At 63.7% G+C, this 57,035-nt stretch carries 52 protein-coding genes (2 of these 52 cut by a window edge); 18 read left to right on the forward strand and 34 right to left on the reverse strand.

All coding sequences use genetic code 11. The features are described 5' to 3' along the window. On the reverse strand, positions 1 to 1,451 hold the 5' portion of the coding sequence (locus FB481_RS13165) for a 2-isopropylmalate synthase (protein WP_147176699.1). It extends 232 nt beyond the left edge of the window; only the first 1,451 of its 1,683 coding nucleotides appear in the window; its start codon is at positions 1,449 to 1,451; its stop codon lies off the left edge, out of view. A 306-nt stretch (positions 1,452 to 1,757) separates the two neighbouring features. Here FB481_RS13165 and FB481_RS13170 point away from each other — a divergent pair, with 306 nt between their 5' ends. After that, positions 1,758 to 2,522 (forward strand): helix-turn-helix transcriptional regulator, encoded by a 765-nt coding sequence (locus FB481_RS13170; RefSeq protein WP_147176700.1) that lies wholly within the window; start codon positions 1,758 to 1,760, stop codon positions 2,520 to 2,522. Between the two features lie 83 nt (positions 2,523 to 2,605). On the opposite strand, the gene FB481_RS13175 is transcribed toward FB481_RS13170, so the two are convergent. Then, positions 2,606 to 3,511: a LysR substrate-binding domain-containing protein gene (locus tag FB481_RS13175; RefSeq protein WP_147176701.1), complete on the reverse strand. Its 906-nt coding sequence runs from the start codon at positions 3,509 to 3,511 to the stop codon at positions 2,606 to 2,608. Positions 3,512 to 3,681: 170 nt separating this feature from the next. On the opposite strand from FB481_RS13175, the gene FB481_RS13180 reads away from it, so the two are divergent. Further along, complete coding sequence (locus FB481_RS13180; RefSeq protein ID WP_147176702.1) at positions 3,682 to 4,593, forward strand: DMT family transporter; 912 nt, start codon at positions 3,682 to 3,684, stop codon at positions 4,591 to 4,593. Here the strand turns inward: FB481_RS13180 and FB481_RS13185 are convergent. Then, positions 4,590 to 5,681 (reverse strand): AraC family transcriptional regulator, encoded by a 1,092-nt coding sequence (locus FB481_RS13185; RefSeq protein WP_147176703.1) that lies wholly within the window; start codon positions 5,679 to 5,681, stop codon positions 4,590 to 4,592. The two genes, FB481_RS13180 and FB481_RS13185, sit on opposite strands and share 4 nt — an antisense overlap. A gap of 348 nt (positions 5,682 to 6,029) precedes the next feature. Between FB481_RS13185 and FB481_RS13190 the strand changes: the two genes are divergently transcribed. From FB481_RS13190 to eutC, 4 genes are all read left to right on the forward strand, one after another. Beyond that, complete coding sequence (locus tag FB481_RS13190) at positions 6,030 to 7,550, forward strand: aldehyde dehydrogenase family protein (protein ID WP_147176704.1); 1,521 nt, start codon at positions 6,030 to 6,032, stop codon at positions 7,548 to 7,550. Between the two features lie 79 nt (positions 7,551 to 7,629). Further along, the gene (eat, locus tag FB481_RS13195; protein ID WP_093505904.1) at positions 7,630 to 9,075 is read left to right on the forward strand and encodes an ethanolamine permease; all 1,446 of its coding nucleotides are present in this window, start codon (positions 7,630 to 7,632) and stop codon (positions 9,073 to 9,075) included. Positions 9,076 to 9,123: 48 nt separating this feature from the next. After that, positions 9,124 to 10,518, forward strand: a complete 1,395-nt coding sequence (locus tag FB481_RS13200; RefSeq protein ID WP_013790186.1) for an ethanolamine ammonia-lyase subunit EutB — start codon at positions 9,124 to 9,126, stop codon at positions 10,516 to 10,518. Positions 10,519 to 10,527: 9 nt separating this feature from the next. After that, a complete protein-coding gene (gene eutC, locus FB481_RS13205; protein ID WP_147176705.1) occupies positions 10,528 to 11,337 on the forward strand; it encodes an ethanolamine ammonia-lyase subunit EutC in 810 nt (269 codons plus the stop codon). Between the two features lie 186 nt (positions 11,338 to 11,523). Here the strand turns inward: eutC and FB481_RS13210 are convergent, their stop codons facing one another. From FB481_RS13210 to FB481_RS13230, 5 genes are all read right to left on the reverse strand, one after another. Continuing rightward, the gene (locus FB481_RS13210; protein WP_147176706.1) at positions 11,524 to 12,459 is read right to left on the reverse strand and encodes a glutathione S-transferase family protein; all 936 of its coding nucleotides are present in this window, start codon (positions 12,457 to 12,459) and stop codon (positions 11,524 to 11,526) included. A 52-nt stretch (positions 12,460 to 12,511) separates the two neighbouring features. Next, positions 12,512 to 12,826, reverse strand: coding sequence for a GIY-YIG nuclease family protein (locus FB481_RS13215; protein ID WP_013790183.1), 315 nt, complete (start codon positions 12,824 to 12,826; stop codon positions 12,512 to 12,514). 7 nt (positions 12,827 to 12,833) lie between these two features. Then, on the reverse strand, positions 12,834 to 13,544 hold the full coding sequence (pcsA, locus tag FB481_RS13220) for a phosphatidylcholine synthase (protein WP_013790182.1): 711 nt from the start codon (positions 13,542 to 13,544) through the stop codon (positions 12,834 to 12,836). Positions 13,545 to 13,648: 104 nt separating this feature from the next. Beyond that, on the reverse strand, positions 13,649 to 14,155 hold the full coding sequence (locus tag FB481_RS13225; protein ID WP_147176707.1) for a nuclear transport factor 2 family protein: 507 nt from the start codon (positions 14,153 to 14,155) through the stop codon (positions 13,649 to 13,651). Between the two features lie 67 nt (positions 14,156 to 14,222). Beyond that, positions 14,223 to 15,167 (reverse strand): LysR family transcriptional regulator, encoded by a 945-nt coding sequence (locus tag FB481_RS13230; protein ID WP_147176708.1) that lies wholly within the window; start codon positions 15,165 to 15,167, stop codon positions 14,223 to 14,225. 121 nt (positions 15,168 to 15,288) lie between these two features. On the opposite strand from FB481_RS13230, the gene FB481_RS13235 reads away from it, so the two are divergent. The 3 genes from FB481_RS13235 to mmsB are packed head-to-tail and all read left to right on the forward strand — an operon-like array spanning position 15,289 to position 19,064. After that, on the forward strand, positions 15,289 to 16,641 hold the full coding sequence (locus tag FB481_RS13235) for an MFS transporter (RefSeq protein ID WP_147176709.1): 1,353 nt from the start codon (positions 15,289 to 15,291) through the stop codon (positions 16,639 to 16,641). Between the two features lie 19 nt (positions 16,642 to 16,660). Continuing rightward, positions 16,661 to 18,157, forward strand: a complete 1,497-nt coding sequence (locus FB481_RS13240) for a CoA-acylating methylmalonate-semialdehyde dehydrogenase (RefSeq protein ID WP_147176710.1) — start codon at positions 16,661 to 16,663, stop codon at positions 18,155 to 18,157. 10 nt (positions 18,158 to 18,167) lie between these two features. Continuing rightward, positions 18,168 to 19,064, forward strand: a complete 897-nt coding sequence (gene mmsB / locus FB481_RS13245) for a 3-hydroxyisobutyrate dehydrogenase (RefSeq protein ID WP_147176711.1) — start codon at positions 18,168 to 18,170, stop codon at positions 19,062 to 19,064. 128 nt (positions 19,065 to 19,192) lie between these two features. On the opposite strand, the gene FB481_RS13250 is transcribed toward mmsB, so the two are convergent. The 4 genes from FB481_RS13250 to FB481_RS13265 all read right to left on the reverse strand — a co-directional run bounded on the left by FB481_RS13250 (position 19,193) and on the right by FB481_RS13265 (position 23,347). Further along, on the reverse strand, positions 19,193 to 19,954 hold the full coding sequence (locus FB481_RS13250; protein ID WP_013790176.1) for an amino acid ABC transporter ATP-binding protein: 762 nt from the start codon (positions 19,952 to 19,954) through the stop codon (positions 19,193 to 19,195). A gap of 11 nt (positions 19,955 to 19,965) precedes the next feature. Beyond that, positions 19,966 to 21,063 carry an amino acid ABC transporter permease gene (locus tag FB481_RS13255; protein ID WP_093505889.1) on the reverse strand — a complete coding sequence of 366 codons (1,098 nt, stop codon included), beginning with the start codon at positions 21,061 to 21,063 and terminating at the stop codon, positions 19,966 to 19,968. A gap of 12 nt (positions 21,064 to 21,075) precedes the next feature. Continuing rightward, positions 21,076 to 22,254: an amino acid ABC transporter permease gene (locus FB481_RS13260; protein ID WP_147176712.1), complete on the reverse strand. Its 1,179-nt coding sequence runs from the start codon at positions 22,252 to 22,254 to the stop codon at positions 21,076 to 21,078. A gap of 64 nt (positions 22,255 to 22,318) precedes the next feature. After that, the gene (locus tag FB481_RS13265; protein WP_093505885.1) at positions 22,319 to 23,347 is read right to left on the reverse strand and encodes an amino acid ABC transporter substrate-binding protein; all 1,029 of its coding nucleotides are present in this window, start codon (positions 23,345 to 23,347) and stop codon (positions 22,319 to 22,321) included. Positions 23,348 to 23,828: 481 nt separating this feature from the next. Between FB481_RS13265 and FB481_RS13270 the strand changes: the two genes are divergently transcribed. The 5 genes from FB481_RS13270 (at position 23,829) to FB481_RS13290 (ending at position 29,489) form a co-directional block, all read left to right on the forward strand. After that, complete coding sequence (locus FB481_RS13270) at positions 23,829 to 24,482, forward strand: alpha/beta hydrolase (protein ID WP_147176713.1); 654 nt, start codon at positions 23,829 to 23,831, stop codon at positions 24,480 to 24,482. A gap of 206 nt (positions 24,483 to 24,688) precedes the next feature. After that, positions 24,689 to 25,627: a GGDEF domain-containing protein gene (locus FB481_RS13275; protein WP_147176714.1), complete on the forward strand. Its 939-nt coding sequence runs from the start codon at positions 24,689 to 24,691 to the stop codon at positions 25,625 to 25,627. 54 nt (positions 25,628 to 25,681) lie between these two features. Next, positions 25,682 to 26,845: a dipeptidase gene (locus tag FB481_RS13280; protein ID WP_147176715.1), complete on the forward strand. Its 1,164-nt coding sequence runs from the start codon at positions 25,682 to 25,684 to the stop codon at positions 26,843 to 26,845. A gap of 101 nt (positions 26,846 to 26,946) precedes the next feature. Continuing rightward, entirely contained in the window at positions 26,947 to 28,371 is a 1,425-nt protein-coding gene (rhlB, locus tag FB481_RS13285) for an ATP-dependent RNA helicase RhlB (protein WP_147176716.1), read from the forward strand. A gap of 77 nt (positions 28,372 to 28,448) precedes the next feature. After that, positions 28,449 to 29,489: a DUF2157 domain-containing protein gene (locus tag FB481_RS13290; protein WP_147176717.1), complete on the forward strand. Its 1,041-nt coding sequence runs from the start codon at positions 28,449 to 28,451 to the stop codon at positions 29,487 to 29,489. A gap of 4 nt (positions 29,490 to 29,493) precedes the next feature. On the opposite strand, the gene FB481_RS13295 is transcribed toward FB481_RS13290, so the two are convergent. From FB481_RS13295 to FB481_RS13330, 8 genes are all read right to left on the reverse strand, one after another. Beyond that, positions 29,494 to 30,180, reverse strand: a complete 687-nt coding sequence (locus FB481_RS13295; RefSeq protein ID WP_147176718.1) for a phospholipase D-like domain-containing protein — start codon at positions 30,178 to 30,180, stop codon at positions 29,494 to 29,496. 2 nt (positions 30,181 to 30,182) lie between these two features. Next, a complete protein-coding gene (locus FB481_RS13300) occupies positions 30,183 to 30,761 on the reverse strand; it encodes a rhomboid family intramembrane serine protease (RefSeq protein WP_013790166.1) in 579 nt (192 codons plus the stop codon). Next, complete coding sequence (locus FB481_RS13305) at positions 30,758 to 35,992, reverse strand: DNA repair ATPase (RefSeq protein WP_147176719.1); 5,235 nt, start codon at positions 35,990 to 35,992, stop codon at positions 30,758 to 30,760. The genes FB481_RS13300 and FB481_RS13305 overlap by 4 nt, the downstream gene beginning before the upstream one ends. 75 nt (positions 35,993 to 36,067) lie before the next feature. Beyond that, the gene (locus FB481_RS13310; protein WP_027905948.1) at positions 36,068 to 36,307 is read right to left on the reverse strand and encodes a hypothetical protein; all 240 of its coding nucleotides are present in this window, start codon (positions 36,305 to 36,307) and stop codon (positions 36,068 to 36,070) included. A gap of 111 nt (positions 36,308 to 36,418) precedes the next feature. Further along, positions 36,419 to 38,470: a flotillin family protein gene (locus FB481_RS13315; protein ID WP_147176720.1), complete on the reverse strand. Its 2,052-nt coding sequence runs from the start codon at positions 38,468 to 38,470 to the stop codon at positions 36,419 to 36,421. 38 nt (positions 38,471 to 38,508) lie between these two features. Further along, positions 38,509 to 39,135 carry an OB-fold-containig protein gene (locus FB481_RS13320; protein WP_147176721.1) on the reverse strand — a complete coding sequence of 209 codons (627 nt, stop codon included), beginning with the start codon at positions 39,133 to 39,135 and terminating at the stop codon, positions 38,509 to 38,511. 72 nt (positions 39,136 to 39,207) lie between these two features. Then, entirely contained in the window at positions 39,208 to 39,903 is a 696-nt protein-coding gene (locus FB481_RS13325) for a PspA/IM30 family protein (protein WP_093505867.1), read from the reverse strand. A gap of 12 nt (positions 39,904 to 39,915) precedes the next feature. After that, positions 39,916 to 40,530 carry a YjfI family protein gene (locus FB481_RS13330; protein WP_093505865.1) on the reverse strand — a complete coding sequence of 205 codons (615 nt, stop codon included), beginning with the start codon at positions 40,528 to 40,530 and terminating at the stop codon, positions 39,916 to 39,918. A 263-nt stretch (positions 40,531 to 40,793) separates the two neighbouring features. Between FB481_RS13330 and FB481_RS13335 the strand changes: the two genes are divergently transcribed. Beyond that, complete coding sequence (locus tag FB481_RS13335; protein ID WP_093505862.1) at positions 40,794 to 41,516, forward strand: endonuclease; 723 nt, start codon at positions 40,794 to 40,796, stop codon at positions 41,514 to 41,516. Between the two features lie 196 nt (positions 41,517 to 41,712). Here the strand turns inward: FB481_RS13335 and thrC are convergent, their stop codons facing one another. The 9 genes from thrC to ffh form a co-directional block, all read right to left on the reverse strand. Further along, entirely contained in the window at positions 41,713 to 43,122 is a 1,410-nt protein-coding gene (gene thrC, locus FB481_RS13340) for a threonine synthase (RefSeq protein WP_147176722.1), read from the reverse strand. A gap of 60 nt (positions 43,123 to 43,182) precedes the next feature. After that, a complete protein-coding gene (locus FB481_RS13345) occupies positions 43,183 to 44,487 on the reverse strand; it encodes a homoserine dehydrogenase (RefSeq protein ID WP_093505858.1) in 1,305 nt (434 codons plus the stop codon). 114 nt (positions 44,488 to 44,601) lie between these two features. Beyond that, positions 44,602 to 45,327, reverse strand: coding sequence for a DsbC family protein (locus FB481_RS13350; protein WP_147176723.1), 726 nt, complete (start codon positions 45,325 to 45,327; stop codon positions 44,602 to 44,604). A gap of 108 nt (positions 45,328 to 45,435) precedes the next feature. Then, positions 45,436 to 46,332: a site-specific tyrosine recombinase XerD gene (gene xerD / locus FB481_RS13355; RefSeq protein ID WP_147176724.1), complete on the reverse strand. Its 897-nt coding sequence runs from the start codon at positions 46,330 to 46,332 to the stop codon at positions 45,436 to 45,438. A 217-nt stretch (positions 46,333 to 46,549) separates the two neighbouring features. After that, on the reverse strand, positions 46,550 to 46,900 hold the full coding sequence (gene rplS, locus FB481_RS13360) for a 50S ribosomal protein L19 (RefSeq protein ID WP_013790154.1): 351 nt from the start codon (positions 46,898 to 46,900) through the stop codon (positions 46,550 to 46,552). Positions 46,901 to 46,940: 40 nt separating this feature from the next. Continuing rightward, positions 46,941 to 47,693 carry a tRNA (guanosine(37)-N1)-methyltransferase TrmD gene (gene trmD / locus FB481_RS13365; RefSeq protein WP_093505851.1) on the reverse strand — a complete coding sequence of 251 codons (753 nt, stop codon included), beginning with the start codon at positions 47,691 to 47,693 and terminating at the stop codon, positions 46,941 to 46,943. 4 nt (positions 47,694 to 47,697) lie between these two features. Then, positions 47,698 to 48,234, reverse strand: a complete 537-nt coding sequence (gene rimM, locus FB481_RS13370) for a ribosome maturation factor RimM (RefSeq protein ID WP_093505849.1) — start codon at positions 48,232 to 48,234, stop codon at positions 47,698 to 47,700. Between the two features lie 9 nt (positions 48,235 to 48,243). Further along, the gene (rpsP, locus tag FB481_RS13375; protein WP_009403592.1) at positions 48,244 to 48,495 is read right to left on the reverse strand and encodes a 30S ribosomal protein S16; all 252 of its coding nucleotides are present in this window, start codon (positions 48,493 to 48,495) and stop codon (positions 48,244 to 48,246) included. A gap of 143 nt (positions 48,496 to 48,638) precedes the next feature. Beyond that, entirely contained in the window at positions 48,639 to 50,015 is a 1,377-nt protein-coding gene (ffh, locus tag FB481_RS13380; protein ID WP_093505847.1) for a signal recognition particle protein, read from the reverse strand. Between the two features lie 193 nt (positions 50,016 to 50,208). Between ffh and FB481_RS13385 the strand changes: the two genes are divergently transcribed. Together FB481_RS13385 and FB481_RS13390 are read left to right on the forward strand one after the other, a co-directional pair. Continuing rightward, positions 50,209 to 51,009, forward strand: coding sequence for an inner membrane protein YpjD (locus tag FB481_RS13385; RefSeq protein WP_013790150.1), 801 nt, complete (start codon positions 50,209 to 50,211; stop codon positions 51,007 to 51,009). Between the two features lie 3 nt (positions 51,010 to 51,012). Next, a complete protein-coding gene (locus tag FB481_RS13390; RefSeq protein WP_093505845.1) occupies positions 51,013 to 52,266 on the forward strand; it encodes an HlyC/CorC family transporter in 1,254 nt (417 codons plus the stop codon). A gap of 538 nt (positions 52,267 to 52,804) precedes the next feature. On the opposite strand, the gene purT is transcribed toward FB481_RS13390, so the two are convergent. Beyond that, positions 52,805 to 53,986: a formate-dependent phosphoribosylglycinamide formyltransferase gene (purT, locus tag FB481_RS13395; protein WP_093505842.1), complete on the reverse strand. Its 1,182-nt coding sequence runs from the start codon at positions 53,984 to 53,986 to the stop codon at positions 52,805 to 52,807. A 236-nt stretch (positions 53,987 to 54,222) separates the two neighbouring features. On the opposite strand from purT, the gene FB481_RS23200 reads away from it, so the two are divergent. Further along, positions 54,223 to 54,387, forward strand: a complete 165-nt coding sequence (locus FB481_RS23200) for a hypothetical protein (protein WP_167363165.1) — start codon at positions 54,223 to 54,225, stop codon at positions 54,385 to 54,387. Positions 54,388 to 54,394: 7 nt separating this feature from the next. Here the strand turns inward: FB481_RS23200 and moaE are convergent, their stop codons facing one another. The 4 genes from moaE to FB481_RS13415 all read right to left on the reverse strand — a co-directional run. Further along, a complete protein-coding gene (gene moaE, locus FB481_RS13400) occupies positions 54,395 to 54,853 on the reverse strand; it encodes a molybdopterin synthase catalytic subunit MoaE (protein WP_147176725.1) in 459 nt (152 codons plus the stop codon). Between the two features lies 1 nt (position 54,854). Beyond that, positions 54,855 to 55,097 carry a MoaD/ThiS family protein gene (locus tag FB481_RS13405; protein ID WP_147176726.1) on the reverse strand — a complete coding sequence of 81 codons (243 nt, stop codon included), beginning with the start codon at positions 55,095 to 55,097 and terminating at the stop codon, positions 54,855 to 54,857. Further along, positions 55,094 to 55,573, reverse strand: coding sequence for a cyclic pyranopterin monophosphate synthase MoaC (gene moaC / locus FB481_RS13410; protein ID WP_147176727.1), 480 nt, complete (start codon positions 55,571 to 55,573; stop codon positions 55,094 to 55,096). The genes FB481_RS13405 and moaC overlap by 4 nt, the downstream gene beginning before the upstream one ends. A 111-nt stretch (positions 55,574 to 55,684) precedes the next feature. Next, positions 55,685 to 57,035, reverse strand: partial view of a PhoH family protein gene (locus tag FB481_RS13415; protein ID WP_027905963.1) — the 3' portion only. The gene runs 41 nt beyond the window's last position; 1,351 of the gene's 1,392 nt are visible here — the last part of the coding sequence; the start codon falls outside the window, past its right edge; it ends in the stop codon at positions 55,685 to 55,687.

Below are 57,035 nucleotides of genomic sequence, written 5' to 3' on the forward strand. Positions count from 1 at the left end.
GCATCGATGGGGCCGTTACCGATGCCCTGCAGCGTCTGCCGGCGCCCGTCCGGCAGCATGATCTCCAGCGTTACGCCCTGCCCAGCTTCATCTTCGAACAACTGGTGGCCAAGATAGGCCAGTTCGCCACCGGCACGTGCCGGGGCCAGATAGTGGCGTTGGAACAAGGCCCAGAGCTCGGCGCTGGCCAGCTCCGTTTCGCTGCTGTCGGCCATCTTCTGCACGATGGCGCTGAACTCGACCTGCATTCGCCGCGGCATCGACACGCCATGGTCGCGCTGCAAGAGGTAGGCGATGCCGCCTTTGCCCGACTGGCTGTTGACCCGCACGATGCTGTCATAGGTCCGCCCCAGATCCTTGGGGTCGATCGGCAGGTACGGCACTTCCCAGACGCCATTCGGGTCCTGTGCCGCGAAGCCTTTGGCAATGGCATCCTGGTGCGAGCCGGAAAAGGCGGTGAAAACCAGATCGCCAACATAGGGATGACGCGGGTGGATCGGCAGCCCCGTGCAGGTTTCGGCGACGCGCGCCACGCCAGCGATATCGGAAAAATCCAGATGCGGGTCGACGCCCTGGGTATAGAGATTCAGCGCCAGGGTGACCAGATCGAGGTTGCCGCTGCGCTCACCATTGCCGAACAGGCAGCCTTCCACCCGCTGGGCGCCAGCCAGCAGCGCCTGCTCGGCGCAGGCCACGCCGGTGCCGCGGTCGTTGTGCGGGTGCACCGAGAGCACCACATGCTCACGGCGTTCCAGGCGCTCGTGCATCCATTCGATCTGGTCGGCGAACACATTGGGCGTCGCCACTTCCACCGTGGTCGGCAGGTTGATGATGATCGACCGACCGGGGCCGGCATCCCAGGTGCGGATGGCGGCGTTGCACATGCGCAGCGACACCTCCAGCTCGGCCATGCAGAAGGTTTCCGGGGAGTACTGCAACACCCATTCGGTCTCGGGGTGCGCCGCCACCTTTTCCTTGAGCAATTGCACGTGGCGCACCACCAGCTGCTCCACTTCGTCCACCGACAAGCCGAATACCACCCGCCGCCAGACCGGCGCGATGGCGTTGTACAGGTGCACGATCACCCGCCGCGCGCCTGCCACGGCGCGTACGGTTTCGTCGATCAGGTCCTCGCGCAGCTGGGTCATGACCATGAGCGTGACGTCATCGGGAATGCCGCCTTCGTCGATCAAGTTGCGGATGATTTCGAAATCGGTGCGCGAGGCGGCTGGAAAGCCCATTTCGATCTCCTTGAAACCGAGGCGCACCAACTCGCCGAACAACTGCAGCTTGCGCTGCCGATTCATCGGCTCGAACAGCGCCTGGTTACCGTCACGCAGGTCGGTGGACAGCCACACCGGCGCCTGGGTAATACGGCGCGATGGCCAGCGACGATTAGGCAGATCAATGACGGGAAAAGCGCGGTACTTGGTTTGCGGATTGCGCAGCATGGAGTGAACCTTGAGCGGGAAAGCGGACGGTACCGATCTCCCCTGCCCGCCATGGCGGGCTGATTCAAGGCCGGGATCTGGGGGAGATCGCAAGTCGACGCCACACACGCGGCGACAGACCCCGGCCGAAGCTCAGGGCTAGTAGCGGTAGCGAGGGCAGCTGAAGATTCATGGCGCGGTTCCGGTCAGACAGGTGCCCAGCATAGGCAGCCGGGCGGCTGACCACTCACGACAAATGGTCGCTCGTTATCGCCAAATGGTCATTCCTACCGCTAAGCTGATAGGCCGCATAGCATGGACGCTCCCATGGTCGACCACAGCCATCTCCCCCAAGAATCCCAGGCCATGCCGGTCACCGGCGTTTCGGTCGATTACTCCAACGGCCACCAAGTACCCGCCCACAGCCATCCGCGTGCGCAGTTGATCTATGCCATTTCCGGGGTATTGGTGGTGGAAACGCCGGCTGGCCGCTGGGTCATACCGCCGACCCGCGCCGTGTGGGTGCAGGCAGGCGTCGAGCACGCCCTGCGCATTCGCGGCAAAGCCTGCATGCGCAGCCTGTTCGTCCACCCCGACGCCATCGATGGCTTGCCGACCGGCAACTGCGTGATCGACGTATCACCGCTGCTGCGCGAACTCATCCTGGCCGCGACCCAGGTGCCGGCGCAATACAGTGCGGACAGCCGTGACGGGAGACTAATGCGCTTTCTGCTCGATGAACTGCGTAGCCTGCCGGTACTGCCCTTCCACCTGCCCTGGCCGGATGACGAACGCATCACCCGCGTGTGCCTGACTCTGACGCAAAACCCGGCGCAGGACGACAGCGCCGAGCATTGGGCAGAGCAACTGGCCATGAGCCCGAAAACCTTTCACCGCCGCTTTCTGGCCAGTACCGGCATCACCTTTGGCCGCTGGCGCCAACAGGCGCGCCTGTTGCTCTCGCTGGAGGCCCTGGCTGAAGGCCAGCCCGTGCTGCAAGTGGCCCTGCAGCATGGTTACGAAAGCCAGAGCGCCTTCGCCGCAGCGTTCCGCCGGCAGTTCGGCGTCGCGCCGTCGAGCTTTTATAAATGAGCGCAACCAAACACCTGACTGCAAGACCAGCACGGGCTGACGCGCCCCCCGCGGCGAAGGCACGGGAGATAGGCCAGCTTCGCCTAGCCCTTTGACGAGTTGTCTGCAGCCTGGCTCTTCAGCCATTGGCGAACCACCCCCAATGCCTCGGCCTCCGGCGCTTTGCGCGGCCAGACCAGATAGAACGCCTTGTTGAGGTGCAACTGCTGGGCGAACACCTGCACCAACCGGCCGGCGGCAATGTCGTCTTTTACGAATGCATGGCTGGCGAGCGTGATGCCCTGCCTTCCGATGGCGGCCTCGATGGCCAGTGAAGTCTGGTTGAAGTGCAGATTCCTGCCGGTAGGTGATGGATGCTCGTGAAAGACCGTAGCCGTGAACTCGGGCCAGAAGTTATGCGCATCGTGCAACGCGACAAAGCGCTGCAAGGCTTCGAAGGAGTCAGGCGTGCCCTTATCCGTCAACAGCGCTGGGCTGGCCACCGCGACGATCTGCTGCTCCATCAACAACTCGACATTGAGCCCCGCGCCAAACGGCGGCTGGCCATAGCGCACGGCAAGATCAACGCCATCGGTCTGGAAATGGCAGATTCGCTCGCTGGCCAGTAACCGCAGATCGATTTGCGGATTGCTTTCGGCAAAGTTTCCCAGCTTCGGTATCAGCCATTTGGAGGCAAAGGTGGGCGTAACGCTGACCGTGAGCTGCGAAGGCATGGGGCGCAGCAGCCGGGTCGCCTCCTCAATCATTGCCAATGCGCGACGCACGCTTTCGCTGTAGCTGCGCCCGGCATCGGTAAGTGCGAGACCGCGCGGCAGGCGCTCGAACAAGCGAACCTCCAGGCTCGCCTCCAGCCCACGGATCTGCTGGGCGACTGCAGCCTGGGTCACCCCCAGCTCCTCGGAGGCGATACGGAAATTCAGGTGACGCGCCACCACTTCGAATACGCGCAACGCGTTGAGTGACGGCAATCTGGCAAAGCCTGGCTGCATGACGATGGATTTTCTATTGGCTCGAAAAAGTTTCTCTGCCTCTCTGCAGAGTGCGTGAGCTTGTTACGCTGCTGTCAGCCTATAGCGTTCGCTGCGCTGGCGCTACGTCAACTGCCCATCGATAGGGTAGCGCTGCCAGTAGCGTATCCATCTCTGAATCGAGAACCGCCATGAACAAGTCTGCGATTGCCGTGTTCGTCTTTCTGGGCGTTATCTGGGGCAGCAATTTTGTTTTCGTCAAAACGGCTGCCGCGTTTATCTCGCCGCTGCAGATCACCCTGCTGCGCGTGCTGTTCGGGTTTCTCCCGGTACTGATCTATGCAGTGGCCAAGGGCGCGCTGCGTCGTGAGCACTGGAAACACGCCCATCACTTTCTCGTCATGTCATTGCTGGCAACGGCGCTCTACTACTTCGCCTTCGCCAAGGGCACCGCACTACTCGATACCAGCATCGCCGGCATGCTGGGTGGCGCGATTCCGCTGTTCACCTTTTTGTGCGCCTGGCTCTTTTTGAGTAGCGAACAGTTGACTCAATTGAAGACGCTCGGCATCAGCCTTGGGTTTCTGGGCATCGTCGTGGTGGCCAAGCCCTGGTCGGCACAGGGCGGCATCAACCTCAACGGCGTGATCTACATGATTCTCGGCTCCCTGAGCGTGGGTTGCTCATTCGTCTACGCCAAGCGCTTCATCATCCCCCTGGGCCTGCCGGCCGTGGCACTGACCACCTACCAGATCGGCCTTGCCCTGGCGCTGCTGGCAATCGTCACGCCTTTTCACGGCATCAGCGCAATGTTCGATGACAGCCATGCATGGGTTGGCCTGGTGTTCGGCCTCGGCTTGCTGGGAACGGGCGCTGCCTACCTGGCGTATTACTTCATCGTCGACGCCCTGGGCGCACTGGCAGCCTCTGCCGTGACTTACATCCCGCCCGTGGTCGCGCTGCTGATCGGCTGGTGGCTCGGCGAGCCGGTCACCACAAGCGCCTGGGTCGCCATCGCGCTCATTCTGGTGGGTGTTGCCCTGGTGCAACTGTCGAGCAACGGGCGAATCGCTAGTACGCGCCTGAGGGCGTCCAGCACTTAGTGCCTACGCCCACCGACACCATCACTCTCATGCCGCCACTGCCGTGGGCTGACGCCGAACCAGCGGCGGAAGGCGCGGGAGAAGGCGCTGACTTCGGAGTAGCCGAGCAGTGGCGCCAGGTTCGAGATTGGCAGTTGATGCTGGCGTAGGTAGTGGGTGGCGAGTTCGCAACGCACTTTGTCCACCATGGCGGTGAAGGTCAGGCCCTGGTCGCGTAGGCGACGCTGCAGCGACCAACTGCTCATGCCCAGTTGCTCGGCGGCCAGTTCCAGCACCGGCTCGCCCATCAGCAGTTGCTGGCGGATCTGCTCGCGCACGTCATCGGCCAGGTCCCGTTCGCCACGGCCACTCAGGGCACTGAGCTGGCTGAGCGAGTCCTGCATCACCAACAGCAGCACCGGGTCGCCCTGCGGCATGGCGCGGTCGAGGCCGCGTTTGGGGATGACCAGCGAATTGAACGGCTGCTCGAAATACACCGGCGCGTCGAAGACTTTGCAGTGCTCGTGCCAGTGCTCGGGCCGTGGATGCTCGAAGTGCACCGCACGCGGTGCCCACTGTGGGCCGAGTACGTGGCGCACCAGGTTCAGCGCCATGCCCAGGGTCAACTCGGCGTCCTGGCGGCGACAGAGAATCGCGCCGTGGCGCACCTGGTAATCGAAGCGGTAGCACTCGCCCTCGTCCACCAGGCGGATCAGGCTGTTGCGCTGGTGCAGCGGGAAGGCACGGGCGAAGTTGATCAGCGCCTGTTCGACGGTCGCCGAGCACAGGCCGATATAGCCAAGCAGCCCCAGCGCCTGGGGCTTGAACTGCTGACCGTAGTACAGCCCGAAGTTGTCGCACCCGGACTGGCGCGACGCCTCTTCCAGCACTTGGCAGTAATTGGGCAGGGCCAGGCTCAGGGTGGGATGGCGCAGGGATTCGGGGTCGATGCCGGATACGCCAAGGATGCGATCGGGATCACCGCCGTGCTTTTCGATAAAGCCGCACAGGCCGCTGGCGGCGGCGGCCAGAACGCCGGTATTGGACGGGCTGCCGGACAGCAGCGGCAGGCCGGCGGACAGGTCAGGCTGGACGAGGACAGAGCTCATGGCGCCTCCTTGGTGACAATTTGTTTCTGGAAGCAAGAAATACGCCGGTTATTGAATACGTCGTCAATAACCGCGCCCTGCCGGGTCCCTCGCTGCACACCATTCCTACGGCCTGCTTGAAAAGCCCTAAAACGGGTCATTCGGAAACACTCGCACCGAAATTAAGCACTCCCAGTTGACCCAGCGCGACACGCCACACGACACCGTCGAAATTTGACTTTGCAGAACAGCCAGCCTCGCCTAGCGTCAAGTCGGCCACATGAATTCGTCTCATAGTTCATGGCGAGCCCCGGTCGTGCTCGCGACCCGCCCCTGAAAACTACAAGAACTCGTAATGGGAGAACGTCAATGATCTATGCCAAACCCGGTACTGCAGGCGCCGTCGTCACCCTGAAATCGCGCTACGGCAACTACATCGGCGGCGAATTCGTCGCGCCGGTGGGCGGTCAGTACTTCACCAATACCAGCCCGGTGGATGCCTCGGCCATCGGCGAATTCCCGCGCTCGGACGCCAAGGACATCGACAAGGCCCTGGATGCCGCCCACGCTGCCGCCGATGCCTGGGGCAAAACGTCAGTGCAGGATCGCGCGCTGATCCTCTTGAAGATCGCCGACCGCATCGAAGCCAACCTCGAGCTGCTGGCCGTGGCCGAGACCTGGGACAACGGCAAGGCCGTGCGCGAAACCCTGAACGCCGACGTACCCCTGGCCGCCGATCACTTCCGCTACTTCGCCGGCTGCATCCGCGCCCAGGAAGGCACCTCGGCGGAGATCAACGAGCACACCGCGTCCTATCACTTCCACGAGCCGCTGGGCGTGGTCGGGCAGATCATTCCCTGGAACTTCCCGCTGCTGATGGCCGCCTGGAAGCTGGCCCCGGCGCTGGCCGCCGGCAACTGCGTGGTATTGAAACCAGCCGAGCAGACGCCGCTGTCGATCACCTTGCTGGCCGAGATCATCGGCGACCTGCTGCCGCCGGGCGTGCTCAATATCGTCCAGGGCTTCGGCCGTGAAGCCGGCGAGGCGCTGGCCACCAGCACGCGCATCGCCAAGATCGCCTTCACCGGTTCGACCCCGGTGGGCTCGCACATCATGAAATGCGCCTCCGCCAATATCATTCCCAGTACCGTGGAGCTGGGCGGCAAATCGCCGAACATCTTCTTCGAAGACATCATGAGCGCCGAGCCGGCGTTCATCGAGAAGGCGGCCGAAGGCCTGGTGCTGGCCTTCTTCAACCAGGGCGAAGTGTGCACCTGCCCGTCGCGGGCGCTGGTGCAGGAGTCGATCTTCGAGCCGTTCATGAACGAGGTGATGAAGAAGATCAAATCGATCAAGCGCGGTAACCCGCTGGACACCGACACCATGGTCGGCGCCCAGGCCTCGCAGCAGCAGTACGACAAGATCCTCAGCTATCTGAAGATCGCCCAGCAGGAAGGCGCCGAGCTGCTCACCGGCGGCGCGACCGAGAAGCTGGAGGGCGACCTGGCCGGCGGTTATTACATCCAGCCGACCCTGCTCAAGGGCACCAACAAGATGCGCGTGTTCCAGGAAGAAATCTTCGGCCCGGTGGTGGGCGTGACCACTTTCAAGGACGAGGCCGAAGCCCTGGCCATCGCCAACGACACCGAGTTCGGCCTGGGCGCCGGCGTGTGGACGCGCGACATCAACCGCGCCTACCGCATGGGCCGCGGCATCAAGGCCGGGCGCGTCTGGACCAACTGCTACCACCTGTACCCGGCGCACGCTGCCTTTGGCGGCTACAAAAAGTCCGGGGTCGGGCGCGAAACCCACAAGATGATGCTCGACCACTATCAGCAGACCAAGAACCTGCTGGTGAGCTACGACATCAACCCGCTGGGCTTCTTCTGAAACTGCCAATTTGCCAATTGAACGCAGCCAACTAAAACGACGCCCCGCCGCCTGCGGCGGGGCGTGAAGGAGTCCCAACATGTCCAAAGAGACAATCGCCACACCCTCGCACGGCGGTGTGGAAACCGAAGCGGTCAGCGCCGACTACTTCGCCAACCGGCAACTGAAACAGGGCGCCGCCGGCTGGATCCTGTTGATCGGCCTGGGCGTGGCCTACGTGATCTCCGGTGACTACGCCGGCTGGAACTTCGGCCTAGCCCAGGGCGGCTGGGGCGGCATGTTCATCGCCACGCTGCTGATGGCGACCATGTACCTGTGCATGTGTTTCTCGCTGGCCGAACTGTCGTCGATGATCCCCACCGCCGGCGGTGGCTACGGTTTCACCCGCACCGCCTTCGGACCCTGGGGCGGCTTTTTGACCGGTACGGCGATCCTCATCGAGTACGCCATCGCGCCGGCGGCCATCGCCTGTTTTATCGGTGCCTACTGCGAGTCGCTGTTCGGCGTCGGCGGCTGGATCATCTACTTGGTGTTCTACGTGGTGTTCATCGGCATCCACATCCTCGGTGCCGGCGAGGCGCTGAAGCTGATGTTCGCCATCACCGCCGTCGCCGCCATCGCCCTGGGCGTGTACATCGTCGCCATGGCGCCGCACTTCCAGGTCGCCAACCTGTTCGACATTCCCGCCACCGACGCCAAGGGCGCCAGCAGCTTCCTGCCCTTCGGCTACCTGGGCATCTGGGCCGCCCTGCCCTACGGCATCTGGTTCTTCCTGGCGGTCGAAGGCGTGCCGCTGGCTGCCGAGGAAACCAAGGATCCCAAGCGCGACCTGCCACGCGGCCTGATCGGCGCGGTGCTGGTGCTGCTGGTGTTCGCCGGGCTGATTCTGCTGGTCGGCCCAGGCGCCGCCGGTGCCCAGTCGCTGGTGGCCTCGGGTAACCCGCTGGTGGAATCGCTGGTCAAGGTCTACGGCGGCTCCACCTGGATGAGCCAGTTCGTCAATCTGGTTGGCCTGGCCGGTCTGATCGCCAGCTTCTTCTCGATCATCTACGCCTACTCGCGGCAGATCTTCGCCCTGTCGCGCGCCGGCTACCTGCCACGCAGTCTGTCGCTGACCAACCGCAACAAGGCGCCGGTCATGGCCCTGATCGTCCCGGGCATCATCGGCTTCGGCCTGTCGCTGACCGGCCAGGGTGACCTGCTGATTCTGGTCGCGGTATTCGGCGCCACGCTGTCCTACGTACTGATGATGGCGGCGCACATCACCCTGCGCAGCCGTCGTCCCGACATGCCGCGCCCCTATCGCACTCCCGGTGGCGTGCTGACCTCGTCGGTGGCTCTGGTGCTGGCAGCGGTAGCGCTGGTGGCCTGCTTCCTAGTCGACCTGCGGGTCGTGATCGGCGCGGCAGTCATCTACGCTCTGTTCATTGCCTACTTCGCGCTGTACAGCCGCCACCACCTGGTGTCCGGCACGCCGGAGGAAGAGTTCGCGGCAATTCAGGCTGCCGAGCAGTCACTGCGTTAACCCCTTGCAGCGGCCGCTGAAAAGCGGCCGCGACAGGAGACATGATTCATGGCTGGATTCACTCACACCATCGCCCACATGACCTGGCGCTTCGACAGCCTGCGCGAGCTGATGGCCAAGGCCAGCCCGGCCCGCTCCGGTGATTACCTGGCCGAGGTCGCCGCGCAGAGCGACGCCGAGCGTGCCGCGGCGCAGATGGCCCTGGCTGACGTGCCGCTGGAGCACTTCCTGCAGGAAGCGGTGATTCCCTATGAACAGGACGAAGTCACCCGGCTGATCGTCGACACCCATGATGCCGACGCCTTCGCCCCGGTCAGCCACCTGACGGTGGGCGGGCTGCGCGACTGGCTGCTCAGCGATGCCGCCGACGAAACCAGCCTGACCGCCCTGGCACCGGGGCTGACCCCGGAAATGGCCGCGGCGGTATCGAAGATCATGCGCGTGCAAGATCTGGTGCTGGTTGCCCAGAAGACCCGAGTGGTCACCAAATTCCGCAACACCATGGGCCTGCGCGGGCGGATGTCCACGCGCCTGCAGCCCAACCACCCGACCGACGATCCGGCGGGCATCGCCGCCAGCATCCTCGACGGCCTGCTCTACGGTAACGGCGATGCGATGATCGGCATCAACCCGGCCACCGATAGCGCCAGCTCGATCCGCGCGCTGGTGGACATGCTCGACGCGATCATCCAGCGCTACGAGATCCCCACCCAATCCTGCGTGCTGACCCACGTCACCAGCTCCATCGCCGCCATCGAGCGCGGTGCTCCGCTGGACCTGGTGTTCCAGTCGATCGCCGGCACCGAGGCGGCCAACGCCAGCTTCGGCGTGACCCTCAAGGTGCTGCAGGAAGGCTACGAAGCCGGCCTGAGCCTCAAGCGCGGCACCCTGGGCAACAACCTCATGTATTTCGAGACCGGCCAGGGCAGCGCGCTGTCGGCCAACGCCAACCATGGCGTCGACCAGCAGACCTGCGAAACCCGCGCCTACGCCGTGGCCCGGCACTTCAACCCGTTTCTGGTCAACACCGTGGTCGGCTTCATCGGCCCGGAATACCTCTACAACGGCAAGCAGATCATCCGCGCCGGCCTGGAAGATCACTTCTGCGGCAAGCTGCTCGGCGTGCCCATGGGCTGCGACATCTGCTACACCAACCACGCCGAGGCCGATCAGGACGACATGGACACCCTGCTGACCCTGCTCGGCACGGCCGGCATCAACTTCATCATGGGCATCCCCGGCTCGGATGACGTGATGCTCAACTACCAGACCACGTCGTTCCACGACGCCCTGTACGCGCGCAAGGTGCTCGGCCTGCATGCGGCGCCGGAGTTCGAAGCCTGGCTGGCGCGCATGGGCATCTTCCAGCAACAGGGCGGCCGCCTGCATATGGGTAACGAGCTGCCGCCGGCATTTCGCCAGGCCCTGGCGCAACTGGCTTGAGAGGTCGCCATGTCCGATAAATCCCCCGCTACGCCCAACCCCTGGCAGCATCTGCGCCAGCTGACCCCGGCGCGTATCGCCCTGGGCCGCGCCGGCACCAGCCTGCCTACCGCCGCGCAATTGGATTTCCAGTTCGCCCACGCCCAGGCCCGCGATGCCGTGCACCTGCCCTTCGACCATGAAGGCCTGTGTGAAGAACTGCAGGGCCGCGGCCTGGATACCCTGCTGCTGCACAGCGCCGCGGCGGACCGGCACACCTACCTGCAGCGCCCGGACCTTGGCCGGCGCCTGGACGATGAATCCGCCAACGCCCTGGACGACTACGCCAAGGAAAACGGCCGCGGCTACGACCTGGCCATCGTCATCGCCGATGGCCTGTCTTCCCTGGCCGTGCGCCGTCACAGCCTGCCGTTTCTGGAAAAGCTGCTGGAGCAGATGACCGAGGAAGGTTGGAAACTGGCGCCCATCAGCCTGGTACAACAGGGCCGGGTCGCCGTCGCCGACGAGGTGGGCGAACGGCTGGGCGCCAAGATGACGGTGATCCTGATCGGCGAACGCCCAGGGCTCAGCTCACCGGACAGCCTGGGCCTGTACTTCACCTACGCACCGCGGGTCGGCCTCAATGACGCCTACCGCAACTGCATCTCCAACGTGCGGCTGGAAGGCCTGAGCTACGGCATGGCGACCTTTCGATTGCTGTACCTGATGCGCGAGGCCTGCCGCCGCCAGCTGTCGGGCGTGGATCTGAAGGACGAAGCCGAAGTGCCGACTCTGGAAGACGCAGGGCCGGGGAATTTTTTGTTGCCGGATCAGCGATGAAGCAATAGGTCGTAGCCGTAGGCTGGGTCGGGCCGCGTAGGTGAAACCCATCGGCGATTGATGGGTTTCACCCATCCTACGCGGCCCGCCCCATCCTACGGCCTGTCCCCAAACCTCTCGCGGCTAAAGCCGCTCCCACGCCTGGTGCCTTTGTGGGAGCGGCTTTAGCCGCGATCTTTATCGAACTCAATGTGCCTCGATACGAAAGCCCAGCCTCGGAAAGTGCACATGCACGACGCCAGCGCGCTCATCCTCACGGCGCAGGATCAGCTCCTCGGCGCCGGCGAATAGCAGCTCACCCTCGACTGCCTCTACGCCATAATCGATAGCCGAAACGGCCACCCGCTGTCCGGCCTTGAAACCGTTCGGATCGGCGAACGCTTCTTCGGGCAGCGCCGCAGGTGTGGCGGCGCGCGCGACCTCGACGGCTGCTTCACTGCTCAGGTCCTGCGGGTTGCCGTGCCCGAACGAGAGCACGCGCTCCAGCCAGGCGACTACCGCCGGGTAGCCATCGACCAGCGGTGATGTCACCGGGGTGGCGCGCAGGAACCATAGTGGATGCGCCATGGCGATATCGGCCAGGCTCGCCTCGCCAAACAGGAAATCACCGCCGCTGGCCTCCAGTTGCGCCTGCAGGCGGGTCATGAAGCCAGGCCACTGGTGCTTGGCCTGCTCGGCCGGCAGGCGGGTAGCCTGGCCGCCCGAGAACAGCTTGCTGCGGTCGGCGATGAAGGTCTGCAAGAATTCCGGCGGCGCCTTGGCGAACCGCACAGCGATGGATTCGGGCTGGAACACCAGGCTGACCGCATGCTGGAACACCACCGAGTCGGCCCACTGGGCGAAGGCGGCGACGGCGAAGGCCTGCTTGCCGGGCAGCAATGCCGGCTGCGGCTGGTGCGCCTCGAGGCGGCGGGCGATCAGGGCGGTATCGCAGTAGATATCGGCGCCGATCTGCAGCACCGGTGTCTTGCGATAGCCGCCAGTGAGGGCGGTGAGGTCCGGCTTGGGCATCACCGGCGGAATCTGCACCGAGCGCCAGGCCAGGTTCTTGAAGCCCATCAGCAGACGCGCCTTCTCGGCGAAGGGCGATGTGGGGTAATGGTGCAGGATCAGATCAGACATGGAAGCCTCCGGGAACGGATGAGCGCCCAGCTTAACTCAGCTCCCCACAGCGTTAGATAGATTCCAGCGGGGCTGATGGCAGCTCATCAAGCACATGCATCAGGCTGCCGGTGGCCACCAGGGCCTCCTTGGCGCCCTTGCCGAGACGCTTGATCGCCCGTTCGCGGCGCAGGGCGTCGCCCTTGCCCGGGCAGCTTTCGCTGTAGACCAGGGCCACCGCCGGGCTGGAGAAGAAGAACCGCGCGCCCTTGCCGCTCTGATGCTGGGCGAAGCGCCGCTGTGGATCATCACTGATGCCGCAGTAGAGCGCGCCATTGGCGGCGCGCACGAGGTAGACGAACCAGGGTTTATCGGCGCTGACGCTCATCACGCGGTCAGGCGAACCACTCGCGGGCCGAACGCCACACGCACATGCCCACGAAGTAGGCCGAGGACAGGCCCCACAGCACCAGCAGCCACACCGGCTGAGCGGGGAACTGCATGATCAGGCCAGCGCAGGCGAACATCCACACCATGGTCACGGCGATGTTGATGGGCATGAACTGCTTGACCCGGAACGGGTGCAGGAACTTCATGCGGGTCAGGGTCAGGCCGGCCAGCACCATGATCACCGCAAAGGTGACCCAGGGCTCGAAGTCCAGCAGGTAGAGATACACCACCACCACGTTCCAGGCGGCAGGGAAGCCGACGAAGTAGTTGTCCTTGCTCTTCATGTTGACGTTACAGAAGCAGAACAGCGACGACAGCAGGATCACGCCCACCGACAGCAGCAGCGTGTACTCGGGCAGCGGAATAAAGCGATAGACGAAGATCGCCGGGATGAATACGTAGGTGAGGTAGTCGATCACCAGGTCGAGGGTGGAACCATCGAAATGCGGCAGCACCACCTTCACGTCGTACTTGCGCGCCAGGGTGCCGTCCAGGCCGTCGACCAGCAGCGCCAGCCCCAGCCACAGCAGGCAGCTTTCCGCCCGCCCCTCGATCAGCGCGAGCAGCGCCAGCATACCGAGGATGACTCCGCTCGCGGTTACCGCGTGCACGCTCCAGGCCTTGGCTTTACGGGGGGATACGGACATAACACTCATGATCGAAATACTCTGGCGGACGGGCTTTCACACGATGAATCAGGCCTTTACATGCACCTTGCCATTCATCGCTGAAGTTCTGACCGGAGAGCGTACCACTCCGTTCAGCCGCGCGCTGCTCCGCCGTGCTGCCCGTCGGACGCACGGGCGGCCTGGAACTGCCGCAGGCCGCCTCGCGCCTGCTTGCGCACGGTGTTCTTGAGTAGCGGCGTCCAGCCGATCAGCATGCCCTGAAAGCCCAGCGCCTGAGCGGCCCAGCGCCACATGTCGAAGTGGTCGCGGTGCTCGACGATCAGCCCGTCGCGGATCACGAACGATGCGTCGATACGATTGACCACGGTGCGCCCGGTCTGGGTGAACAGGTAGGTGGCCACCCATTTGGCGCTGCCGCCAGTGGCGTCGCCCTGCACGTCGCTGAAGGTCAGGGAGAATTTCTTGGCGCGCGATGTGAGCATGCGCCACATGTCGCGGGCATCCTCGCCGTTCAGCTCGCCGAAGGCCGGGTCGCTGAAACGCACGTCCGGCGCGTAGCAACGCGCCATCTCCTCGGCGTCGAGACGCTGGAAAGCCTGGTAGAAACGGGTGATCAATTGGGCATTTTCTGTGGACATGGCATGGCCTCCTGGCAGTGGGCGCAAGTATCGCCCGAGCCGCACGTGACCGCCATGGGCAAATGAGTCACGCAATCACCATTTCGCCAGCATCACCCAGCAGAAACGCGCGGTTGCGCTCGGCGCAGGCACGCAGGTAATCGGCCACCAGGGTGATGCGTTTGAGCTTGCGCAGGTCTTCGCGGTAATACAGCCAGAACTGGCGGATCACCTTCACCTCATCCGGCAATACCTCGACCAGCCGGGCATCCGGGCCTGCCAGGAAGCACGGCAGAATCGCCAACGCCCGCCCCTGCAAGGCGGCCTGATACTGGGCGACCACGCTGGTGCTGCGCAGCGTGCTGCTGGCATTGGGCACGATGCCTTCCAGATAGAGCAGCTCCGGGCTGAATGCCAGGTCATCGACGTAGGTGATGAACGAGTGCCGGCCCAGATCCTCCACCTGGCGGATCGGCGGGTGGCGCTGCAGGTATTCGGGCGTCGCGTAGAGCTTCAGTGCGTAGTCGCACAACCGGGAGCAGACGTAAGGCCCGCGCTCGGGGCGCTCCAGGGTGATGGCGATGTCCGCCTCGCGGCGCGACAGGCTGATGAAATGCGGCACGGGCAGTAGGTCGATGGCGATGTTCGGATAGATGTCCTGAAAGCCACCGAGCTGCGGCGCCACGAAATAGCTGCCGAAGCCCTCGGTCGAGCCGATGCGCACGTGGCCCGAGAGCGCCAGGCTGGCGCCCGACACCTGTTCGCAGGCTGTCTGCAGGGTGCTTTCCAGGGCCTCGGCATAGCCCAGCAGGTGCTGCCCCTCCGTAGTCAGCACGAAACCGCTGGCCCGTGAGCGTTCGAACAACAGGGTGCCGAGGGCCTTTTCCAGCGCGCCGATTCGCCGCGACACCGTGGTGTAGTCCACGCCCAGGCGCCGTGCGGCGCTACTGGCGGTTCGGGTACGGGCGACTTCAAGAAAGAACTTGAGGTCGTCCCAGTTCATCTGGCCGGCCGACATCATGCTTTTTTGCATAACGAACCTGTCTTTTTAGGTGCTGGAACAGAAAGTTTGCATACCTATACTCCAGACACGCAGCGCCTACCAGCTGCCCACAGTTCCAAGTTCCTACGACAAAAACAAAAGCAGGCAACTCATGAACGACTCACACGCTCAAGGGCCGGCTGCCGGCCGCAAGCACTACCGTATCGCTGGGCTGGCCAGCATGGCGGGTACCACCATCGAGTGGTACGACTTCTTTCTCTACGGCACCGCCGCCGCACTGGTCTTCAACAAGTTGTTCTTCCCCACCCTCGACCCGATCACCGGCGTACTGGCGGCTTTCGCCACCTATGCCGTCGGTTTCGTCGGTCGGCCTCTGGGCGGCATTCTGTTCGGCCACTTCGGTGACCGCATCGGCCGCAAGTCGATGCTCATGCTCACCCTGATGATGATGGGCATCCCGACCATCGCCATCGGTCTCTTGCCCACTTACGAGCAGATCGGCTACTGGGCCGCGGCGCTGCTGGTGGTCATGCGCTTTCTGCAGGGCATGGCCGTGGGTGGCGAATGGGGCGGTGCGGTGCTGATGGCCGTCGAGCATGCGCCGGAAGGCAAGAAGGGCTTCTACGGCAGCCTGCCGCAGACCGGCGTGGGCGCCGGCCTGGTGCTGTCCACCCTGGCCATGGGCGCGGTCGCCACGCTGCCCGAGGAGCAGATGCTCGCCTGGGGCTGGCGCCTGCCGTTCCTGGCCAGCGTGGTGCTGCTGGCGCTGGGCTGGCTGATTCGCGTCAAGGTCGCCGAGTCGCCGGACTTCGAGAAGCTCAAGCAGCAGGACCGCCGCGTACGTCTGCCGCTGCTGGAAGTGGTGCGCAATCACCCGCGTGCCACCCTGACCATCATCGGCGCGCGCACGGCCGAGAACGCCTGGTTCTACATGGCGGTCACCTTCGCCCTCGCCTACGCCGCCAACCAGTTGCAGATTCCCCGGGCCGACGTGCTGCATGCCATTACCGCCGGCGCCGCGCTGTCACTGGCGACCATGCCGTTCTGCGGCTGGCTGTCCGATCGCGTCGGCCAGAAGCGCCTGTACTTCACCGGGCTCTTGTTGCTGTGCGCCTTCGTCTACCCGTTCTTCGCCATGCTCGGTACCCGTGAGCCGCTGCTGGTGTGGTGGGCGATGGTGCTGGCGGTGGGCGTGGTGTTCCCGATCCTCTACGCACCGGAATCCCTATTGTTCGCTCGCCAGTTCCCGGCGGAAATCCGCTACAGCGGCATCTCGCTGTCGGTGCAGTTGGCCGGCGTGCTCGGCGGGGGCTTCGCGCCGATGATCGCCACCAGCCTGCTGGCCGCTGCCGATGGCAGCCCGCGCTACGTGATCGCCTACCTGATCGGCATGGGCCTGGTCGCACTGGGCTGCACCGCCCTGATGCGCAGCGACCCGCCCCGCCAACCTATCGCCAGCGCCGCGCTGGATACCGCACGTCCCGCGCCTTTGCGCGCCCGTTGATTGAAGAAAGGACTGAACCATGACCGATACCGTGAAACTGCTCATCAACGGCGAATTCGTCGAGTCACGCACCCAGCAGTGGCGCGACGTCATCAACCCGGCCACCCAGGAAGTGCTGGCTCGGGTGCCCCTGGCCACCGCCGAGGAGATCGACGCCGCGGTGGCCAGCGCCAGCCAGGCCTTCAAGACCTGGCGCAAGACGCCGGTCGGCGCCCGCGCGCGGATCTTCCTCAAGTACCAGCAACTGATCCGCGAAAACATGAAAGAGCTGGCGGCCATTCTCACCGCAGAACAGGGCAAGACCCTCGCCGACGCCGAGGGCGACGTGTTCCGCGGCCTGGAAGTGGTCGAACACGCCGCTGGCATCGGTAACCTGCAACTCGGCGAGCTGGCCAACAACGTGGCCGGCGGCGTCGATACCTACACCCTGCTGCAGCCGTTGGGCGTGTGCGCCGGCATCACCCCGTTCAACTTCCCGGCGATGATCCCGCTGTGGATGTTCCCGATGGCCATCGCCACCGGTAACACCTTCGTGCTCAAGCCCTCCGAGCAGGACCCGATGGTGACCATGCGCCTGTGCGAACTGGCCCTGGAAGCCGGGGTGCCGCCGGGCGTGCTCAACGTGGTGCACGGCGCCGAGGACGCAGTGAACGCGATCTGCGATCACCCGGACATCAAGGCGGTGTCCTTCGTCGGCTCGACCCGCGTCGGCACCCACGTCTACAACCGCGCCAGCCAGGCCGGCAAGCGCGTGCAGTGCATGATGGGTGCCAAGAACCACGCCATCGTGCTGCCCGATGCGCACAAGGAACAGACCCTCAACAACCTCGCCGGCGCCGCATTCGGCGCTGCCGGGCAACGCTGCATGGCCCTGTCGGTGGTGATTCTGGTCGGTGAGGCCCAGGGCTGGCTGCCGGACCTGGTGGCCAAGGCCGAAACGCTCAAGGTCGGCAGCGGCGTGGAAAACGGCACCGACGTTGGCCCGCTGATTTCCTGCGCGGCGCTGGACCGGGTCAGCAGTCTGATCGAACGCGGCGCCAGCGAAGGCGCGCGCCTGGTGCTCGACGGCCGCAACCCAGGAGTAGCTGGCTTTGAACAGGGCAACTTCGTCGGCCCGACCGTCTTCGATGGGGTAACGCCGCAGATGAGCATCTACCGCGAGGAAATCTTCGGCCCGGTGCTGTGCGTGATGCACGCCGCGACCCTGGATGAGGCCATCGCGCTGATCAATGCCAACCCCAATGGCAACGGCACGGCGATCTTCACCCGCTCCGGCGCCGCCGCCCGGCACTTCCAGGAGGAGATCGACGTTGGCCAGGTAGGCATCAACGTGCCGATTCCGGTGCCGGTGCCGATGTTCTCCTTCACCGGTTCGCGGGCGTCCAAGCTCGGCGACCTGGGCCCGTACGGAAAGCAGGTGGTGCAGTTCTATACCCAGACCAAGACCGTGACCCAGCGCTGGTTCGACGAGAGCGATGTCGGCGGCGCGGTGAACACCACCATCACCCTGAAGTGAGGCGACGACCATGAATATCGGATTCATCGGCCTGGGCAACATGGGCGCACCCATGGCCCACAACCTGCTCAAGGCAGGCCATGCGTTGCGCGTCTTCGACCTGTCTACCGGCGCCGTCGCGGCCCTGGTGGACGCAGGTGCCAAGGGTGCCGACAGCGCCTGCGGCGTGCTGCTGGATGCCGAGATCGTCATCACCATGCTGCCGGCCTCGGCCCATGTGAAAGCGGTCTACCTCGGCGATGACGGCCTGCTGGCCAACGTGAAGCCCGGGGTGCTGCTGATCGACTCCTCGACCATCGACCCGCTGTCTGCACGGGAGGTCGCCAGGGCAGCGGCTACCCACGGTAACCCGATGCTCGATGCGCCGGTGTCTGGCGGCACGGGTGGCGCGGCTGCCGGCACCCTGACCTTCATGGTCGGCGGCGCCGAGACGGACTTCGCCAAGGCCCAGCCGATCCTCGCCGCCATGGGCCGCAACATCGTGCACTGTGGAGGCAGCGGTAACGGACAGGTGGCCAAGGTGGCCAACAACATGCTCCTCGGCATTTCCATGATCGGCGTCGCCGAAGCGATGGCGCTGGGGGTGTCACTGGGCATCGACGCCAAGGTACTGGCGAACATCATCAACACCTCCAGCGGGCGCTGCTGGAGCTCGGACACCAACAACCCCTACCCCGGCGTGCTCGACAACGTGCCGGCCTCGCGGGGTTACAGCGGCGGCTTCGGCACCGACCTGATGCTCAAGGACCTGGGCCTGGCCACCGAGGCGGCGCAGCAGATCAAACAGCCGGTGATACTCGGCGCCCTCGCTCAACAGCTCTATCAACGCTTCAGTAGCGACGGGCACGGCGGGCTGGATTTCTCGGCGATCATCACCAGCTATCTGAAGCCCCAGGACAAATCGTGAGGCTCAGGAGCCAACAAGCAAAACCTGCTTCTCACCCATAAAAAAACGCCGGGGCTGATGCCCCGGCGTTCTTTCATCGGCGTTTCGGTCATTGCGCAGACAAATGCCCGCGCCCTGCCCGCCCGTTCTCAGTGCAGGATCTGCCCCAGGAACAGCTTGGTACGCTCGTTCTGCGGGTTGTCGAAGAAGGCGTTCGGCTCGGCCTGTTCGACGATCTCACCCTTGTCCATGAAAATCACGCGGTCGGCCACGGTGCGGGCGAAGCCCATTTCGTGGGTTACGCAGAGCATGGTCATGCCGTCCTGAGCCAGACCGATCATGGTGTCGAGTACTTCCTTGACCATTTCCGGGTCGAGTGCCGAAGTCGGCTCGTCAAACAGCATGATCTTGGGCTTCATGCACAGGGCGCGGGCGATGGCCACACGCTGCTGCTGACCACCGGACAGCTGACCCGGGTACTTGTGCGCCTGCTCTGGAATGCGTACGCGCTCCAGATAGTGCATGGCGATTTCCTCGGCCTTGCGCTTGGGCATCTTGCGAACCCACATCGGCGCCAGGATGCAGTTCTGCAGCACGGTCAGGTGCGGGAACAGGTTGAAGTGCTGGAACACCATGCCCACTTCGCGGCGCACGGTCTCGATGTCCTTCAGATCACGGGTCAGCTCGGTGCCATCGACCACGATGCGACCGGCCTGGTGTTCTTCCAGGCGGTTGATGCAGCGGATGGTGGTCGACTTGCCCGAACCCGACGGGCCGCACAGCACGATACGCTCGCCCTGACGCACATCCAGGTTGATGTCCTTGAGAACGTGGAACTGGCCGTACCACTTGTTCACGCCCTGCAGCTGAATAATCGGCTCAGCGCTGGGTTGCTTGTTTGCTTCGCTCATCTAAGTGACTCCTAACGCTTGTGGCCAGTGTCCAGCTTCCGCTCCAGATGGAGGGAATAGCGGGACATACCGAAACAGAAAATCCAGAAAATCAGGGCGGCGAACACGTAGCCCTCGGTCGCCATACCCAGCCACGCCGGGTCGGCAGCCGCCTGTTTGACGCTGTTGAGCAGGTCGAACAGGCCGATGATGATCACCAGGCTAGTGTCCTTGAACAGGGCGATGAAGGTGTTGACGATGCCCGGGATCACCAGCTTGAGCGCTTGCGGCAGGATCACCAGACCCATCATCCGCCAGTAGCCCAGGCCCATGGCGCCGGCCGCTTCGTATTGCCCCTTGGGAATCGCCTGCAGGCCACCGCGTACCACTTCGGCGATATAGGCCGACTGGAACAGGATGACGCCGATCAGCGCACGCATCAGCTTGTCGAAGCTCATGCCTTCGGGCAGGAACAGCGGCAGCATCACCGAGGACATGAACAGCACGGTGATCAGCGGCACACCACGCCAGAACTCGATGAAGGTCACGCAGACCACCTTCACCGCCGGCAGGTTGGAACGACGCCCCAGCGCCAGCAGGATACCCAGCGGCAACGCACCGGCGATGCCGACGGCAGCGATCACCAGGGTCAGCATCAGGCCGCCCCAACGGCTTGTCGGCACGGTATCCAGGCCGAACACACCACCGTGCAGCAGGCACCAGGCAACGATCGGGTAGATAACCAGGAAGGCGATGCCGTAGACAGCCTTGCGCGGGAACTTGGAGATGAACAGCGGCGCGGCGCCAACGATAGCCAGCACGGCGGTCAGGTCCACGCGCCAGCGCAGTTCGCTGGGGTAGAAGCCGTACATGAACTGGCTGAAGCGCGACTGGATAAACACCCAGCAGGCGCCCTCCTTAGTGCAGTCGGCTCGGGTGGTGCCGACCCAGTTGGCGTCGAAGATCGCCCACTTGAGCAGCGGCGGCACCATCAGCCAGACGAGGTAGATCGCGAACAGGGTCAGCAGCGTGTTGAGCCAGCTGGAGAACAGATTGCTGCGCATCCAGGCGACCGCGCCAACGCTGGCGCTGGGTGGCGGCAGATCCGGTTTGAAAGTATGAGTGCTCATTGCGCTAGGTCCTCACCGCTCGATCAGCGCGATGCGCTTGTTGTACCAGTTCATCAGCAGGGAAATGCTGATACTGATCGCCAGGTAGACGCTCATGGTGATGGCGATCACCTCGATGGCCTGGCCTGTCTGGTTGAGTACGGTACCGGCAAACAGCGACACCATGTCCGGGTAGCCGATACCTGCGGCCAGGGACGAGTTCTTCGCCAGGTTCAGGTACTGGCTAGTCAGCGGCGGAATGATCACGCGCATGGCTTGCGGGATGATCACCTTGCGCAGCGTCGGGCCTGGGCGCAGGCCCAGAGAGCGGGCTGCTTCGGTCTGGCCGTGACTGACCGAGTTGATCCCGGAACGCACGTTTTCGGCGATGAAGGCGGCAGTGTAGACAGTCAGGGCGACAGTCAGCGCCAGCAGTTCGGGAATCATCACCCAGCCGCCGACGAAGTTGAAGCCTTTGAGCTCCGGCACCGTCCAGTGCAGCGGGCTGCCGAAGATCAGCGCAACCAGGGTGGGGATGACGATAGCCATGCCCAGGCCGACCCAGAATTTGTGGAACGGCTGGCCGGTGGCTTCGAAGCGCTTGTTGGCCCAGCGGGTCATCATCACGATGGCCACGATGGTAACGACCACGCCGACCACGAATGGCCAGAATGCACCGGTCGCCTCGGCTGCCGGCATGTTCAGACCGCGGTTGCTGAGGAAGAAGCTGTCGCCCAGATTGATGCTGGCACGCGGGCCGGGCAGTGGCAGCAGCACGGCGAAGTACCAGAAGAGAATCTGCAGCAACGGTGGAATGTTGCGGAAGACTTCGATGTAGACGGTCGCCAGCTTGTTGATCATCCAGTTCGGCGACAGGCGCGCGACACCGATGATGAAGCCGAGGATGGTGGCCAGCACGATGCCGATGAACGAAACCAGCAGGGTGTTGAGCAGGCCGATGACGAAGACGCGGGCATAGCTGTCCGCTTCGGTGTAGCTGATCAGGTGTTGGGCGATGCCGAAGCCGGCACTGCGCTCGAGGAAGTCGAAACCCGAGGTGATACCCCGGTGTTGCAGGTTGGTCTGTGTATTGCTGAACAAGAACCAGCCCATTGCGACCACGGCCACAACGGTAATGATCTGGAATAGCCAGGCACGCACACGTGGATCGCTAAGGGAGAACCCCTGCGGTGCGCCAATGTTTTTCTGCATGGGAATGCCCCAGGTATAACGGAACGAAAATCGCCCGGCAGTGCACTGCCGGGCGACAGGTCAATCAACGCACTGGAGGAGCGTAGTGCAGACCGCCTTTGTTCCACAGAGCGTTGAGGCCACGCTCGATTTTCAGCTCGCTGCCCTTGCCGATGTTGCGCTCGAACACTTCGCCGTAGTTACCGACCTGCTTGACGATCTGGACGACCCAGTCTTTCGGCAGCTTCAGGTCTTTACCGTACTCACCGTCGGCACCCAGCATACGGGCAACGTCAGGGTTCTTGGTTTCCTTGGCCAGGGCTTCGACGTTCTTGGAGTCGACACCCAGCTCTTCGGCGTTGAGCATGGCGAACAGGGTCCACTTGACGATAGCCATCCAGTCTTCGTCGCCACGACGAACCAGCGGGCCCAGCGGCTCCTTGGAGATCACTTCCGGCAATACAACCCAGTCATCCGGGGAGCCCAGCTTGATGCGCTGTGCGTACAGCTGCGACTGGTCGGAGGTCAGCACGTCGCAACGGCCGGCTTCCAGCGACTTGGCGCTCTCGTCGGAGGTGTCGAAGGTGATCGGGGTGTATTTCAGGCCGTTCGAACGGAAGTAGTCGGAGACGTTCAGCTCGGTGGTGGTGCCTGCCTGGATACAGATGGTCGCGCCATCCAGTTCCTTGGCGCTGGCAACGCCCAGCTTCTTGTTCACCAGGAAGCCGATGCCGTCGTAGTAAGTCACGCCGGTGAACACCAGGCCCATGCCGCCGTCGCGGGAGCTGGTCCAGGTGGTGTTGCGCGACAGCACGTCGACTTCGCCGGACTGAATGGCGGTGAAACGCTCTTTGGCGGTCAGCGGGCTGTATTTGACCTTGCTGGCGTCGCCCAGAACTGCTGCGGCCACACCGCGGCAGATGTCGACGTCGATGCCCTGGTAGTTACCCTTTGCATCCGGCACCGAGAAACCCGGCAGGCCGTCACTGACGCCACACTGTACAAAGCCCTTCTTCTTCACTGCGTCCAGGGTAGCACCGGCGTGAGCCATGCCTGCTGCGCCCAGAACGGCGGCGGCGGTCAACATCGCCAGGGTGGTTTTAACCATCTTCATTGAACATTCTCCGGTTCTTGTGTTGTGTTGGAGTCTCAGCCTGATCGCCGTACCCTTTTGGGGCATGTCGTCACTATTAGCAGCAACAGTGTAGACCGGTGGTCAGACCTGGGCGCCAGTACCGTGACCCATTCGAGAGCAGGTCAACGATGCTTGCACCAGTCCGTTGGTGAACGGGCCCGAGACGGATCGCAAATTTGCATATCGACGAGCATGCAGCGCCCGACGAACCTTTTGGAAACCCCATCAAATTGGCTTTCCCCGTCTGCTCCGCGGCCCAGCGCGGTGTTACCACACTGGCCCGACGACATCAGTCCAATGCTCTATAGCAAAGGCCATACCAGCCACCGTTTTTCGCCGCGAGTTAGGCAGGTCAAGGGGGCAAAGTTGTAATCTTGCGACATCTAGTTCATGGATCAGTACAGTGACAAAAAACAGTCACGCACCAAAGTAACGCACCAGCCCCAAATTGGAGCACCACATGGATACCACATTGATACTGCAGCCCCCACTTCCCGCCGACGCCTGTGTCATATGGCTGCACGGTCTGGGTGCAGACCGTTTCGACTTCCAGCCGGTCGCCGAGGCTCTGCAACGCTCGCTGCGCACCACCCGCTTCGTGCTCCCCCAGGCGCCTACCCGCCCGGTAACCATCAACGGTGGCTGGGAGATGCCCAGCTGGTACGACATTCTGGCCATGAGCCCAGCAAGGGCCATCGACCGCGAGCAGCTCGAACAGTCCGCCCAGCAGGTCATCGATCTGATCGAGGCGCAGCAGGGTGACGGCATCGACCCGGCGCGCATCTTTCTGGCTGGTTTCTCCCAGGGCGGCGCTGTGGTGCTGCACACCGCCTTCCTGCGCTGGCAGGGTCCGCTGGGCGGCGTGCTGGCGCTTTCGACCTATTCGCCAACCTTCTCGGACGACGTGCAGTTGAACGACATCCAGCGCGGCATACCGGTCTGCTGCCAGCACGGCACCCAGGACGGCGTGGTGCTGCCGAGTATGGGCCGCGCCGCCCACGACTGGCTGCAAGGTCGCGGCGTCAACGTGACCTGGCAGGAGTACCCGATGGCCCACGAAGTGTTACCGCAGCAAATCGCCGATATCGGCGCCTGGCTCGCCGAGCGTCTATAAAGAGGGTTCTGGCGGCGCGGCTGTGATGCCCTTCACAGTCCCCGCGCCGCCGGTCGTCGGCACGACGCAAGACGATTGTCAGCCTGCCTGGCGGCGGATACTGTCTGGGAAATGAGGCTCGTTCGTCGATCACGAACGCGGTCATCGACCCATGGGAGCGTTGGCGATGTCGATCGTTAAGCGTTTCACGCAAGGATGCTGATGCCATGAAGGCGGCACACTGGCAAACCGACCTGCAGCAGCTTCGCCAGCTGCGCCTGTTCGACAAGGTCGCACTGGGCAGCCTCAATCGCCTGCTTGATGCCTTCCGCCCGTGCGAGCTGGAGGCGGCCGAAGTGCTGCTCTCGCCGTTCGACCGCAACCAGTACCTTTATATAGTCGTCACCGGCAGCCTCAAGGTATACCTCGGCTCGCTGGACAACCAACCGGTCACCACCCTGGGGCCGGGCGACTGCGCCGGCGAGATCAGCTTTCTCGACAACGAACACCCCAGCGCCTACGTGGTGGCAAACGAGCCCAGCAGCGTACTGCGCCTGCACCGCGACGCGGTCACCTCGCTCTTCCAGCAATCGCCACAGATGATGCACAACCTGCTCAAGGTGCTCTGCGACCGCGTGCGCCAGGGCAACCGGCAGCTGATCAACAGTGAACAGAACGCCAACGTCGACAAACTCACCGGCGCCTTCAACCGCCGCTGGCTGGAGCACGTGTTCGAGCGCGAGCGTGCCCGCTGCCTGATCGACAAGCAGCCACTTTGCCTGCTGATGCTCGATGTCGACCACTTCAAGGACTACAACGACCAGCACGGCCACCTGGCCGGTGACTACGCCCTGTGCCTGGTCGCCCACACCCTGCGCCGCCAGCTACGGGCCCGCGACAGCCTGGTGCGTTATGGCGGCGAGGAGTTCGTGGTGCTGCTGCCCGAGCTGGCGCTGCAACAGGCCGCCGAGGTGGCCGAGCGACTGCGTGAGAGCCTGGAGCGCATTGGCTCCTTCTATTCGCCGCTAGGCGCCCAGCCGGGCGTGACCATTTCCTTGGGCCTGGCGCAGATGAACGCTCGCGATGGCCTGGCCGGCCTGATCGCCCGGGCCGACAAGGCCCTGTACAAGGCCAAGAACAGTGGCCGCAACCGGCTCTGTCATTGAATTGCCGTGAGCGCGTGACAAGCTGACGATAACGTTTTTTTCTGGAAAGCACCTATGCGCAAGCGCCTGCTTATCGTCCCGATTGTTCTGGGCCTTGTCGCCGCGGTGTTCTTCACCCTGCCCAGCGTGCTCGACCGGCGCATGAACAGCGTCGAATCCCCGGCCCCTTATCCGGCCGGTGAAGCAGCCACGCGCCTGCACCACACACTGTTCATCGCCGACCTGCACGATGATGCCCTGCTCTGGGAGCGCGACCTGCTCAAGCGCTACAGCTACGGCCATTCGGACCTGCCGCGCATGCTCGACGGGCGCGTCGGGTTGCAGGTGTTTTCCACCGTCACCAAATCGCCTCGCGGACTGAACTACGAAAGCAACGGCGCCGACAGCGACACCATCACCCTGCTCGCCATGGCCCAGCGCTGGCCACGGGCGACCTGGAACAGCCTGCTCGAGCGCGCGTTGTACCAGGCTGAAAAACTTCACGAGGCGGCTGCCGGCAGCGACGGCCGGATGCTACAGATCCGCACGCGCCAGGATCTCACGGACTTTCTGCAGGCCTGGAAGCAGGACCCGCAGCGCGTCGCTACCCTCCTGGCTACAGAAGGCCTGCACCCGCTGGAGGGCCGTCTGGAAAACCTCGACCGTCTCTATGACGCCGGCTTTCGCATGGCCGGGTTGACCCACTTCTTCGACAACGAGGTCGGCGGCTCGGCCCATGGCCTGAGCAAGGGCGGGCTGACGCCGTTCGGGCGGCAGGTCATCACGCGCCTGGAAGAGAAATCCATGCTCATCGACCTGGCCCACGCCTCGCGCCCGCTGATGGACGACGTGCTGGCCATGGCCACGCGCCCGGTGCTGGTGTCCCACGGCGGCGTCGAGGGCACCTGCCCCGGCACCCGCAACCTCAGCGACCGGCATATTCGCGCCATCGCCGCCACCGGCGGGGTGATCGGCATCGGCTACTGGGACACGGCGGTGTGCGCCACCTCTGTAGCGGCCATCGTCAAGGCGATCCGCTACACGGCCGATCTGGTGGGCGTCGAGCACGTGGCCCTGGGCTCGGACTTCAACGGCACCATTCATGCGCCCTTCGACGTCACCGGCCTGGCCCAGCTGACCGAAGGCCTGCTCGGTGCCGGCTTCAGCCGCGCCGACATCGCCGCGATCATGGGCGGCAACGTCCAGCGCCTGCTGCTCGCCAGCCTACCCGGGAACTGATCGACAGCCGCGCATGACGCCAGCGGCAGAGTACTTCGCCCTGCCCGCGTCTTGCTTTACACTGGCTGGCGTTCATTCCTTAATCAATCGACGAGATGACCGTGCTCAAAGCACTCAAAAAAATATTCGGCAAAGCCGAAAATGAGCCACACAGCTCAGTCTCCCCGAGCCTCGAGGCCACTGCGCCTCCCGCCGCAGCTCCCCGCGAGGAGCGCCAGCCGCGCCCGCCGCAAGATGCCGCCAGCGCCGAGCAGAAGCCCCAGAGCAAACCCGCCAAGCCGCGCCGTGAACGCGCGCCCAAGCCGGTGGGTACCTGGAAGCTCGAGGACTTTCATGTCGAGCCGGCACCCGGCAAGACCCGCTTCCATGACTTCAAGCTGTCGCCTGAGCTGATGCACGCCATCCACGACCTAGGCTTCCCTTACTGCACGCCGATCCAGGCCGGCGTACTGGGCTATACGCTCAAGGGCCAGGACGCCATTGGCCGCGCCCAGACCGGCACCGGCAAGACCGCTGCCTTCCTGATCTCGATCATCACTCAGCTGCAGCAGACCCCGCCGCCCAAGGATCGCTACATGGGCGAGCCGCGCGCGCTGATCATCGCGCCGACCCGCGAGCTGGTGGTGCAGATCGCCAACGACGCCAAGGAGCTTACCAAGTACAGCGGCCTCAACGTGATGAGCTTCGTCGGCGGCATGGACTTCGACAAGCAGCTCAAGCAGCTGGAATCACGCTTCTGCGACATTCTGGTGGCCACGCCGGGCCGTCTGCTGGACTTCAACCAGCGCGGTGAAGTGCACTTGGACATGGTCGAGGTGATGGTGCTCGACGAAGCCGACCGCATGCTCGACATGGGCTTCATCCCCCAGGTTCGCCAGATCATCCGCCAGACCCCGATGAAGGGCGAGCGCCAGACCCTGCTGTTCTCCGCCACCTTCACCGAAGACGTGATGAACCTGGCCAAGCAGTGGACCACCAACCCGGCCATCGTCGAGATCGAGCCGGAAAACGTCGCCAGCGACACCGTCGAACAGCACGTTTACGCCGTCGCCTCGGCGGACAAGTACAAGCTGCTCTACAACCTGATCGCCCAGAACGACTGGACTCGCGTGATGGTGTTCGCCAACCGCAAGGACGAGGTGCGCCGTATCGAAGAACGCCTGACCCGTGACGGCATCAGCGCGGTGCAGATGTCCGGCGACATTCCCCAACACAAGCGTATTCGCGCCCTGGAAGGTTTTCGCGAAGGCAAGATCCGCGTCATGGTCGCCACCGACGTGGCCGGCCGCGGCATCCATGTCGACGGTATCAGCCACGTGATCAACTTCACCCTGCCGGAAGACCCGGACGACTACGTGCACCGCATCGGCCGTACCGGCCGCGCCGGCACCAGCGGCACCTCGATCAGTTTTGCCGGCGAGGACGACGCCTTCGCCCTGCCACCGATCGAAGAGCTGATCGGCCGCAAGATCCAGTGCGAGATGCCACCGGACGAGCTGCTCAAGGCCGTACCGCGCAAGCATTGATCGACTACGCCCAGGCACAACGCCTGGGCACGCCGCTGCGACTTCAAGCAGCGGCTCCAAGACAGGACGTCCACCCCATGAAGCTGACCATAGAGTCCAGTGACCTCAGCCGCGCCGTAAAGGCCGGCGTCCTGCAACCCGGCCAGGATCAGGCGCTGCTGGCCTTTCTGCAGCAGACGCCCACTGAGCGCCCCAGCTTCCAGCTCTCCCATATCGCCTATTACTTCGGCGCCCTGCTGATCATGGGCGCCATGGGCTGGCTGCTCACAGAAGCGTGGATGAACATAGGTGACCTGGCGCTCCTGCTGATCAGCACGGCTTACCTGCTGCTGTTCCTGCTCGGCGGGCGCAGCCTGTGGCGCCGCGGCCAGCCGATTCCCGGCGGCCTGCTCGGTGCCGTGGCAGTGAGCCTCACGCCACTGGTGGTGTTCGCCGGGCAACGGCTGTTCAGCATCTGGCCCCTGGACGACACACAGTCGGACTACGTCGACTACTACCGCTACGTGCAGGGCGGCTGGCTGGTCATGGAAGTGGCGACGGTGCTGGTCGGTCTGCTGGTACTGCGCCTGCTGCCCTTCCCGTTCATCGTCATGCCGATTGCCGTGGCGCTGTGGTTCATGTCCATGGACCTGAGCGAGCTGCTGCATGGCGAATACTTCAGCTGGGAGCAGCGCCGCGAGGTGTCGCTGTGGTTCGGCCTGGTGATTCTGCTCGCCAGCCTGCTGGCGGACGGCCGCAGCAAGCGTGATTACGCCTTCTGGGGTTACCTGGCCGGGCTGACAGCGTTCTGGGGCGGCCTGAGCCTGATGGACAGCGGCAGCGAACTGGGCAAGGCGCTGTACTGCCTGATCAACCTGGGCCTGATCGGTCTGTCGATATTGCTGCGACGCCCGCTGTTCATGGTCTTCGGCGCCCTGGGCGTGGCCGGCTATCTGGGCTACCTGGCCCACGACGTTTTCGAGGATTCGCTGCTGTTCCCGATGGTGGTCAGCCTGATCGGCCTCGGCGTGATGGGCCTCGGCCTGCTCTACCAGAAGCGCCGCGATGCGATGAGCGAGGCGTTGCGCCGGCAGTTGCCAGCGAGCCTGCTGGCATTTCTGCCGGCACTGCGACGCTGAACGATCAACTCGGGCGATAGCGCGCCCAGAGCATCTCGAACTCGCGGCGGTACTCGGCGACCAGGTGCGGATCGTCGGTCACCAGCAGGTTCTCCTCATTGCTGGTACTGGCGCTGCGCGTCCAGTTGAAGCTGCCGTTGAGCAGCAGACGACCGTCGAATAAAGCGAACTTGTGGTGCATGTGAAACGGGCTGTTGTCGATGCGCAGCGGCACACCGGCATCGATCAGTTGCTGGATATCGCTACCGACGTCGAAGCGCTTTTCGCTGTCGCTGATGATGCGCACGGCCAGCCCGCGGCGGTGCACGGCGATCAGCTCGTCGCTGAGCTGATCGTCGGAGATGGTGAACACGCACACGTCTACCGATTCTTTGGCCTGGCGGCACAGGTCGCGGATGCGCTGGCGGCAGCTTTCGCCGGGGCTGAAATGCGCACTGCTCTGGCCACGTATCGGTGAGCAGCGCACCTCCAACGTCTTGATCACCTGCTCCAGCCATTTCAGGGCCGACACGGCGTTGGCCGGGTCGGTGATCAGTTCGCGCACCAAGTCGAAGGCCCGGTTGCGCATGTAGCGCACCTGGTCGGGCGTCAGGTCGTTGCCCAGTTCGCGCAGTTCGTCGCGCTCCTCGTTGCTGAGCCTGAGGTCGACGAGGCTGTCACGCAGGTGTTGGTCGAGGCGATTGAAATCCATTTTTAACCTTGTCGAGGCCGTTTTCGAGTGCGACGTTTCTGGCCGCCGCGTTGCCATGAGGCGTACAGGCCGCCGCACAGTGCGCCAGCCAGGTGGTATTCGAACGAAACGCCCTGCTGGGGCAGCAGGCCGTAGAAAAACCCGCCGTACAGCACCAGAGCCAGGGCCGCCAGCAGCAGGTCGGCGAGGCTGCGGCGAAACCAGGCGCGGCCCAACAACAGCCCCCACAAACCGAACAGCCAGCCGCTGGAGCCGACATGGATGCCGGTGCGCCCGAACAGCCAGACCAGCACGCCACTGAAGACGATGATGAACAGGCTGGCGCGGATGAACTCGGCCCGCGACTCCAGCAGCGCCAAGGCGCCCAGCACCATGAAACCGCTGAGGTTGCCGAACAGGTGAAGCCAGCTGCCGTGCAACCAGGGCGCCAGGGCGATGCCCGGCAGCGCCTGCACCTCGCGCGGGATCAGCCCGAAACGGTTGAGGCTGTAGCCGTCCAGGCTGTTAATCAGTTGCAGCACGACCATCACTGCAGCGATACCGAACAGCAGCTTCAGGCGCGGCAACAGCCAGAGCGTCACGGCGCCTCGCCGCCCTGCCCCATCATCCGGGCGATCTCACGCAGTTGCTGGGCCATGTCGCCCATGCGCTTGTGAGTCCCCAGGTCGATGTCGATCTTCTTGTCCATGGCGTTGATCAGCGGCAGCACGCCGTCCTGCAGGCTATCGGCCAGGCGCTCGAGCAGCGCCTGGATGCCAGGCTGCGGCGCAGCCTGCACGGCCACCTCGACCCTGGGCGGCACTTCGCGCAGCCGTTCCAGGCCGGCCAGCAACTCCTGCCAGGGCACGGCGGCAGCCGCCGGCGCCGTCGGCTCGCTGCGGGCCAGGCCGCGTACACCCTCGACCAGGTCGTTGAGCTGCGCCACCACTCGGGCGCCGACGTCCGAGTCGCTACCGCCCATAGCCTTGTTGCGCATGAAGTCACGCTTGATCTGCGTCCACCGCTCCAACTGCTCGGGCGTCTGGTTACCGCGCAGTTCGGCGAGCTTGAGCAGGTTTTCCTCGGCACCGGTGGTGAGCAGCTGCGACTCGCCCTGGTAGTGGTCGGCGATCAATTGCAGCAACTCGGCGTCGTTCATCACCGCGCTGATCTTCTCGGCCATCTTGTTCATGTTGCGGTAACTGCCCTGCAGCTTGAACGGCGGCTCGGTGCGGTACTGGTCAGCCTGGGCGGCGCTGACGATGTACTGCTGGTTGACCCGGCCGACCACGTCACGCACCTGCATCAGGCGCTGCAGGGTAGCGACGATCTCATTGATCTCGGCACCGCTGTAGCTGTGCGACAGCTCGTTGGCGGAAAACGGCTTGCCCTCGGCCTTGGCGACGAAGCGGTAGACGTCGGCCATGTCGCGGGTGGCCAGGGGCGCCAGCACCGGGTTGGAGGTCAGGCCGTTCTCGATGTAGGAGAGCGCGAAGGCTTCCTGCATGCCGCCCAGGGTGTCGCCCAGGTTGTAGATGTCGGCGCGGTTGGCGAGCATGTCGGGGATCTTGAACACGTCGCCGGACTCGGTGTACGGGTTGCCGCTCATCACCACGCAGAACTTCTTGCCACGCATGTCGTAGGTCTTGGTCTTGCCCTTCCACACGCCTTCGATGCGCCGCGTGCCGTCGCACAGGGAGATGAATTTCTGCAGGAATTCGGGGTGGGTGTGCTGGATGTCATCGACATAGAGCATCACGTTGTTACCCATTTCCAGCGCCAGGTTGAGCTTTTCCAGCTCCTGGCGCGAGGTGGCGTCCGGCGCCTGGGCCGGGTCGAGGGAGCGCACCTCGTGGCCGAGAGCCGGCCCGTTGATTTTCATGAAGATCAGCCCGAGGCGGTGGGCCACGTATTCCATCAGCGTGGTCTTGCCGTAGCCGGGCGGCGAGATGAGCATCAGCAGGCCCATCAGGTCGGTGCGCTTGTTCTCCCCGGCGGTGCCCATCTGCTTGGCCAGGTTGTCGCCGATGAAGCCCAGGTACACGTCGTTGATAAGCTTGTTACGCACGAACGAGGACAGCGGCCGCGGCTTGAACTCGCTCAGGCGCAGCGCCGTGCGCTCACGGTTGACCACCTCCTGGCGCAAGTTCTGATAACGCTGCAACTCGGGCAGGAAGGTCTCGCGGTGATGGCGCAGGCGCTGGAAGAAATCGTGCAGGGCGAAACTCAGGGTGCCATCCTGGATCCGTGGGTGGTCGCCCAGCAGCCCCTCGACGCGCACTTGCAGGTCCGCCTCGGTGACGCGCTGCGGCAGGTCGCTGTCGATCAAGCCAAGGGCCACGGCTTCCGCCACATAGGCCTGCAGATGCGTCTGGCCCTGCTGCGCGCAGTAGGCCTGCAGCCAGTTCTCGGCCAGCGCCCAACGCTGATCCGGACGCCCACGCAGGCGCTCCTGGGCCTGCACGTAGCCCTCCCACACATGGGCGGCCTGCAGGTGCTGGCGCAGGCCATCGAACAGGTCGCGGGCGTACTTGCTGACCACGAATTCGATGCGCGGGGCGGCCAGCTCCTCGACCAGGTATTCGGCCGCCTCGCGCTGCAGCGCGGCGTCGAACGGCATCGGGTGGCGGACGAGAAAACCGTGCAGCGCCTTGAGCACTTCCTCGCGTAGCTGGCAGATGCCGTCGTCGCGGCCGAACAGCTGGCGGATGTTGGCGCAGGTACGGGCACGCTCCGGCCAGTGGGCGGCCTCCACGTCTTCGCGCCAGCGGTTCCAGAAGAACAGCGCCAGGCCGCGGGCCCGTGGCGAATAGGTCAACAGGCCAGCCGCCTCGCGCAGCGCCAGCAGACGCAGCAGGATGGCCATGGCGTCCTGGTCGTGAATGCCCTTCTGGTAACCCTCCTTGTAACGCGGCGCGGCGAACTCGCGGATGCGCTTGAGCAACTCGTCGGGCTGGCTCATGTACGCCTTGAGCTGATCCAGGCTCAGGCCATCGGTATGGCGCAGCGCAGCGTCGAGCACCAGGCCGGCCAGGTACTCGCCGCGGTACAGCGCCGCCGATTCGGACTCCAGGCTGACCTGCCAGTAATCGCGCAGGCCATCGAGTTCGGCATCGTGCAACGGCTCGAGAAAGTCGGTGCCGGTCAAGTGCAGGAACAGCCCGTCGCCACGCGGCAGCAGGGTCAGGTCGAGCTCCTGGGTATTGACCGCGAAACGGTGGCGCGGCCCTAGCTTGATGACGTCGCCGCCGGCCTCGAACAGTTCGCTCTTGTCGCGCAGCGCGCGCACGGCCTGGTCGCGAGCGGCCTTGAGGCGCGCCTCGACGTCATCGGCCTTGACGCTGTCCTTGAGCTCACGCAGACGCTCGGCCAGTTCGCGCAGCTTGAGGATCAGCGGGTCGGCGGCGAAGAAGGCGTTGAGTTCCTGGGCCTCGGTGAACTTGGCGGTACGCCGGCCGAGGCTGTCGAGAATCCGCCGCGCAGCGTCGAGCAGGCCCTGGGCCTTGCGTTGACGCTCGTCGAGAAGGCTCTGCTTGTGCGCCTCGAAGGTTTCCAGCAGTTCCTCGCGCTTGGCGAGGATGTCACCGAGAAACTGTTCGTGATCGCCGAACTGGCTTTCCAGCTCCTCGAGCTGCACCAACAGGCGCGACAACTGTTCATCGCACTTCTCCGGGTCCTGGGCCAGCGCCAGGGCGTTGGTGATGCTCTGGCTGAACAGTTTGAACTGCGCACCGAACTGCGCCACGGTCTCGGCCGACCCCAGGCCCTTGCGGCGCTGCTCGGCGCGCGCCTTGGCCTGATTGAGTTTGGCGTATACCTCGGAAATGGCATCGACGATGCGCGTGCGCTCGGTGGCGTCGTCGATCTGCAACGAGGCCATCAGCCCGGACAGCATGTCCAGGTTGCCGGCCATCTCGTTGAGGCCGGCCAGCGGCTCGGCAAGCTGGGCGACGCTCTCGGCTTTCTGCGCCTGCTCGTCGAACACCTGCAGGTCGTGGTGATAGGGCTGCAGTGCGGCGTCACCGGCCAGGAAGCGCGAGGTCGCCGCGGCGGTCTGGTCACGGGCTTCGAGCAGCGCGGTTTCCATGGCGTCGATACGCGCCACGTCGATGTAGCGGTAGTCACGAATGGTCAGCAGTTGGCCACGCTGGGCGGTGATCGCATTGAGCGCGTCGACGTATTGCTCGACCTTTTCCCAGGTATCCGAACGCACGCTTTCCAGCAGCGCCTTCTGGCGACTTTCAGCGTCGGCCATGGCTGCGGCGGACTGCTGGCGAATGCTCTCGACTTTCTCGAATTCGTCGAGCACCAGCTCGCCGGTGGCGGCGATCTCGCGCAGCAGCGGCGCCAACTCGGCGCACTGCGGGTCGCTCAGCCAGTGATAGATATCGAACAGCCGGCGGGTGTTCTGGCACAGCAGGCTGTAGCGCGCCACCGACACTTCACGGCTGTCGATTTCGCGGCTGAGGTTGAACAGGTCAGACACCCCGCGCACCAGTTCGGCATTGCCGATGCGCCCGAAGAAACCGCTGCGCGCTGGCTGGCGGGCGGCGAACTCCTCGCTCTCGAAGGGCGTCTGCCAGACTTGCATGGGGTGAATGCGCGTGGGCTCGTCACCCTCGGCGGAGAAGATCACCATGCGCCCATCTTCCAGGCGTGCGTAGCCGTGGCCGAAGATCGGGTTCTGCAACTGGCGGGTGACCATGTTGTAGGTCAGCAGCACCGCGCGGCCTTCACCGGGGTGGTAGAAGATGTATTGCACGTCCTCACCGTTGGGCGAGCGCACCGAGCGCTTGAAGCGCATGCCGGCCATCGATTGCTCGAAGGTCTTGTGCTCGCCATTTTGCAGGTAATACCCGCCGGGAAAGATGATGCCGTGGTCTTCGGGCAGCTGCACGCAGGCCAGGCCGATGGCGTCGATGCGTTCGACCTTGCGGGTCAGGCGGTTGAACACCAGGTAGCGCCACTGCTCCTCGCGGTACGGCAGCACCTTGAGCAGGATCAGGCTGCCCAGGGCAGCGTATTCGATCTGTGCATCGTCCAACGACTGGGTCTTGTCCATCACCTCTTCGCGGTAGATGCCCTGGCCGCTTTCGGTGTTGTTCTCGACCTTGATGGTCAGGTCGCCGCCGACTGTCTCGACGAATACCGTGTCGAGGATGTTCAGGTGCGGATGGCGGCCGTTGACCGTCATCTCGCGGGTGGTTTTCTGCCACTCGAAATCGAACGGCGCAGGCAGCGCGATATCGCGCTCGCCGCGGTTGTCGATATAGCGCACGTCCTTGCCGTCGAGCGACAGCGACCAGCGGAACACGCGGATGTCGGTGATCCGCTCGCCGATCTGGAAGCTGGCCAGCAGCTTGCCGTCGCGAATCGCCAATTGCAGCAGCCGGGTGTTCTTGTAATAGGTGTACAGCTCGTTGAAGTCGTTGACGAAGCCGCTCTGGCTCAGGAAAGTGCCGTCCAGGGCGACCGCTTCGGCTTCATAACCCTCGCTGCCCTCGACCAGGCGATAGAGGGAGAACACGTCGGCGACCGCGGTTTCCTTCTTCAGGCCCATGAACACGTTGTAGCCGAACAGCAGCCAGTCGCCGACCTGCACGATGTCGCGGGCGATGCAGTTGTTCTCGGTACGGATACGCACCCGCCCGATCACTTCCATCTGGCTGCTGCCGAACTCCTGCAGGCGCTGCTCGTTTAGCGCTTCGGTGCTCTGGCGCAGGCGCAGGCCCTGCTCCTGCAAGCGTTTGTGCAGCACCTCGTAGGCGCCGCCTTCGGCCACGGCCTTGTCGAGAATGTCCTGCTGGGTGTTTTCGGCTTGGGCGTCCGACATCATGGTCTTCCTGAATCTGCGCGGTCAGCAAGCAAGGCCCCGTCATGGGCGGGGCCGAAAAAAATGAGGCGGTGCTCAGGCACCGATCTTGCGGGCGATCTCGGCGAGCTTCTCGCGCATCGCGGCGTCGAGCTCCTCGGGTTTGATGCGGGCGATGATGCGCGTCAGTACGCGGATCTCGTCGTCATCAATCACGCCGTCACGCTCGGCGATTTCCAGCAGCGAGCCCAGTTCGGCGGCGTCCAGACGGCCGTCATCGGCAAAGCACTGGATGCTGCGAAAGGTCATTTCCAGGTGATCTCTAGATTGCGACATGCCACTTTCCTTGTCATTGAGGCAGGCCATGACGGCCTGAATGCGCGCAGCTGCTGCGCGCCTGATCCGTGACCGGTGCCAGCCCGCACAGGCTGGCACCGGCATTCAGACTTACACCGCGTCCGCGTCGCCTACAGCTGCCGGCTTGGCTTCAGTGGCGCGGCCCTGCAGCAGACGCGCAAGCACGTCCTGCACCACCGGGCTCTTGCCGACCACGCCCTCAATGGCCTTGCCGACCGACAGGGACTTGGCGAACGAGTTGAAGAAGTCGCCTTCGCCGCCGACGATCTCGATCTTCGCCTTGGCCAGCGCAGTGGCCAGTACCTCGGCCTGGTCCTTGGCGATTTCCTTGTTGGCAGCAATCGCGGCCATGGCCTCCTCGAAGCTCTTCTCCAACTGCATGCGGAACTCTTCGTGCTGGCGAGCATTGTCGCTGAGCGCGTCGAGAGCACCGAACTTCTTGCCCAGGCCTTCGGCCTCGGCGTTCAGGCGCTCCAGCAATACCTGAGCTTCGGCCATGCCCAGATCCTGGGTCGCCTTGGCCTTGGCAGTACCGAGCTGCTCTTCGCCACGTGCCTGGGCGCCGAGCTTCTCTTCCAACACCTTGGCGTCGGCCAGACCGTCTTTTTCCTTGGCGGCCGCCTGCGCTTCGATCACGCGGGCCTGGGCCAGACCTTTCTCCTGCTCGCCCTTGGCTTCCGCGATCAGACGCTCGGCCTGCACGCGAGCCTCGGCCAGACCTTCCTTCTCTTTCGCCGCAGCGGTGACTTCACGCACACGCGCATCGGCCAGGCCAGGCGCAGCGCGCTCGGCTTCGATGCCTTCGGCCAGTTTCTTCTTGGCCTCGGCACTCTTGGCCGCGGCTTCCAGCTCGGCCTGGGCGAGGTTGTTGATTTCCACCGCCTTGTGCTTGGAACGGGTTTCGTCGGCCTCGGCCTGTTTGACCTGGCGCACCAGCTCCTGCTCGGCTTCGGCCTGAGCGTTGAGCACGGTGACCTGCTTCAGGCGCTCGGCTTCGGAGACTTCGCGTACTTCCTTGATGCGCTCTTCTTCCTGGGCGACGGTCTTTTCCACCGCCACGCGCTCGCGCACCACGCTGGCGATGTTCTTGCGCTCTTCTTCAAGCGCCTTTTCCTTCTCGATGCGCTGCAGCTCGACCTCGCGCTCGCGGGCGACCACTTCCAGATCTTTGGCGCGGGTGACCTTCTCGACCTCGATGACCACCGCGCGCTGGCGGTTCTGCTGGGCCACTTCCACTTCACGCTGGTGATTCTCGGCGCGGATGTCCAGCTCCTGCTGGGTCTGGATACGCGCCTGCTCGGCCTTCAGGCGCTCCTCTTCGCGCACCTTGAGGGTTTCCGCTTCCTCACGGGCGCGAATGGTCTCCACCTCGCGTTTCTGGCGCGCTTCGGCGTCGGCCTGCTGACGCTCGAGGGCCAGGGTCGCCTCACGGGTTTCGACGTTCTTCTTCTTGATCGCCAGCTCTTCGTTGCGCTCCAGGTCATTGGTGATGACGTTCTGCGCGGCGGTCAGCTCGGTGATCTTGCGGATACCTTCGGCATCGAGAATGTTGCTTGGGTCCAGCGAGGCCTTGGAGGTCTGCTCCAGGTAGTCGATGGCCACGTCTTCGAGTACGTAACCGTTGAGGTCGTTGCCGATCACCTCGACGATGCGGTCGCGGAAATCCTGGCGGTTCTCGAACAGCTGCACAAAGTCGAACTGCTTGCCGACGGTCTTCAGGGCTTCGGAGAACTTGGCGTTGAACAGCTCGTTGACCGCCGCACGGTCAGAGGCGCGTTCCACGCCGATGGCCTTGGCAACCTTGAGCACGTCTTCCTGGGTCTCGTTGACGCGCAGGTAGAAGGCCACGGTGATGTCGGCGCGCATGTTGTCGCGGCAGATCAGCCCGTCCTTGGCGCGGCGGTCGACTTCCAGGGTGATCAGGGAGATCTTCATGAACTCCTTGAGGTGGATGACCGGGTAAACAAGCGCACCGGTGAAATGCACCTTGGGCGTCGACGACATGTCGTTGACGATCAGTGCCGTACCCTGGGGAACCTTGATGTAGAAGGCCTTGAACAGCGCCAGCAGGCCGACGATCAGCAGGGCGACCAGGCCAACCCCGACCAGCACGGGGATCAACGACGGGGGAAGGTTGTACATTGCACTCAATCTCCTTTGAGACAGACGGAACCGCCGGTTCAGATGCCGCGGAACTCATCCTCGGTTATCACCCGGTAGGCGTGCTGCGCCTCCAGGTATTCCAGTAAAACGACACGATCGCCACGCTTGAAACCCAGTTGCTCGTCGGCGCGCACACGCAGGATCAGCCCGGCGCCACCGTCTTCCAGCACTGCTTCGCCATGGCTGGCGGTCACCCGCCCGCTGCGCACCACGGCGGTCTGGCCGAGTACGCTCTTGCTGCTGGTCACTTCCAGCTTGAGAAACAACGGGCGCAGCGGCGCGCACAACAGCCGGGTAGGTGCCACGGCGAGCAGCAGCGCCAGCACCGCGACCGCCAGGCCCAGCGGGTAACGCAGCCACTCGAGCGGCAAAAGGCCGAGCAGCCAGAGGTCGGCGAAATAGCTGATGAACCAGGCGAAGAAAGACAACAGCGTCAGCACCAGGGTCAGCGGTACGTCACGCAGTTTGAGCTTGGACAGGAGCGCTGCCGCCGGGCCTTCCAGGGCGGAATCGGCCTCGATGTCGAGCACGTCGATCTCGATCAGGCCGAACGCGACGATGAGCCAGTACACCACCGCTAGGCACAGCAGAAAGGTGAAGATGACCGTCGGGAACGCCAACGAGACCTGCAGGAAGATTTCCATGGTTTCCTATCCCTGAAAACATGGCGGAGCCTGTTGGCTCCACCATCGATGACGCTACGGGCCAGCCTGTGATCAGGGCTTGGCTTTGTCCTTCAGACGCGCCAGCACGCTGTCGGCACTACTCTTGTCGGCGACGATACCGGCAGCGCGCAGCTTGGCGTCCAGCGACTCGTCGAGGTTGGAGGCTTCGGCCAGCTCGGCAGCCGCCTCCATCTTCGCTGCACGCTCGGCCTGCTGCTGCTTGATGCGCTCCAGCGACTCGACCGCAGTGTGCAACTTGGCCTGGGAGCCGCCGTAACGCTGGGCCACGGCCATCTGAGCCTTCTGCACGCTTTCGGTGGCCTTGACGGTATCGACCTGTTGTTTCAGGCGTTTGATGTTGGCTTCCGCCTGGCTCACTGCGGCGCGTAGCTGCGCCACGCTGGCGGCATAGGCATCGGCCTGCTCGCGCTCGCTGCCCAGTTCGATTTCCAGGTTGGCGATCTTGCCGGCCACTTCGGCAGCCAGGTCTTCCTTGCCACCTTCCAGGGCCTTGACCGCGTACTGCTCATACTCGGCGATCTTGGCGGCAGACTTGCTGGCGCGCTCGGCGGCCAGCTTCTGCTTGGCCATAATCTCGGCCAACGCCTCCTTGGATTTGCGCAGCTCGACGTCAGCGTCGCGGATTTCCTGATCGAGAATGCGCAGCGCCTGGCCATCGACCAGCGCTTCACCCATTTCATTGGCACCGCCGCGCAGCGCCGTCAGCAATTTGCTCCAGACGTTCATGGGCATGTCTCCTTATGCACTGGCCTTGAGGAAGTCTTCGTAGGCTTCGGTCGCTTTGATGACGTTGTCCGCCAGCGTTTCGATCTCCAGTACCACGTTGGGCAGGATCGACGAGGCGCTGAGCGCACCGAACATGGTGTAGCAGGCCTGACCGTCCGGCAGGGTTTCCAGCCCGACGCAGGACAGCGGGAACAGCTTGTGGCTGCGCAGCACTTCTTCGTTGAAGGCGGCGGCATCGCGCACGTCGCTGGCCGGCCAGAGCAGCGCCTCGACCACGATCTGGTCGCCGAACACAGCGATGAACAGCGGCAGATCGCCGTATTCCTTCATGGTCACGTGCAGACTGGCGTCGGCACCCTGGATCAGCTCGACGGCCGCGCGGCCATCGGCAAACGGCTCTGTCGCCGACAGCGCATCGAACAACGTTTGTGCAGTCCAAACCTGAGGCATGCTCACCCCCTCCTCCATTGAAGCCAGCTCCGGCTGGGGCTGGCGCAGTTTCCTTTCGACCGCCGAGAGCCTCTGGGCATGCTCGGGTAGAATCCAGACCTCCTTCTTCACCAACCCCTGCTCGCGCAGACGCTGACGGAAAAGACGCTGGTAGTGCGCAGATGATTTGTTTTCCATGTGGCGCAGCCTAGAACATCACATGTGATAACTCAATACATCACATGTAATTTATTCGAGAGCTGTGATCGGGGTCTTGCGGGCCCAGGCACCGATGGCCTGAAAGAGGGAGTCAGCCGCAGAACTTTAGCCGAGAAAATGGGACAAATTCGCCGACTGCGTCGCATAGCGAAGGGTTTGAATCCTAGATAGACGCCATCAATGGGCCAGCCTTGGCAAACCACAATGAGCCGGTATGATGCGGCACTTTTTAGGAAAGCCGCATGTCGTTTCGCAGCCTTCTCACCCTGCTGTGCCTCACCCTCTGCACCTCACTGCAAGCCGCCCCGCCGCAAAATTTCACTCAAGCCAAGAAGATCGGCTGGACGCTCTATGAGCGCCAGTCGGTGGAGTTCTATTGCGGCTGCAGCTTCAAAGGCAACCGCGTGGATCTGAAAAGCTGCGGCTACACACCACGCAAGAATGCCAACCGCGCGGCACGCATCGAATGGGAACATATCGTCCCGGCCTGGCAGATCGGCCATCAGCGCCAATGCTGGCAGCACGGCGGGCGCAAGAACTGCAGCAAGAACGACAGTGTCTACCGCCGCGCCGAAGCCGACCTGCACAACCTGGTGCCGGCGATTGGTGAGGTCAATGGCGACCGCAGCAACTATGACTTCGGCTGGCTGCCGCAAAAGCCCAACCAGTACGGCGCCTGCCCCACGGTAGTCGACTTCAAGGCGCGCAAGGTGATGCCGCGCCAGCAGGTACGCGGCATGATCGCCCGCACCTATCTGTACATGAGCGACCGCTACCAGTTGCGTCTATCCAAGCAGAACCGCCAGCTGTTCAACGCCTGGAACAAGACCTATCCCGCCGAGCAGTGGGAGCGCCAACGCAACCAACTGGTCGGCTGCGTGATGGGCTGGGGCAACCCCTATGTCGGGCAATTGGATAAACGACTTTGCCAGCAGGCGCGAATTGCGGCGGTCAATCGGCGGTAGCGCCTGGAGGCAGACGCGCTCTGGTGGATTGGTGGGCTAAAGCCCACTCTACTTCCCGATAGCTACAGACCAGCCTTTGTGGGAGCGCGCCATGCGCGCGAATCGCGGGCATGAACCAGGCATCCCCGACCACTTCCCCAAACACAAAAGGCCGGCACCTCTCGGTGACAGGCCTTTCGCTTCGCAGCGCCTTCGCTTACAGCGGCTTGCCGCGATTACCATGTGCCGCCACGAATTGCTGCACGGTTGGCAAGTCGTTAGCAAGCACGGTGCAACGCTCTTCGCGCTCGAACAGATCGGCCAGGTGCGCCGGCAAGGCTGGCGACAGATCCACGGCGGACTTCTCGATGGCCTCCGGGAACTTCACCGGATGGGCCGTGCCCAGCACCACCATCGGCACCGACAGGCTGCGACGGCACTCGCGAGCAGCACGCACACCGATGGCGGTGTGCGGGTCGAGCAGCTCACCGGTGGCGGCGTATACCTCAGCAATAGTCTGGCAGGTCTGCTCATCGCTCACGGCGAGGGAATCGAACAGCTTGCGCGCCTCGGTCCAGCGGTCGTCTTCGACGGTGAACCCGCCGGTCTGGCGGAATTCGGTCATCAGCGCGGCGATCGACGGGCCGTTGCGACCGTGCAGGTCGAACAGCAGACGCTCGAAGTTCGACGAGACCATGATGTCCATCGACGGCGACAGGGTCGGGTACAGCTCGCCCTTGGCGTACTGATTGCCGCTCATGAAGCGGTGCAGGATGTCGTTGCGGTTGGTGGCGACGATCAGCTGGCTGACCGGCAGGCCCATGTTGCGGGCGAGATAGCCGGCGAAGATGTCGCCGAAGTTGCCGGTCGGCACCGAGAAGGCCACCGAACGCGCCGGACCGCCGAGCTGCAGGGCCGCGTGGAAGTAGTAGACGATCTGGGCCATGATCCGCGCCCAGTTGATCGAGTTGACCGCCACCAGGCGCGTACCCTTGAGGAAACCCTGGTCGGCGAAGCTGGCCTTGACCATCTCCTGACAGTCGTCGAAGTTGCCCTCGATGGCGATGTTGTGGATGTTGTCGCCGAGAATGGTGGTCATCTGCCGGCGCTGCACTTCGGACACCCGGTTGTGCGGGTGCATGATGAAGATGTCCACGTTCTCGCAAGCCTTGCAGCCTTCGATGGCAGCCGAGCCGGTGTCACCACTGGTGGCACCCATGATCACCACGCGCTCGTTGCGCTTGGCCAGCACGTAGTCGAGCAGGCGACCGAGCAGCTGCAGAGCGAAATCCTTGAACGCCAGGGTCGGGCCATGGAACAGCTCGAGCACCCACTCGTTGCCACCCAGCTGACGCAGCGGCGCCACGGCCGAGTGCTCGAACACGCCGTAGGTGTCTTCGAGGATCTTCTTGAAGTCGGCATCCGGAATGCTGCCGGTCACGAACGGGCGCATCACCCGGAAGGCCAGCTCGTGATACGGCAGGCCCGCCCAGGAGGCGATCTCTTCCTGACTGAAGCGTGGCAGGTTTTCCGGCACGTACAGGCCGCCATCAGTGGCCATGCCGGCCAGCAGGACGTCTTCGAAATTCAGGGCCGGTGCCTGGCCGCGAGTGCTGATATAGCGCATGGTCTGCAAACCTTCGGTTTGGGGCGTCGCGCCGCGAGCAGGTCGCGGCGCGCGACGAAATTAGCTGAGTTGTTCGACGCGGATGCGCACCACGTTGCCGACGACGTCGGCCAGCGCTTCCAGGGCAGAAATGGCGTCGTTCATGCGCTGCTCGGCAACGCGATGAGTGACCAGGATCATCGGCACCAGGCCGTCCTGCTCCTCGACTTCCTTCTGCATGATCGATTCGATGTTGATGCCGCGCTCCGACAGGATACTCGCCACCTGGGCCAGCACACCCGGGCGATCCTTGGCCTGGATGCGCAGGTAGTAGGCGCTCTCGCAGGCGGTGATCGACAGGATCGGGTGGTCGGACAACGAATCCGGCTGGAAGGCCAGGTGCGGCACGCGGTTGGTCGGGTCGGTGGTCAGTGCACGCACCACGTCGACCAGATCGGCCACCACGGCCGAAGCGGTCGCTTCCATGCCAGCACCCGCGCCGTAGAACAGGGTGCTGCCAGCAGCGTCACCATTGACCATCACCGCGTTCATCACGCCATTGACGTTGGCGATCAGACGGTCGGCCGGGATCAGCGTCGGGTGCACGCGCAGCTCGATGCCGGCGTCGGTACGGCGCGCCACACCCAGGTGCTTGATGCGATAGCCCAGCGCCTCGGCGTAGTTCACGTCGGCAGTGGTCAGCTTGGTGATGCCTTCGGTGTAGGCCTTGTCGAACTGCAGCGGAATGCCGAACGCGATGGACGCCAGGATGGTCAATTTGTGGGCCGCGTCGATGCCTTCGACGTCGAAGGTCGGATCGGCTTCGGCGTAACCCAGGGCCTGGGCTTCGGCCAGCACGTCTTCGAAGGTACGCCCCTTCTCGCGCATCTCGCTGAGGATGAAGTTGCCGGTGCCGTTGATGATACCGGCCAGCCAGTTGATACGGTTGGCCGACAGGCCTTCGCGGATCGCCTTGATCACGGGGATGCCACCAGCCACCGCCGCCTCGAACGCGACGATCACGCCCTTCTCGCGGGCGCGAGCAAAGATCTCGTTGCCATGCACGGCGATCAGCGCCTTGTTGGCGGTGACCACGTGCTTGCCATTCTCGATGGCCTTGAGGACCAGCTCACGGGCAACGCTGTAGCCGCCGATGAGCTCCACGACGATATCGATCTCGGGGTTGCTGGCCACCGCGAAGACATCGTCGGTCATGGTAATGCCGGTCGACTGGTACTGGGGCTTGGGTGTGCGGGTGGCAATCTGCGCCACCTCGATGCCACGCCCGGCACGACGCGCGATTTCCTCGGCGTTGCGCTTGAGCACATTCACGGTACCGCCACCGACGGTACCCAGCCCACAGATGCCTACTTTGACCGGATTCACACTAGACTCCCCAACTGCACTGCGTAAAACGGCCGACGCGGGCGCCAGCCGTGGAAAAAGAGCCGCACATTACGAAGCGGCCAAGGGATAGTCAATCGACTACCCCAGTTCGAATCACTTGGCTTCCAGGGCCAGCTTCGCCAGCTGCGCGGCGGGCTGGTAACCGGGGATCATCTTGCCGTTCTCAAGAATGATCGCCGGCGTGCCGTTGACGCCGATCGCCTGCCCTAGCTGGTACTCCTGCGCTACCGGATTGTCGCAGCTGACCTGGGGAATCGACTCACGCGCCTTGGCCTTGTTCATCGCGGCCTGGCGGTCCTTGGAACACCACACACTAGCCAGATCCTTGGCACCCTTGCTGCCCATCCCCTGACGCGGGAAGGCCAGGTAACGCACCTCGACGCCAAGCTTGTTCAGCTCGCCAACTTCGCTGTGCAGCTTCTGGCAATAGGCGCAGTCGGTGTCGGTAAATACGGTGATATGGGTTTTCGGCTCTTTCGGCGCGAACACCACCATGTCCTTGGCCGGAATGCCGTTGATCTGCTTGGCGATGGCCTTGCTTTCCTCTGCTTCGGTCAGGTTGATGGCCTGGCCATCCTTGAACTGAAACAGGTAGCCCTGCATCACGAACTGCCCATCGGCACTGGCGTAAAGCTGGCGACCACCCTTGAGCTGAACCTGATAAACGCCGGGCATCGGGCTCTCGGCAATGGTTTCGATCGGCAGATCGGGCTGGATGGAAAGCAGGTTCTTGCGGATCGCCTGATCCGGGTCGGCTGCATGGCCGAGGGTGCTGACCAGGCCGAGAGCCATGGCCGCGACGATGCGGGTCACACGCATGAAAACTCCTATCGAGCGACGGGGTGACAGGGAAAGGACAGAGACTACCATAACCAGGGCCCCAGGCTGCGGGCAGCAGACGCAAAGCGCGAACTGGCGACAACCGATTCAGCCACGCGGATGGTGCTGGGCATGCAATGCCTGCAAGCGGGCGCGGGCGATATGGGTGTAGATCTGCGTGGTGGACAGATCACTGTGGCCCAGCAGCATCTGCACTACGCGCAAATCCGCGCCGTGATTGAGCAAATGGGTGGCGAACGCGTGGCGCAGGGTGTGCGGCGACAGCGACTTGCTGATGCCCGCCACCTGGGCCTGATGCTTGATGCGGTGCCAGAAGGTTTGCCGGGTCATCTGCTCACCACGCAGACTAGGGAACAGCACGTCCGCGGGGCGACCAGCCAGCAGCGCAGGCCGCGCCTCGCGACAATAGCGCTCGACCCAACCGATGGCTTCCTCGCCCATGGGCACCAGGCGCTCCTTGCTGCCCTTGCCGAACACCCGCAGCACGCCCTGGCGCAGATTGACCTGCTCGAGCGTCAGCCCGACCAGCTCGCTGACCCGCAGACCACAGGCATACAGCACCTCGAGCATGGCGCGATCACGCAGGCCGACGGGATCATCCAGATCCGGCGCGGCCAGCAGCGCCTCGACATCCGCCTCCGATAGCGACTTGGGCAGCGGCCGGCCAAGCTGCGGCATGTCGATCTGCAGCGTGGGATCGGCATTGATGATCCCTTCGCGCAGCAGGAAGCGGTAGAAGCCGCGCATGCCGGAAATCAGCCGCGCCGTGGAGCGCGCCTTGTAGCCTTCATTCATGCGCCAGGCCAGATGATCGAGCAGCACCTCGCGGCCCACCGCCTGCAGCTCGACGTCGCGGGCCTGCAGCCAGCCGTTGAGCAGCGCCAAATCACTGCGATAGGCCGACTGGGTATGGGCGGACAAGCCCTTCTCCAGCCACAATGCCTCGATGAAACGCTCGATCAATGGATGGTCGACAGCGGACATGGATCAGATCTGCACTACGCAAAGAATTCATTATCAACACAATCAAAAGCAGATACTGCACTGCTTTTGTGGGAGCGGGCCGTGCCCGCGATTTCGCGCACATGGGCTAGGCGCCCCGCCCGCTCCCACAGGTGGCTTGCGAAACGGCTGCCAGCCTACCAAACGCCAGAAACGAAAAAAGCAGCCGAGGCTGCTTTTTTCGAGGGGGAAAGCTGGATTAAACCAGTTTTTCCTTGATGCGCGCTGCCTTGCCGGACAGGTCGCGGAGATAGTACAGCTTGGCCTTGCGAACATCACCGCGACGCTTGACGGCCAGGCTGTCGACCAGCGGGCTGTAGGTCTGGAAAGTACGCTCAACGCCAACGCCGCTGGAGATCTTGCGCACGGTGAAGGCGCTGTTCAGACCACGGTTACGCTTGGCGATTACCACACCCTCGAACGCCTGCAGACGCTGGCGGTCACCTTCCTTTACTTTCACCTGAACGACTACGGTGTCGCCCGGGGCAAAGGTCGGGATCTCTTTGCTCATCTGCTCAGCTTCGAGTTGCTGAATGATTTTGTTGGTCATGCTGCGCTCCTAAGACGGGCCGTCAGGCCGGCCATCGATATTAGTTATCGTCCCGCTGGCGGATGTATTCCTCCAGCAGCTTCTTCTCTTCTCCAGAAAGCGAGCGGCTATCCAGAAGATCGACACGGCGTTCCCAGGTGCGCCCCAGGGACTGCTGCAAACGCCAGCGCCGGATGTGTTCGTGGTTGCCGCCAAGCAGCACCTGCGGAACACGTTTATCCGCATACACCTCCGGACGGGTGTAGTGCGGGCAGTCGAGCAAGCCATCCGTGAAGGAGTCTTCCTCGGCCGAATCTGCATGACCTAATGCACCAGGCAATAGGCGCGTTACCGCATCGATCAGCACCATGGCCGGCAGCTCACCGCCGGACAGGACGTAGTCGCCGATCGACCATTCCTCATCGACGTGGGTTTCGATGAAACGTTCGTCGATGCCTTCGTAGCGGCCAGCAATGAGAATCAAACGCTCCTCTTTCGCCAGCTCGCGTACCGCCGCCTGCGTCAGCTTGCGGCCCTGCGGCGAGAGATAAATCACCTTCGCCGGTACGTCGCTGGCCTGCCTGGCATCAACCAGAGCATCTTCCAGCGGCTTGATCTTCATCACCATGCCGGGACCACCACCGAAGGGGCGGTCGTCAACGGTGTGATGACGATCCGTGGTATAGCTGCGCGGATTCCAGCAGGTCAGCTGCAACAGCTCCTGCTTTACCGCACGACTGGTGATGCCGTAATCGCTGATGGCGGCGAACATTTCCGGGAACAGCGTAATCACATCGACGCGCAAGCTCGGCATGGCGTCAGAAATCCGCGTCCCACTCGACCTGCATCTCGCCAGCTTCGAGATTGATCGACAACACGCACTGCTGCGTATACGGCAGCAAACGCTCACGATCATCGAGACTGTCAGCGCAGGGCTTGACCACCATCACGTCATTGGCACCGGTCTCGAACAGATGATCGACCTTGCCGAGCAGTTGCCCCGCCTGATCGATGACCTTCAGACCTTCCAGCTGATACCAGTAGAACTCGCCGTCATCGAGCTCCGGCAGCTGGCTCCTGGGTACGCAGATCTCGAAGCCCGCGTAGGTACGCGCCACTTCACGATCCTCGAGCCCTTTGAGCCTGGCAACCAGAACCTTGCCCTGCAAGCGTCCACCAGCCAGTTCAACCTGTTTCACCTCGCCATCGCGCCGCAGCGTCCAGCGAGGGTAATCGAGCACGTTATCCAGGGGATCGGTAAAGGAATACACCTTTATCTCACCCTTGACGCCATGCACCGAGACTATCTTGCCAAGAACCAGAAGATCCTCGGCGGGGGCCGGCGTCGTGCTCATAAGAAGTGCTTAGGCAGCAGCCTTGGCAGCTTCTTTCAGCAGCTGAGCAACGCGCTCAGACGGCTGGGCGCCCTGGCTCAGCCAGTAAGTAGCGCGCTCTTGATTCACGGACAGCTTGACTTCAGCACCCGAGGCGATCGGATTGAAGAAACCGATACGCTCTACGAAGCGACCGTCGCGCGCATTGCGGCTGTTGGTCACGGTGAGGTGGTAGAAGGGGCGCTTTTTGGAGCCGCCGCGAGCGAGACGAATAGTTACCATGTGAACATCGTTCCTGTAGTCGGTGCTAACTTGAGGCACACATCAAAAATGGGCCTAGGCCCGAAAGGCCGCATATTCTAAGGATTATGCGGCTGTTTGCAAATCTCTTTTTCCACAGGCCGCCAGGCGGCCTGCCAGAGCCATCAGAACTTCGGCATGCCGCCGCCAGGCATCATGCTGCCCATGCCGCGCATCATCTTGGCCATGCCGCCTTTGGCACTGAATTTCTTCATCATCTTCTGCATCTGCTTGTGCTGCTTGATCAGCCGACCGATGTCCTGCACCTGAGTGCCAGAACCCATGGCGATGCGGCGCTTGCGCGAGCCGCTGATGATGTCGGGGTCGCGGCGCTCGGCAGGCGTCATCGAGTTGATGATCGCCTCCATCTGCTTGAACTGCTTTTCTGCCGCGCCCTGGGCATTGCCCATCTGCGCCAGGTTGACGCCACCCATCTGCGGCAGCTTGTCCATCAGGCCGCCGAGGCCGCCCATACTTTTCATCTGCACGAGCTGGTCGCGGAAGTCCTCGAGGTCGAAACCCTTGCCCTTCTTGAGCTTCTTGGTGAGCTTCTCGGCCTTCTCGCGGTCGAGGGTCTGCTCGGCCTGTTCGATCAGGCTGAGCACATCGCCCATGCCGAGGATGCGCGAGGCAATTCGCTCGGGGTGGAACGGCTCGAGCGCTTCACTCTTCTCGCCCATACCGATGAACTTGATCGGCTTGCCAGTGATGGCGCGCACCGATAGCGCGGCACCGCCACGGGCGTCACCGTCGACCTTGGTGAGCACCACGCCGGTAAGCGGCAGCGCATCGTTGAAGGCCTTGGCGGTGTTGGCGGCGTCCTGACCGGTCATGGCGTCGACCACGAACAGGGTCTCCACCGGATTGACCGCGGCATGCAGCGCCTGGATCTCGGCCATCATCTCGGCATCGACGGCCAGACGACCGGCGGTGTCGACCAGCACCACGTCGATGTACTTGAGCTTGGCCTCACGGATCGCCGCTTCGGCGATGGCCACCGGCTTCTGGGTAATGTCGGAAGGGAAGAAGGTCACGCCCAGGTCATTGGCCAGGGTTTCCAGCTGCTTGATGGCCGCCGGACGGTAGACGTCCGCCGACACCACCATCACGCTCTTCTTCTTGCGCTCCTTGAGCAGGCGCGCCAGCTTGCCCACGGTGGTGGTCTTACCAGCACCTTGCAGACCGGCCATCAGCACCACCGCCGGCGGCGTGGTGCTCAGGTCGAGGTCTTCGTTGGCGGCGCCCATGAGGCTTTCCAGCTCCAGGCGCACGATCTTCACGAACGCCTGGCCCGGAGTCAGGCTCTTGGACACCTCGGTGCCGACCGCGCGCTCCTTGACGCGAGCAACGAAATCCTTGACCACGGGCAGCGCCACGTCGGCCTCGAGCAACGCCATGCGCACTTCGCGCAGGGTGTCCTTGATGTTGTCCTCGGTCAGCTTGGCCTTGCCAGTGACGCTGCGCAGAGTCTGCGAGAGGCGATCGGTTAAATTTTCGAACATGCGCGTTCCTTTCGGGCCGTCTGGCCGGGATGGGCTGGCAGCAAACGGCGGATTATAACGAAGACCGCGACGCTTTCGAGGCTTGTTTGTCGGTGCGCCTGCGACATATGAGAGCGGATACCGCTTGCAGTCTTTTTGCGACAACGGTTGTGTGCCACACTCAGCGCCTTTCCGGCCCTGTCATCGCCTATCTATGCACCCTCTGTTACCCAGCCTCGCCGCCGCCGTTCTCTACTTTGGCGCTGCCTGCTATCAAGGCCTGCATCTGGCCCGCCGCAGCCAGCCCAGCCAACCCGTGTTGCTGCTGGTGGGCGTGATCGCCCTGCTGTTTCACGGTGGCAGCCTGTACATGCAGATGCACGATGTCGCCGGCCTGAACCTGGACTTCTTCAATTCCTCCAGTCTGATCGCCTTTACGGTGATTGCGCTGATCCTGCTGGCCTGCCAGCGCATGCCGGTGCACAACCTGCTGCTGTTCCTGTTTCCGCTCGGCGGGCTGACGGTGCTGTGCGCGCAGTTCATGCCCAGCGGCACCAGCCAGCCGATCGAGGAAGGCCCTGGCATACTCGCCCACATTCTGCTGTCCATCGTGGCCTACGGCCTGTTGACCATCGCCATGTTCCAGTCGCTATTGCTACTGGTGCAGGACCGGCAGCTCAAGAACAAGCATCCCTCCGGGCTGATCCGCAACTTCCCACCCCTGCAGACCATGGAAAGCCTGCTGTTCGGCTTCCTGTGGAGCGGCTGGGCGCTGCTGTCACTGTCGCTGCTCTCCGGCGCGGTGTTCATCGACAACCTGTTCACTCAGCACCTGGTGCACAAGACCATCCTGTCGTGCTTCGCCTGGGTAGTGTTCGCTGTACTGCTTTGGGGCCGCCACCAGCTCGGCTGGCGCGGCCACAAGGCGATCCGCTGGACGCTGGCCGGTTTCTGTCTGCTGATGCTGGCCTTCTTCGGCAGCAAGCTGGTTCGTGAATTCATCCTGCACATCTGAGCCGTGAACACACCCTCACCGCTTTTCCAGCTCGCCCTGCTGCTCACCCTGCTGGCCTGCGCGACCTTTTTCATCTGCGCACGTACCGTGCTATTCGGTCTCAACCGCTATCGGCTGCGCTACCGGGCGCGCCAGGGCCATCGCGCCGCTGCCCGGCTGATCGCCCTGCTCGACCAGCCACAACGGCTGTCGGCGACCCTGCGCATCGGCACCATTTGCAGCACCATGGCCGCCTCGGTCGCTGCCACCTTGCTGGCCTTGCGCCACGGTGCGCCCGGTAATCTGGCGCCATCGCCGTTCGTTCTGACGCTGGCCGTGCTGATGCTGGCCCATCCGTTCGGTCGCCTGCTGGCCATCCTGCCGCCGCCGCTGTTCGCCTACCCAGCAAGCTATCCGCTGACCCTGGTCAGCCTGGCGCTGTCCCCGTTCACCCACCTGCTGATGACCATCGGCCAGGGTCTGCGCCGGCGAATAGGCAAGGCAGATCAGAGCGCCGCACCCGATGATGCACCGAGCCTCACCGAGCTGCGCGACGCGCTGCAGGCCGACGACCTGCCGCTGCCCGCCGAGCGACGCGCCATGCTGCTGGGCGTGCTGGAGCTGGACAAGGTCAGCGTCGAGGACGTGATGATTCCGCGCCACGAGGTCACCGGCATCGATCTGCAGGGCAGCACGCCGCTGCTCGAGCAGATTCGCAGCGCCTCGCACACTCGTCTGCCGGTGTACCGCAACGGCCTCAACCAGACCGAAGGCATCTTGCACATGCGCCGCCTGGCCGGGTGTAGCGAGCTGGATGAAGCGGCCTTGCTGCAGGCCTGCGACGCCGCGTACTTCGTGCCCGAAGGCACCACGCTGGCGAACCAGCTGGTCAACTTCCAGCAGCACAAGTACCGCACTGCCGTAGTGGTCGACGAATACGGCGAGGCCATGGGCATCGTCACCGTCGAAGACATTCTCGAAGAGATCGTCGGCGACCTGAGTTCGGTGGAAACCGCACACCCACGCGAATTTTATCCGCTGGGCGACGGCACCTGGTCGATCCAGGGCAGCGCCTATCTGCGTGAAGTGAACCGGGCACTAGGCTGGCACCTACCGGTCGATGGACCGAAGACGGTCAACGGCCTGGTGACCGAAGTGCTGGAAAACATTCCTGACTGCGCGGTTTGTATGCAGGTGAGTCGCTACCGGCTGGAGATCGTCCAGTCCAGCGGCAGCCGCGTGCTGGAAGTGCGGGCCTGGGAGGCCCAACAGCACTGATGCATGACCAGCAGCACGACGCCGCTGGTGCCAAGAAACTGTTCACTGCCGCCCGTAACCGAGAGCTCGCATTCCTCGCAAGACGTCTGGAAGAAGGCAAAAGCGGACACTCGGCGGTTGCGTAGGAGCAGCTTTAGCCGCGAGCTCTTTACGCCTCACATGCGATGCGTGAGCTATGGTTTGCCAGCATTATCGCGTTGCTCATACGTCCGGTTCCGCTCTGACGAGCGGGTTTCTTTTGGCATCGCCCCAAAAGAAACCAAAAGGTCTAGCCCCGACATACGGCCCGAGCTTCGCTGGGGCTCCCTCGTTTCATCGTTGTTCCGAGGGCCCGCCGCGAAGGGCCATCCCTGGCCCATCGCGGCTCTCGCGGCATCCATGCCGCTCAACCCTCTCCACAACGATTCCGCTCGGCCTCCTGAAGGGGCGATTTGTGTCGCCTGCCAATTTTGTGGCATGAGGAGCACCAAAGAGCAAAGCGGCCGACCGACCGCTCCCGCCACTTTGCGGCCGTTGCGCTAGCGAAAAAGCTCGCGCGTTACAGCTCGACCTTGACCGCCTGTGCCGACCGCAGCGCCTTGGCGCGGGCTGCGTCCAGCGACTCGTCGCGCGCCAGTGCAACGCCCATGCGGCGCTGGCCGCTGACTTCCGGCTTGCCGAACAGACGCAGGGCGGTATCCGGCTCGGTGAGCGCGGCGCCGAGGCTGCCGAAGCTGACCTGCTTGGACTCGCCTTCGACCAGAATCACTGCCGAGGCGGACGGGCCGAACTGGCGGATCGCCGGGATCGGCAGGCCGAGAATGGCGCGGGCATGCAGGGCGAATTCGGACAGATCCTGAGAGATCAGGGTGACCAGGCCGGTGTCGTGCGGGCGCGGCGAGATCTCGCAGAACCACACCTGATCGCCCTTGACGAACAGCTCGACGCCAAACAGGCCGCGACCACCCAGCGAGCCAGTAACGGCCAGAGCGATACGCTCGGCCTCGGCACGGGCGGCCTCGCTCATCGCCTGAGGCTGCCAGGACTCTTGGTAATCGCCCTTTTCCTGACGATGGCCGACAGGCGCGCAGAAGGTGGTGCCGCCGACGTGGCGCACTGTCAGCAGGGTGATTTCGTAGTCGAAGTCGATGAAACCTTCGACGATCACCCGGCCCTTGCCGGCACGGCCACCGGCCTGGGCGTAGTCCCAGGCTTTCTGTACGTCATCGGCGCCCTTGAGCACCGACTGGCCCTTGCCGGACGAGCTCATGATCGGCTTGACCACGCACGGGAAGCCAATGGCGCTCACCGCTGCCTGGAACTCCTCGAAGGAGTCCGCGAACTTATAGGGCGAGGTCGGCAGGCCGAGTTCTTCGGCGGCCAGGCGACGGATGCCTTCCCGGTTCATGGTCAGCTGCGCGGCGCGGGCGCTGGGGATCACGGTGTAGCCTTCGTTTTCCAGCTCGACCAGCGTGGCGGTGGCGATCGCCTCGATCTCCGGCACGATGTAGTGCGGCTTCTCCTGCTCGATCACTGCACGCAGCGCGGCGCCGTCGAGCATGTTGATCACGTGGCTGCGATGCGCCACCTGCATGGCCGGCGCGTTGGCGTAGCGATCGACGGCGATCACTTCCACGCCTAGTCGCTGCAGTTCGATGACCACTTCCTTGCCGAGCTCGCCCGAGCCACACAGCAACACGCGGGTCGCGCTGGGCGACAGGGGGGTTCCGATACGGGGCATAACAGCATCCTTGGGTAGCAGGAGAATTCAGTCGGCGATTTTAATCACGCCCGGCCGCGACGGCGACCAAAATCGGCGAACGTGCTTTTTATCGCGGCGCAGGCTGCGCATTATTGATGCCACGAATTGCCCTGAATCAGCCCCACCACACGCACCCTCGACTACGCTGAATATGTAGGCCGCCGCACGGCAGCGGCGCAGCTCATGGCACGCGACACTTGCGAGGAGGCTTCGCCATGGACGCTTTTCACATCATGATCGTCCTGCTGATCAGCGGCTTTCTGCTGCTGGGTATCGGCTTCAATAACCGCGAACAGGAATGGGGCATCTGGCTGACCGGCCTGGGCGCGCTGTCGATGTTCGCGCCACTGTACTTCAAGGTATTCATCGAGTTCGGCTGAGCCGCTTTCAGCTTTCGGCCTGCCAACGCCGGGCGGATGCCTGGTCGCTCTCGCGGCCCTCGACCCAGCGCGGGCCGCTGGGGGTATCCTCCTTTTTCCAGAACGGGGCACAGGTTTTCAGGTAATCCATGATGAACTCGCAGGCCTGAAAGGCCGCCTGGCGGTGAGCGCTGGCCACGCCGACGAACACGATTGGCTCGCCCGGCTCCAGCCGCCCGACGCGGTGAATCACCTCGACCCCCAGCAACGGCCAGCGCTCGCGGGCCTGGGCCTCGATGCCCGACAGGGCCTTTTCGGTCATGCCCGGAAAGTGTTCGAGAAACATCCCTGCCACGTCCTGGCCATCATTGAAATCACGTACGTAGCCGACAAAGCACGCCACCGCGCCAACGCCGGTATTGGCGGCATGCACGGCGTTGGTTTCCTGCCCCGGATCGAAGACGGCCTGTTGAACGCGAATGCCCATCTCAGCCTCCGGTGACCGTCGGGAAGAACGCCACCGCATCACCATCGACCAGCGCCTCACTCAACGCGCAGAGCTCTTCGTTGCGGGCGCACATCAGGCCGCGCTCGGCGAGCACCTCCCAGGCGCCACCGCGGGCCAGCAGGTGCAGGCGCAGCTCGTCGAGGGTGGCGAAGCTGCCTGGCAGCTCCTCGGCCTCCAGACCCAGGGTTTCGCGGTAACGGGCGAAATACTGCACGCGGATCATCGCTCGCCCTCGCCTGCCAGGAAGTGGCCGCTCTTGCCGCCAAGCTTTTCCAGAAGGCGCACCTGCTCGATGGTCATGCCGCGATCCACCGCCTTGCACATGTCATAAATGGTCAGTGCCGCGACACTGGCAGCGGTCAGCGCTTCCATCTCCACGCCGGTCTGGCCCGTGAGCTTGCAGCGTGCATGGATTAGCACCGCATCGTCGCCATCGGCCTGCAGCTCGACCTTGACGCTGGTGAGCATCAGCGGATGACAAAGGGGAATCAGATCGGAGGTCTTTTTCGCCGCCTGGATGCCGGCGATGCGCGCCACAGCGAATACGTCGCCCTTGGGATGATCGCCGTCGACGATCATCTGCAACGTGGTGGGCAGCATGCGCACCCGGGCCTCAGCCACGGCTTCACGCACGGTCTGCGCCTTGTCGCTGACGTCGACCATATTGGCGCGTCCCTGGGAGTCGAGATGGGTCAGCACGGGCAATCTCCAAGTAGAAAACCTGGCGATTGTAGGCCCCGCACCGCCCCCTGCAAACCATGGGCGCCGCAATGAATGCCCGGAGCCGCCAGGCGGCTCCGGGGCGAAGGGTTACATGTGGCTTTCGGCGTACTCGGCGAGGATCGAGCGCGGCACGCCCTGCAGGGTGATGTGCACGCCGTGCTCGAAGCCCTTGAAGCGCTCGGTGAGGTAGGTCAGCCCCGAGCTGGGCGCTGAAAGGTACGGCGTATCGATCTGCGCCAGGTTGCCCAGACAGATCACCTTGGAGCCGTTGCCGGCACGGGTGATGATGGTCTTCATCTGGTGCGGGGTGAGGTTCTGGCATTCGTCGATAAGGATCAGACTCTGCTGGAAGCTGCGCCCGCGAATGTAGTTCAGGGATTTGAACTGCAGGGGCACCTTCTGCAGGATGTAGTCGACGCTGCCGTGGGTGTTTTCGTCGTCCATGTGCAGGGCTTCGAGGTTGTCGGTGATGGCGCCCAGCCAGGGTTCCATCTTCTCGGCCTCGGTGCCGGGCAGGAAGCCGATTTCCTGATCAAGACCCTGCACGCTGCGAGTGGCGATGATGCGCCGGTAGCGCTTGCTGACCATGGTCTGTTCGATGGCCGCCGCCAGCGCCAGGATGGTCTTGCCCGAGCCGGCGGCGCCGGTCAGGTTGACCAGGTGAATGTCCGGGTCGAGCAGCGCGTAGAGTGCCAGCGCCTGGTGGATGTCCCTCGGTTTGAGCCCCCAGGCTTCCTGATGCAGCAGCGGCTCCTGGTGCAGATCGAGAATCAGCAGCTCGTTGCCCTCGACCTCCTTGACCCAACCGACGAAGCCCTGCTCGTCGATAATGAATTCATTGACGTTGACCGCCGGCAAGTCTTCGCTGAGCTGCACGCGGTGCCAGGTACGACCATGGCCCTGACGGGTATCGACCTTGGCCACGCGATCCCAGAAGGCACCTTCGACGTCGTGGTAACCCTTGGACAGCAGCGAGATGTCGTCGACCAGTTGGTCGGTGTGGTAATCCTCGGAATCCAGCCCGCAGCCACGCGCCTTCAGGCGCATGTTGATGTCCTTGGTCACTAGCACCACGGACATGCCTGGGCGCCGCGACTTCAGCTCCACCAGCTGGTTGATGATCTTGTTGTCGTTGAGGTCTTCCGGCAGCCAAGTGACCGGCGCCGCACTCTTGCTCATAAGAATCGACAGAAAACCGCAGGGGCCGCTCTTGTCGCGCTGGATCGGCACCCCGTGCTCGACCTCCTCGGGGGTGGCGCCATCGAGAATCTTGTCGATCAGGCGGATGGCTTGCCGGCATTCGGCGGCGACGCCCTGTTTGCCGGTTTTCAGCTTGTCGAGTTCCTCCAGCACCGTCATCGGGATGGCGACGTGGTGTTCCTGGAAATTGAGCAGCGCGTTGGGATCGTGAATCAGGACATTGGTGTCGAGGGCGTAC

Origin of the sequence: Pseudomonas sp. AG1028 (genome assembly GCF_007993955.1) — a bacterium.
GTDB lineage: Bacteria > Pseudomonadota > Gammaproteobacteria > Pseudomonadales > Pseudomonadaceae > Aquipseudomonas > Aquipseudomonas straminea.

Coding starts and splice junctions, on each gene's coding strand:
- FB481_RS13225 (WP_147176707.1), bottom strand. CDS start 14,155: ATGTCCACAGAAAATGCCCAATTGATCACCCGTTTCTACCAGGCTTTC.
- trmD (WP_093505851.1), bottom strand. CDS start 47,693: ATGCCGAGCTTGCGCGTCGATGTGATTACGCTGTTCCCGGAAATGTTC.
- FB481_RS13315 (WP_147176720.1), bottom strand. CDS start 38,470: ATGTACAACCTTCCCCCGTCGTTGATCCCCGTGCTGGTCGGGGTTGGC.
- FB481_RS13180 (WP_147176702.1), top strand. CDS start 3,682: ATGAACAAGTCTGCGATTGCCGTGTTCGTCTTTCTGGGCGTTATCTGG.
- FB481_RS13240 (WP_147176710.1), top strand. CDS start 16,661: ATGACCGATACCGTGAAACTGCTCATCAACGGCGAATTCGTCGAGTCA.
- FB481_RS13330 (WP_093505865.1), bottom strand. CDS start 40,530: ATGGAAAACAAATCATCTGCGCACTACCAGCGTCTTTTCCGTCAGCGT.
- FB481_RS13275 (WP_147176714.1), top strand. CDS start 24,689: ATGAAGGCGGCACACTGGCAAACCGACCTGCAGCAGCTTCGCCAGCTG.
- FB481_RS13250 (WP_013790176.1), bottom strand. CDS start 19,954: ATGAGCGAAGCAAACAAGCAACCCAGCGCTGAGCCGATTATTCAGCTG.
- FB481_RS13265 (WP_093505885.1), bottom strand. CDS start 23,347: ATGAAGATGGTTAAAACCACCCTGGCGATGTTGACCGCCGCCGCCGTT.
- rplS (WP_013790154.1), bottom strand. CDS start 46,900: ATGACCAACAAAATCATTCAGCAACTCGAAGCTGAGCAGATGAGCAAA.
- eat (WP_093505904.1), top strand. CDS start 7,630: ATGTCCAAAGAGACAATCGCCACACCCTCGCACGGCGGTGTGGAAACC.
- pcsA (WP_013790182.1), bottom strand. CDS start 13,544: ATGAGTGTTATGTCCGTATCCCCCCGTAAAGCCAAGGCCTGGAGCGTG.
- FB481_RS13325 (WP_093505867.1), bottom strand. CDS start 39,903: ATGAACGTCTGGAGCAAATTGCTGACGGCGCTGCGCGGCGGTGCCAAT.
- FB481_RS13230 (WP_147176708.1), bottom strand. CDS start 15,167: ATGCAAAAAAGCATGATGTCGGCCGGCCAGATGAACTGGGACGACCTC.
- FB481_RS13175 (WP_147176701.1), bottom strand. CDS start 3,511: ATGCAGCCAGGCTTTGCCAGATTGCCGTCACTCAACGCGTTGCGCGTA.
- rimM (WP_093505849.1), bottom strand. CDS start 48,234: ATGAGCACGACGCCGGCCCCCGCCGAGGATCTTCTGGTTCTTGGCAAG.
- FB481_RS13185 (WP_147176703.1), bottom strand. CDS start 5,681: ATGAGCTCTGTCCTCGTCCAGCCTGACCTGTCCGCCGGCCTGCCGCTG.
- FB481_RS13310 (WP_027905948.1), bottom strand. CDS start 36,307: ATGTCGCAATCTAGAGATCACCTGGAAATGACCTTTCGCAGCATCCAG.
- purT (WP_093505842.1), bottom strand. CDS start 53,986: ATGCCCCGTATCGGAACCCCCCTGTCGCCCAGCGCGACCCGCGTGTTG.
- FB481_RS13170 (WP_147176700.1), top strand. CDS start 1,758: ATGGTCGACCACAGCCATCTCCCCCAAGAATCCCAGGCCATGCCGGTC.
- thrC (WP_147176722.1), bottom strand. CDS start 43,122: ATGCGCTATATCAGCACTCGCGGCCAGGCACCGGCCCTGAATTTCGAA.
- FB481_RS13305 (WP_147176719.1), bottom strand. CDS start 35,992: ATGTCGGACGCCCAAGCCGAAAACACCCAGCAGGACATTCTCGACAAG.
- FB481_RS13295 (WP_147176718.1), bottom strand. CDS start 30,180: ATGGATTTCAATCGCCTCGACCAACACCTGCGTGACAGCCTCGTCGAC.
- rpsP (WP_009403592.1), bottom strand. CDS start 48,495: ATGGTAACTATTCGTCTCGCTCGCGGCGGCTCCAAAAAGCGCCCCTTC.
- FB481_RS13270 (WP_147176713.1), top strand. CDS start 23,829: ATGGATACCACATTGATACTGCAGCCCCCACTTCCCGCCGACGCCTGT.
- FB481_RS13280 (WP_147176715.1), top strand. CDS start 25,682: ATGCGCAAGCGCCTGCTTATCGTCCCGATTGTTCTGGGCCTTGTCGCC.
- ffh (WP_093505847.1), bottom strand. CDS start 50,015: ATGTTCGAAAATTTAACCGATCGCCTCTCGCAGACTCTGCGCAGCGTC.
- FB481_RS13350 (WP_147176723.1), bottom strand. CDS start 45,327: ATGCGTGTGACCCGCATCGTCGCGGCCATGGCTCTCGGCCTGGTCAGC.
- FB481_RS13290 (WP_147176717.1), top strand. CDS start 28,449: ATGAAGCTGACCATAGAGTCCAGTGACCTCAGCCGCGCCGTAAAGGCC.
- eutC (WP_147176705.1), top strand. CDS start 10,528: ATGTCCGATAAATCCCCCGCTACGCCCAACCCCTGGCAGCATCTGCGC.
- moaE (WP_147176725.1), bottom strand. CDS start 54,853: ATGGGCATTCGCGTTCAACAGGCCGTCTTCGATCCGGGGCAGGAAACC.
- FB481_RS13405 (WP_147176726.1), bottom strand. CDS start 55,097: ATGATCCGCGTGCAGTATTTCGCCCGTTACCGCGAAACCCTGGGTCTG.
- FB481_RS13210 (WP_147176706.1), bottom strand. CDS start 12,459: ATGTCTGATCTGATCCTGCACCATTACCCCACATCGCCCTTCGCCGAG.
- FB481_RS13320 (WP_147176721.1), bottom strand. CDS start 39,135: ATGGAAATCTTCCTGCAGGTCTCGTTGGCGTTCCCGACGGTCATCTTC.
- xerD (WP_147176724.1), bottom strand. CDS start 46,332: ATGTCCGCTGTCGACCATCCATTGATCGAGCGTTTCATCGAGGCATTG.
- FB481_RS13200 (WP_013790186.1), top strand. CDS start 9,124: ATGGCTGGATTCACTCACACCATCGCCCACATGACCTGGCGCTTCGAC.
- mmsB (WP_147176711.1), top strand. CDS start 18,168: ATGAATATCGGATTCATCGGCCTGGGCAACATGGGCGCACCCATGGCC.
- FB481_RS13335 (WP_093505862.1), top strand. CDS start 40,794: ATGTCGTTTCGCAGCCTTCTCACCCTGCTGTGCCTCACCCTCTGCACC.
- FB481_RS13255 (WP_093505889.1), bottom strand. CDS start 21,063: ATGAGCACTCATACTTTCAAACCGGATCTGCCGCCACCCAGCGCCAGC.
- FB481_RS13235 (WP_147176709.1), top strand. CDS start 15,289: ATGAACGACTCACACGCTCAAGGGCCGGCTGCCGGCCGCAAGCACTAC.
- FB481_RS13385 (WP_013790150.1), top strand. CDS start 50,209: ATGCACCCTCTGTTACCCAGCCTCGCCGCCGCCGTTCTCTACTTTGGC.
- FB481_RS13215 (WP_013790183.1), bottom strand. CDS start 12,826: ATGAGCGTCAGCGCCGATAAACCCTGGTTCGTCTACCTCGTGCGCGCC.
- FB481_RS13260 (WP_147176712.1), bottom strand. CDS start 22,254: ATGCAGAAAAACATTGGCGCACCGCAGGGGTTCTCCCTTAGCGATCCA.
- FB481_RS13190 (WP_147176704.1), top strand. CDS start 6,030: ATGATCTATGCCAAACCCGGTACTGCAGGCGCCGTCGTCACCCTGAAA.
- FB481_RS23200 (WP_167363165.1), top strand. CDS start 54,223: ATGGACGCTTTTCACATCATGATCGTCCTGCTGATCAGCGGCTTTCTG.